Below are 57,671 nucleotides of genomic sequence, written 5' to 3'. Positions count from 1 at the left end.
GCGAAACGCCTCGACCTTCGCGCGCTCCCATTGGATGCTGATCCGATCGTGGTTCTCAAGACCGTCTCGTTTTTCAGCATGCTGTACAGCAAGAACGAGGGTAGCATGACGATCGTGCGGGGGCTGGTATTAGTTGACTGCCGGGAAGAGGGGGATAGCGCGTCTTCGTAACGTAGATCCACTCATCGTACGAATCCGTCTTTTTGACGCACCTTAATTTCAAACTGCAACCTTCTGAAATATAGGCGTTATACAACTTGAGTCGCCGGACATGTCAGCGGGGCGCTGGTATTCGGTTAAGCTAGCGAGGTCGCATATGACCGCACACGCAATTGCTTCCATCGCCTTTACGACACCTCAATCGTACGATCCGGACAGTGGGCCGCGCAGCGGTGAACTGGCCTGCGAGGTCCAGGCACTGTGCGCCAGCGTCGAACTCTTGCGACACAGCGTAGAAACCGCGGGCAGGGCAGCCATCGAGGCGCAATCGATAGAGCAGCGGGCCCTGAAAATGGCGAAGCAGGCGCTGAACGTCCGGCAACGGCGCGAACGGATGTTCGGCCCCGGCCTGTTCTCTGAGCCCGTCTGGGACATTCTGCTCGAGCTTTACATCGCGCGCGCCGAAGCGGCCGACGTGCCGGTGGGCAATGCCTGCCTGGCTGCGTCCGTGCCGATGACGTCGGCACTGCGCTGGTGCCAGCTCCTCCAGGATCGCGCCGTCATCTACCGCGAACGCGATCCCAAGGATGGCCGGCGCGTATTCCTGCGCATGACCGACGAGAGCTTCGCCAAGCTGACGTTGCTGCTGGGCGGCGGCAACCCGGCCGATTTGCTTCCGCTGGCGGAGTGAAATCGGCCTGATTCCAGCGGCTTTGGGAGTCGACGCGGGCTTGGAAGGTGCATGCGCGGCCGACACCATCGGCACTGTGATGCGCCATCAACGGAGAGGATGCAGATGAACAATGCCCTTGCGACCCTCGGGACCCCCGTCCTTCTCCACGCCGCGCCCGAACCGGATCGGGAAGCCGCGGCGCTCGCCTTTTTGCGCGGCATCCCGGGTACGCGAATCCGCCATACCGACACGACATTGCTTGCCCATCTCCAGGGCGTCTACGCAAAGCTCAAGGCCTGGGGCTGTCGGGACGATCTATGCTTCGCCGGGCTGTTCCACTCCGTCTATGGCACCGAGCATTTCCGTCGGCAGACGATTCCTATCGCAGCGCGCCCGCGGGTTACCAAGGTGATCGGGAGCGACGCGGAAGCGCTGGCGTTCCAGTTCTGCACGCTCGATACCCGCGCCTTCCTTGCCGATGTGGAGGCGTTCCTCGGCGCGCGCATCGCGGATGCGCCGATCGATCCCGAAAAGAGCGACCTGCTCCATCTCTTCGTCGCTAACTGGCTCGAACAGTTTCCACGGATGCGCGCTTCGCAGCGTTCCTCGCATATTGGGTTTCTGCGTCACGCGCGGCCGCTTTTGCTACCGGCCGCAGCGGAGGAGGTGGAGGCAACATTCGGCTTCAACCTTCCCCTGACGCCGCGGGATTCGGAGCGCGAACTCGAAGCGCTCGATCGTGGGACAGGCACGCTGAGAATCCTCGACGATTTCGTGCCCCTGCACCTTCGCCACCAGCTTTCGGCGCTGATGGGGCGCAACATCTGGCGCTATGGCTGGAAGGCCGCCGATACGCAGACCAGCCACTTCTTCTGGCACTCGCATTTCGCCGGCGACAGCGACGACCATGGCAACACCGATTGCGAGCACGAGCTTCACAACCGCCCGCTCGTCAGCCCGGTGCTCGAGCTGTGGCACCTGATCCGCGACCAGTTGGCGCCCGGCCACGTGCCGGTCCGCGTCTACGCCAACGGCCAGACCTATGGCGGTGACGGCCACATCCACAGCGATGCCGATCAGCCCGGACACTTCACGTCGCTCTATTACGCGCATCCCGAATGGGATCCGAACTGGGGCGGCGAGACGCTGTTCTACAACGCGGGCAAGAGCGACGTCGTCGCGGCCGCCTATCCGCGCCCGGGGCGGCTGGTACATTTCAGCGGCAATATCTTCCATGCCGCCCGCTCCCCGTCGCGCGACTGCCCCGCGCTGCGCAGCGTCATCGTCATCAAGACCTATTGCCCGGCAGCCTGATGACCGCGTCGGCGGTACCGCGGCGCTGGCTTTGGCGCAAACCGCTGATGCCACCTGCCTGGGACGCCCTTGGGGAGCATCGCGCAGTCTTCCATGCCGCGGACGCTGCTATAGCGGCCGGCGCGCGCCGGGCGGCGGCGCTGGCGGATGCTGGGCTGAACAGAAGGTTGCCGCCGCCGCGGGATCGACTGCGCGGCATTCATCATCCGCTGGCCGCCAAGTTCGCGCCGGTAGGCACCTCGATCGACCTGTCGCGATCGCAGATGGAGCGGCGCGCGGCGCTGGCGATGGCCGACGAAGCCGCCGGTCTGCCCCCTCTGGTGCCTGCCGCGCAGCTGGTTCGTACAGCGGCTCGCCATCTCGTCGACAATCCGGCGTTCCGCACCCGTCAGATCGCGACCGATCGCGATCCGATGGGCCGCCACATCGTCTTCCCCGGCCCCGAACATATCGAGCCGCAGCTTGGCCGCCTGGATCGGTTCCTGGCGGAATCCGTAGGGGCGCCGAGCAGCTTTCGGGCGATCGTCGCAGCGGCGATGATCGTGAACTGCCATGCGCTGAGCGACGGCAACGGCCGGGCGTCGCGCATCCTCTTCAATTTGATCGCGGGGCCAGGTGCCGCCCGGGACTATTATCTGCCCCTCTATGAAATCGGCGTCTTTTCCCGCGGCGGCTATATCATCCGGCTGCGCCAAGCCGAATTACATGCCGACTGGGGGCCGCTAGCAGAATTCACTCTCGCGGCGGCGTCTTTCTGGCATCGTCAGATGGCGATCCCCGCCGACCTGCCGATCCCACGGTGATACGCTGCTAATGTCATGGGGTTCGCACGAAGCCAGCATGTCCGAGGATTGCGACGGTGGTGCCCTGGCCGGACTCGAACCATCATGCCTTTTCACGGTGCGGGAGCACCCGCTTGAACGTGTTGATTTGGGACCTAAATGCTTGTCGCGGTCGGCGATTTCCGCCTTCTGCCGAGTGAAGCTCCACACCGACCGAGCTCAGAGGTCCGTGGGACGCCATGCTCCGGTTGGTCGGGGCCAATATGAACGATGGCCTGTGCTCGAAGCCTAACGGCTTGGCCCGCGATGGAGCGCCTTGCTGCCAGATGACTGTGCGCTGAGCGACGGCGGGTTCTGGCAGAAGCTGCCGTCTTAACGGCGATCGGCGAACGGCGTATGTTGGTCGGAATCGGACTGTCGCGATCTGAGGCAAGCGTGGGATCAAGTGGTAAGGTTGGGCTTACGGCGCACCGCGCTTGGCCAAGAACTGCACCAAGGTCGTAGCGAACTGCACCAGACGGTGACGGATGTGAAAGACGGGAACAGCGGAAGCTAGGCACCGATCCCGCGCGGGCTGACCTGGCGGGCGGAGGCCCGCATGACTCCTACCAAATTGCTCATAGGACAGGTCCTGATCGTGCTCGTCATTGTGCTGTCGGGCGTTTGGTTCGCCACGCAGTGGGCGGCCGCAGAACTGGCGTATCAGCCCGAGTTGGGCAGGCCCTGGTTTGTCGCCTTCGGGCGCCCTTTCTATCGGCCCTGGGCATTGTTCGGCTGGTGGTTTTCGTTCGAGGCCTATGCCCCGACGATCTTCGAAGAGGCGGGCGCGATTGCAGCCACGAGTGGCCTGGTCGGATGCGGGGCGGCAGTCTTCGGGTCCCTCTGGCGTGCCCGTCAGCGGCGCCATGTCACGACGTACGGCTCAGCCCGCTGGGCAAGTTTTCAGGATATTCGCGCCGCCGGACACGTCACGGAGGCCGGCGTGTTCCTCGGCCGCGTGGGTCGGCAGTATCTGCGTCATGACGGCCCCGAGCACGTCATGGCGTTCGCGCCGACCCGGAGCGGTAAGGGCGTGGGCCTCGTCATACCGTCGCTGCTTGGCTGGACCGGTTCGACGGTCGTCCACGACATCAAGGGCGAGAACTGGCAGCTGACCGCAGGCTGGCGCCAGCGTTTTTCGCACTGCTTGCTGTTCAATCCGACAGACGCGCGATCGGCGCGGTACAATCCGCTACTGGAGGTCCGCCGCGGCAAGGACGAGGTGCGTGACGTCCAGAACATTGCCGACGTTCTGGTCGACCCCGAAGGGGCGCTGGAGCGCCGCAACCACTGGGAGAAGACCAGCCATTCGCTGCTGGTCGGCGCGATCCTTCATGTCCTCTATGCCGAGGAGGAGAAGACGCTGGCCCGGGTCGCGTCCTTCCTTTCCGATCCGCAGCGCAAGTTTACCGACACGCTGGACCGGATGATGACCACCAATCATCTCGGAACCCCGGAAGCGCCGGCGGTGCATCCGGTGGTCGCATCGGCGGCACGCGAGGTGCTGAACAAGTCCGAGAATGAGCGGTCCGGCGTGCTGTCGACCGCCATGTCATTTCTCGGACTCTACCGCGATCCGACGGTTGCGGCCGTCACCTCGCGCTGCGACTGGCGCATCGCCGACCTGGTCGAAGCCGAGGCGCCGGTGTCGCTCTACCTAGTGGTGCCGCCCTCGGACATCAGCCGCACCAAGCCGCTGATCCGTCTCGTGCTCAACCAGATCGGCAGGCGCCTCACCGAGCACTTGGAAGCCGAGAAGACCGCCCAGACCGGGGGCCGCCACAAGCTGCTGATGATGCTCGACGAGTTCCCCGCGCTGGGGCGCCTCGACTTCTTCGAGACCACCTGGCGTTTCTCGCCGGCTATGGCGTCCGCGCTTTCCTGATCGCCCAGAGCCTCAACCAGATCGAGAAGGCATACGGTGAGCACAACGCTATCCTCGTGAAGCCCTTCGCGAGCAGCCTTGCTACCAACCTCGTCATCACCACCGATCGGCGCAGCTATCACCTCCAGCTTACGGCCACCGCGCGGACCGCAACGGCTGCCCTGTCCTGGACCTATCCTGCCGACCAGCTGATCGCGCTCCGGCAGAAGGAAGCCCAGGCGGCGGCGGTAGCCCCGATCGCTGCGGGCCTGTCGGTCGATAGCCTGCACTTCAACTACACGGTGAACGGCGACAGCCCGGCCTGGCGGCCGCTGCGCGCCTTCGACGACGGGCGGCAGACCTTCGTCGAGTTCCCGGCGAGCATTGCGGTCGGCGAGGTGCCGCCGCTGTTCGTGATCGGTGCGGCCGGGGATGTCGAGCTGGTCAACTACCGCATGCGCGGCCGTTTCTATGTCGTCGATCGCATCTTCGACCGGGCCGAGCTGCGGCTCGGCACCGGCAAGCAGCAGGTCGTCCGCATCGATCGGGTTACCGAGGTTCCTGCGCCGAAAGGCAAGCGGTCATGAGCGACGATGTCGTCCCGCGCCCCCCGAAGCTCGACCCGGAGTTGGTGACGGCGCAGGTGACGGCGAACGTTTTCGACAGTCCCACCGGGCGCATCCTGCTCATCCCACAAGGCGCGCGGCTCGTCGGAAGCTACGACTCCGTGGCCGCGTACGGGCAAAAGCGTGCGTTGGTCATTTGGCAGCGCATCCTGCTGCCGGACGGCAGCTCGCTCAGGATCGACAACGTGCCGGCGACCGACGCCTCGGGCTATGCCGGCCTGCAGGACAAGGTCGACCTCCATACCTGGACGCTGCTCAAGGGGATCGCGCTGTCGACCCTGCTCGGCGTAGGCTCGGAGCTGACGGTTTCTGGTGACAGCGATCTGGTCCGGGCGATCCGGCAGTCAACGCAGCAGAATGTCGCACGCGCGGGCGACCAGATGACCTCACGTAATCTAAACATCCAGCCGACGCTCACAATTCGCCCCGGCACGAATGTGCTGCTCGTGGTCCACAAGGACCTGATCCTCGCGCCTTGGCGCGGATAGGAGGCCGACATGCCTGATTTGAAACTGGCCAAGCTCCCGGATCGAAAGCCCGTCAAGCTCGCGATCCTCATCACGCCCGACCTGCACCAGCGGCTGCAGGACTATGCTGCGCTATATGCCGACACTTATGGGCAGAAGGAGGCGGTGACGGATCTGATCCCGGCGATGCTGACATCCTTCCTCGAGAGCGATCGCGGGTTCGTGCGGGGGCGGGGAGCCAGCCGGTGACATCCGGGCCGGTGTCCATTCATTTTCCGATTATGACGCACTTGGCTGGTACTGGTCACAAGAGCTGATCGATCTCGCCAAGGCTTCGAACATCAAGGGCCTAGTGGCTACTTCCGCGCGGGCAAAGGGGCCAACCGGGGCCCGGCTATAGCGCATTACAGTGCCACGCGTCTTGACTTTCGCTGGCCCGCTGACAATGTAGCAACATATCGTCAAGCGCCAGGAGGGCGTCATGGGTATCACCAGCCTTACCAGCCGAGAGTTCAATCAGGACGCCGCGCGCGCCAAGAAGGCGGCGCTGCATGGCCCCGTCTTCATCACCGATCGCGGGCGCCCCGCGCATGTCCTGCTCTCGATCGAAGAATATCAACGGCTAATCGGCAAGGGCCAGACCTTGTGGGATATCTTCGCGGACAAGGATGATGGCGGCGACTTCGATTTCGACCCGCCCAAGCTGAACATCGGCTTCCGCCCGGCCGAGTTCGGCGAGGATTGATGTTCCTGTTCGACACCAACGTCGTATCGGCACTCCGAAAGCCGGAACGGGCAGGCCCTGCGTTCGAGGCTTGGACAAAGATGGCCGTCGGTGCTCGCCCGTTCTTGTCAGCCGTGACGATCATGGAAATTGAGATCGGCATCCTTCGGGTGCAACGTCGGGATGGAACACAGGCAGAGTCGCTCCGTCGCTGGATGGACAAGACCGTGATGCCTGGATTTGCAGATCAGATTCTAGATTTCGACGCGGCGGTGGCCCGTCGCTGCGCAGCGCTCCACGTTCCTGATCCCCGCTCGGAACGTGACGCGATGATCGCCGCCACCGCCCTTGTTCACGGCCTCACCGTCGTCACCCGCAACACCGCCGACTTCATTGAAACCGGCGTCCCGCTGCTCAATCCCTGGGAAGACCCCGCCCAATAAGCGTGTGGTGTCGTGTGCCGACACCTACCGGCGCGCGATCGGGCGCGGCGTGACCGAAGGCGTTCAGCCGACCCGCACTCCCGGGAAGGGCAAGATCGTGGCGCCGCTGCGCAGGCTGTCGAGCAGGTTCGACCACCACTGCGCCATCGCTACCCGCTCTTTCCAATGGGTACCGCGATGATAGGCCGCACGAACCTTGTCGGTATCGCCATGCGCCAACGCGCGTTCGATTGCGTCGTAGGACCATTTGCCCGACTCGTTGAGCAGGGTGCTCGCCATGGCCCGGAAGCCATGCGCGGTCATTTCATTGCTGGCATAGCCCAAGCGGCGGAGTGCGGCGTTGAGGGTATTGTCCGACATCGGCCGCGAGCGCGAGCGCATCGACGGGAAGACATAGCCGTTGGATCCGGTGATCGACCGGATCTCCAGCAGAATGTCGATCGACTGGGTCGAGAGCGGAACGTGGTGCGGTTTGCGCATCTTCATCTTCTCAGCCGGGATGGTCCAGACAGCGGCGTCGAAGTCGATCTCGTCCCATCGCGCATGGCGCAGTTCTCCAGGGCGCACGAACACATGCGGTGCCAGTTGCAGCACCCATTTGGTCATGCCCTGGCCTTCATAGTTGTCGATGGCCCTGAGCAGCTTACCGACTTCCTCGGCCTCAGTGACGGCGCCATAGTGCGTGACCGTCGGGGTCATCAGGGCGCCGCGTAAATCCCTCGTCGGGTCGGATTTCAGCCGAGCGGTGGCAACTGCATAGCGGAACACAGCGCCGGCCAGTTGCAAGGCGCGCCGCGCACTTTCCAGCTTGCCGCGCTTCTCGATCTTCCGAATGGCGGCAAGAGCGTCGATCGGCTCGATCTCGTGGATCGGCATTTTGCCGATCGAGTTGTCGAGCAGGCTGAGAAGGTGCTCGCAGCGCGCGGCGGTGGAGGGTGCCCAGGCACGGTCGCCATCGCGCCGTCGTTTCCGACAATATTCGTTCGCGATGCTGGTGAAAGTGTTTTCCGCCAGCGCTCCAGCGCGGAGCTTCTCGCGCTGCTTCTCCAGGCCTGGGTCCTTGCCTTCGACCAAGAGATCACGGGCTTCATCCCGCTTCTTCCGGGCGTCGCGCAGGCTGACCTGGGGATAGGTGCCCAGGCCCAGCTTCTTCTCAACACCGCCCACGCGGTACTTCATCCGCCAGAGCTTGCCGCCCGAGGGTTGGACCAGGACAAACAGGCCCTGCATATCGCAAAGCTTATAGGCCTTCTCGCGCGGCTTGGCCTTACGAATAGCTATATCTGTCAAAGGCATAGTGGAGCCCTTTCCGAGGCGTGGCCCCGTGGAGCCCTTTCCGAGGCGTGGCCCCCACCTTGGGGGCCACGGGCGTTTTTCGGCCCGCTTTTCTCGCAAAGTGGCCCCCACCTTCGGGAGCTTTCCTGAAATCTTGCGCGATCCAGTGAGCCGGATAACGCCAAAAATACCGCAGATTTCCGCGGTTTACAAAGCTCTGTGGGATGTCGTGAGATCGAAAAATGGAGCGGGTGAAGGGAATCGAACCCTCGTCGTAAGCTTGGGAAGCTTCTGCTCTACCATTGAGCTACACCCGCAATCCGCTGGGTTGTGCCTAGCGAAGTGCTTTGCCACCGGCGGCTGATGCCGGCGAGATAGCCGGGGGAGGTGCCGCTGGCAATGGTCTATCGCCATTCAGCTTATCGGGGCAATTCAAGGCCTCCAAATACCTACCAATCGGTTCGCGCCGATTGCATCTCGAGGGCGCGGGCGCCGCTAGAGTTGCCGGTTTGATCGAGGTTTGGCCCGGCTCAGTGCCAAGCCGCTGCCGCCCCAGACTTTAATACGCTAAGAAAGCTTCGGGCATCCTATATACTGAGCATGGAAATGCGGAAAATTTGCACGGGTTGCCGTGACGGCGTCGATTTCGACATCCCGTTCACGATGGCGTTCCAACCGATCGTCGATGCGATGACGGGTGTGCCCTTTGCCTATGAAGCGCTAGTGCGCGGCATCGACGGGTCGAGTGCGGCGGCAGTGTTGGGGCAAGTGACCGATGCAAATCGCTATGCTTTTGACCAGGCCTGCCGCGTCAAGGCAATTGAAACGGTGATGGCCGCCGGGCTGATGGAGACGCCGGCCTGTCTCTCGATCAACTTCCTCCCCAACGCTGTCTACTCTCCGGTAGCCTGCATCCAGCTTACCCTGCAAACGGCGCGCAAGGTCGCCATGCCACTCGACCGGCTGATCTTTGAATTCACCGAAAACGAAGTCATTGCTTCCCCGGATCACGTTTCGAACATCATCGAATCCTACAAGCAGATCGGCTTCAAGGTGGCGATCGACGATTTCGGGGCGGGGCATGCGGGGCTCGGCATGTTCGCACGGTTCGCGCCGGACGAGGTGAAGCTCGACATGGAACTGGTGCGCACCATCGATAGCGACGGTCGCAGGCAAGCCATTGTTCGGGCGATCGTTGGGCTCTGCGCGGAATTGGGTACGCTGCTGATCGCGGAAGGTATCGAGACCGCCGGTGAGGCAGCCATGCTGCGTCGGCTCGGCGTGCGCTATCACCAGGGCTATTGGTATGCACGGCCGGCGATCGGCGTGCTGCCGCCAATCTCTGCGGAAGCATGTGCTGCGCTGTAAGCTGCAGGTGAAGCAACGCTTCGTGCCGTCGCTGCCGAGCCGATTTCAGGGCGTGCGCGCGCTTTTAGAGCTTATCCTTACGTTCTTTTGATAACGTCCGGTCATGTCGGCGTAACAATCTTTCCCCACCCGCGATGCTCTACGGTTCAACGGGGCAGCTGGGGATGGAAATTTGGCCAACGCGAACATGGGGTAATGGTGCTCAGCGTCGTACCGCCGGTCCGCGTGACTTCTTCCACCCGCCGCACCGCGGCCCGGAACGCACGCGGGTGATCGCCGTGTGACAGCGCCGCGCGACGCTCGCGCGACCGCAAGTATCAGCAGATTTCCGGCGCCGTGCACGCCTGTACGGCGGCGAGGTCCTGCGCCTAATTCACAAGTGGGGGAAGAACATGAAGCCTAACGTCAACCGGGTCATTCGAAGCTCGCATCTTCTTGCCGGTGCGGCCGCAATTGCGCTGGGGGCAGTGCCGGCATCGGCGCAGACAGATCCGTCCGCCGACGCTGGCACGGCGGAGCAGGGGGAGGAAATCGTCGTCTCGGGCTATCGTCGGAGCCTGCAGGAAGCGATCGAGTTGAAGCGGGAGAATATCGGCTTTTCCGACTCGATCATCGCGACCGACATTGCTGATTTTCCAGAACAGAACCTGTCCGAAGCGCTGCAACGTGTGCCGGGCGTGACGATCGAGCGCAACAAAGGCCTGGGCACGCGCGTGAACGTGCGCGGACTGCCGAGCGACTTCACCTTCGTGTCGATCAACAAGTTGGCGACCGCATCAGGCTCAGGCGGGCGCGACGTGGAATTCGATACCTTCGCCTCGGAACTGATCCAATCGGTTACCGTGCAGAAATCACCCCGCGCGGCGGACGAAGAAGGCGGCATCGCCGGCTCGGTCGCGATCCGCACCGCGCGGCCCTTCGACACGCCCGGCTTCCGCCTGGTGGGCAGCGCGGAGGGGGCGTACAACTCGATTTCCGAAAAGGTCGATCCAAACTTTTCAGTGCTTGCGAGCAACACGTTCGGCGATTTCGGCGTCCTGCTGTCGGTTGCTCGGCAGAAGCGCAGCAACCGCACCGATTCCAACTCCGGCATCAATTTTCGCCCGATTTCGCGCTGGACCGATCGTGCGGGTACCAATCGCAACCAAGCGACCGCCGTGCTGGCGCGCGATGCGGGCGTGTCCTTCACAGAGGCCGACAAGAACAAGATCGTCTTCCTGGATAAGGTAGGCGACCGCGTGTACTTCAACGATCAAGATCGGCTAGGGTTGGCCGGTGCGGTGCAGTACAAGCCGAGCGGTCGCCTGAGCATCAGTTTCGATGCGTTTGTCGGATCGTACGACACGGTCGAGGACGAATATGACGCTGCCGGCTATTCGGCATCGAGCAATTCGACTTTGGAGAGAATCCACGAAGCCGACAAGACGACGCTTTCGGAATCGGGCATCATTGTGCTCCGCGACGTCTCTTATACCAACACGCAGCATGAATTCCTGAGCAAGGAATACCGCAACAACACCGATTATCGCCAGTTCGGCGGCGAGCTGAATTGGGAAACCGGCCAATGGCGCATCAATGTGCTGGGCGGCTACTCGGGGGCGAAGAAGACCCGCGATTATGCCAACCTGAAACACGTCGCCTATGCACCTTCGCGCACGCGATACACCAGCAATGGCGGCGAGACGATCAAGAGCGACAATCCGCGCTCGATCGACATGTACAACGCGCCCGCTTCCTATCTCTTCGAAGCGTACGAGACGACTCTGGAGGAGATCAAGGACGACAAATATGCCGCCCAGGCAGATATCACCCATCTATTCGATCTCACCGGCTTCCAGGCGCTGAAATCATTCAACTTCGGTGGACGTTACACAAACAAGACCAACGAACGCCAATATGGCGAGGAGAAGATCCAGGGGCCGACGCGCGGCAGCACTGCCTACGTCAACAAGCGCACGCTGGCGGATAGTCCGTTGGAAAACGTCATCGCTATCGCGGGCGGAAAACCTTATCAGGCGCGCAACCTAAGCTGGGCGCAGGTTTCGAACGACTATGCGCGCAGCTTCTTTCGTCCCGCCCGTTTTGTGACGCCGTTCGACAATGGCCAATACTACAAAGTTCGGGAAGAGACTTGGGCAGGCTATGGCATGGTCGATTTCGAGTTCGACATCGCGGCGCCGGTGTTCATTAACCTGGGCGCGCGCTATATCCGCACCACGGTGCATTCAGAAGGCTTTCACCAGGTGCAGCGTCCTGACGGTACGACGGGCTACACCAATGCGCCGATTTCCAGCGAGGGCCGTTACAGCAAGCTCCTGCCGTCGTTCAACGGCCGCGCCGAACTGACCAAGAGCCTCTATCTGCGCGCGGCGGCATCGCAGACGTTGATCCGTCCCGCGCTTACCGATCTTGCCTATAAGCGCACCGCCAGCTTCAACAGCTTCCGCTTTTCTGATGGCAATCCCGGCCTGAGACCGACGTTCGCCGACCAGTGGGAAGTTGGCGTGGAGAAGTATTTGGGCGAGGGCGGCGTCCTGGCCGCGTCGTACTTCTGGAAGAAGATCAAGGGCGTGGTGCAGAACCAGTTGACTGGCGTGGTGCCGAACGTAACCAAATACAACGCGAACGGCACCATCGACGGCGTCTATGACTTTGACGTGTATCAGCCGGTAAATATGAATGGATCCTACGACGTCAGCGGCATCGAGCTCAACGCCGTCGTGCCGTTCGGCATGTTCACGCGATGGTTGAATGGCTTTGGCGTCAACGCCAACTATACCATCCTGGACAGCTCGCTGACCGGCCAGTCGGACCTGAAGATTCCGACGGCGCCAATCGGGCTGGCGGATAACACGTACAACGCTACGCTGTTCTACGATCATGGGCCGCTGTCGGTACGCGTCTCGTACAATCGCAAGGGCGCATATGTGGAGCGGATCGAGCGAAACATGTATCCAGTGTATCGCTCGGCGTATGGTCAGTTCGACGTCGCCGCCAGCTACCAGGTGACGGACAACCTTCGCGTCGAACTGCAGGGCATCAACGTGGGCAATGCGAAGACGCAGGGCTATACGATCGATCCGTCTTTCCCCGCCACCTATGAGCTGTCCGGTAGCCGGATCAGCCTGGGCGCGCGCGTTCAGTTCTGAGTTCGGCCGGCCCTGCTGTCCGCGCGGCGGGGCCGGCTTGTCACGCTTTTCTAAATGCCCGCCCGGCAGCTGCCCGCGCGCGGGGCGCGCCCTTTATGGAGTTTCCAATGATCTCGCGTGTTGCCCTTGCCGTTTGTCTCGTGTTCTGCGCTCAGCCCGTGCGCGCCCAGGAAGCTACGCCCGATCTCGCGCGGGGGTCACGGGGGTCGCTGCACGAACCCGGCGGTGCCCGGCGGCTGCCCGGCGACATGCGACAGACCTATCGCGAGCTGAGCACGGACGCGGAGGTTCGCAAAGTGATCCTGTTGATCGGCGACGGCATGGGGGATTCCGAGATCACCATCGCTCGGAACTATGCCGAAGGTGCGGGCGGCTATTTCAAAGGGATCGACGCGCTACCGTTCACCGGACAGTACACGCATTACTCACTTGATCGCGAAACCGGGAAGCCGAACTATGTCACGGATTCGGCGGCATCTGCGACCGCCTGGGCGTCCGGCGTGAAAAGCTATAACGGCGCGATCGGCGTTGATGTGCGCGGGCGGCCGCAGCCGACGCTGATCGAGCGCGCCAAGGCCGCAGGGCTCGCCACCGGTGATGTTTCCACCGCCGATATTCAGGACGCGACGCCGGGTGCGCAGCTTGCCCATGTCGTCCAGCGCAAATGCTTCGGCCCTGCCGAGACCAGCGCAACGTGCCCGCAAGATGCCCTCGAAAATGGCGGCGCTGGATCAATCACCGAGCAGTTGCTCGAGACGCGTGCCGATGTGGTGCTAGGTGGCGGAGCGGCGAGCTTCGCCGAAACGGCGCGTGCCGGCAAATGGAAGGGCCGAACGCTGCTCGATCAGGCGCAGGCGCGGGGCTTTCACGTGGTTCGCGATGCGGCAAGCCTGGAGGCTGTGGCTCGCGCCGATGACCGACGCCCGTTGATCGGCATCTTCTCCGAAGGGAATATGCCGGTACGCTGGACCGGACCGCGCGCCAGCCATCACGGCAATATCGACAAACCTGCCGTCACCTGCCAGCCTAATCCGGCACGCACGGCAGCCATTCCCACGCTGGCGGCGATGACCCGGAAGGCGATCGATCTTCTGAAGACGCGCCGCAAGGGATTCTTCCTGCAGGTGGAAGGCGCATCGATCGACAAGGAAGATCACGGCGCCAATCCGTGCGGGCAAATTGGCGAGACTGTCGACCTAGACGAGGCGGTGCAGGTCGCGCTGGCCTTCGCCAAGGCGGATGGGCACACGCTGGTGATCGTCACCGCCGATCATGCCCATACCAGCCAGATCGTCGGCAACGGCACGCGTGCGCCAGGCCTTACCGCCGCTCTCAACACGCGCGAGGGCGGGGTAATGACGGTGAACTACGGCACTGCCGAGGAAGGCTCGCAGGGGCATACCGGCACGCAGCTGCGTATTGCCGCCTATGGCCCCGGCGCGGTGAACGTCAGCGGGTTGCTCGACCAAACCGATCTCCACTATATCATCCGGGCTGCGCTGAAGCTGCGTTGACCGCGGCTGGCGGCAATCAGTGCGGCCGGGCCTCTGCCTGCTCGTCGCTGCGCAGCGTGAGCACTTCCACGCCATCACTCGTTACAGCCACGGTGTGTTCGAATTGGGCGGAGAGCTTGCGGTCGTTGGTCACCACCGTCCAGCCATCCGCGAGCGTTGTCACCTTGCGGGTGCCCTGGTTGAGCATCGGTTCGATCGTGAACGTCATGCCTTCACGCAATTTCATGCCGGTGCCGGGGCGGCCGAAATGCAGCACCGAGGGCTCCTCGTGCATCTCGCGGCCAATGCCGTGGCCGCAATAGTCGCGCACCACCGAATAGCCGTGCTGCTTGGCATGGCGTTCGATGGCGAAACCTATGTCGCCCAGCGTCGCGCCGGGGCGGACTTGGGCGATGCCCTTCCACATCGCTTCCTGCGTCACCTTCACCAGCCGCCGGGCTTGGGGCGACACGGTGCCAACCATATAGGTCTTACTTGAATCGGCGATGAAGCCGTTCTTTTCCAACGTGATGTCGAGGTTGATGATGTCGCCGTCCTGTACGATCGTCCGGGCATCGGGCACGCCGTGGCAGACAACATGGTTCATCGAACAGTTGAGTACGAAGCCATAGCCATATTGTCCCTTGCTAGCGGGGCGTGCGTGAAGCTCGTCGGTAATGTAGCGCTCGACCAGCGTGTCGATCTCCAGCGTCGACATGCCGGCGAGCGGGGTGCGGTCGAGCATCTCGAAGACCTGGGCGAGCAGCCGGCCGGCCTCGCGCATCAGCTCGAGTTCCTGCGGGGTCTTGACCATCTCAGGCGGCCTCGAGCGCGGCGGCGCCGACCTGCGCCTCGGCCAGCTGGCGGCGGACGATCTCGTTGAAGGGCAGGGTGGGATTCGCCTCGGCGAGCATGCCGATCTTCATCCAGTATTCGGCCTGGGCGTTGATCGAGCGGCACATCACCGCGCTGGCGCGGCGGGCCTCCTCGTGCAGTTCGTCAGCAATTTTTACAATGCCCATGGGTGCTCCGGTCTGCGTGGGATTACGGAGCGTATATGGTTCGTATATTGAGGAAGGGCAAGGGGCGTGCGCCTCTAAGCCCCTCCCCTTCAGGGGAGGGGTTGGGGTGGGGCTATGTCCCGCAGAGACCAACCAATGTTCTGGAATCCCTCCACCCCCAAGCCCCTCCTCCAAGGAGGAGGGGCTTAAGAAGTGAGAATCAGCGCGTCAGCGCCGCTGCTTCGCGCGCCTTAGCTTCCACTTCTTCCAGCGAGCCGCTGGCGATCCAACTGCCGCCAACGCAGAGCACCGGATCGAAGGCCAGCCACTCGGGCGCGCTGGCCGGGCTGATGCCGCCGGTGGGGCAGAACTTCGCCTGGTAGAAGGGCGCCGCCAGGGCCTTGAGCGCCTTGAGACCGCCCGAGGTCTCGGCCGGGAAGAACTTGAAGTGGCTCAGGCCCAGATCGAGCCCGCGCATGATGTCCCCGGCATTGGCGATGCCCGGCAGATACGGCACGCCGCTCTTCACGATCGCGTCGCCAAGGCGGTCGGTGAGTCCGGGGGAGACGATGAACTCGGCATCCTCCTTCATCACCTGCTCGAACTGGGCAATGTTCACCACCGTGCCCGCGCCTACGATCGCGCCGGGGACCTGCTTCATCTCGCGGATCGCGTCCAGCGCGGCGGGGGTGCGCATGGTCACTTCGAGCACGCGCAGGCCGCCCTTCACCAGCGCCTCGGCAAGCGGACGCGCCTTAGCGGCGTCGTCGATCACCAGCACCGGGATGACGGGTGCGGTGCGCATGATGGCTTCGATCGAAGGACGGGTGTCGCTCACTGTGCATGCTCCTGGGCGAAGGCGGCGGCTGCGCCGTACAGGCCCGGCTGGGGATGGGTGATCAGTTTGACAGGGATCGTCGCCATCAGGGAGCGGAAGCGCCCCTTGGCGACGAATCGCTCGCCGAAGCCCGATTGCAGCAGATGATCCTTCAGGCGCAAGCCCAGACCGCCGGCGATCACCACGGCGGTGGGGCCGTGCGCAAGCGCGAGGTCGCCCGCCACCGCGCCCAGGCTGAGGCAGAAGCGATCGAGCGCGGCGACCGCCAGGCTGTCCTTGCCCTCTAGTGCCAGCGTCCAGATCGCTTTGTCGTCGAGACGGGGAACAGGCACGCCCTCCAGATCGGCCAGCGTCTCGTAGATCGAGACGATCGCCGGGCCGGCGACGATCCGCTCCTTGGAGACCCGCTGATAGGTGCGGCGCAGGCGCTTTACGAAAGCGTCCTCGATCGCATCGAGCGGGGCGAAGTCGCTATGGCCGCCTTCGGTGGCGATGATGTCGTAGCCGCCGCGATGGCGGAAGACCTGCGCGACGCCCAGCCCGGTGCCTGGACCGCATACGGTGATTGAGCCCTTCTCCGGCAGTGGCGTCTCCGGGCCGCAGAGATGCAGGAACGCTTCATCTTCAAGTTGCGCGACGGCATGGCCGATCGCGGCGAAATCGTTGACGATCGTCCAGACGTCAGCACCAAGGCGATCCGGGATCAGCGGCGGGCGGATGATCCAGGGATTGTTGGTGAGCTTGATCAGATCGTTGTTGATAGGCGAGGCAACCGCGATCGCCGCCGCCTTGGGCACCGGCCGACCCAGTCGCTCGCCGAACGCGCGCCAGGCGAGCTGCAGGCTGGGGTGCTCGGCCACTTTTTGTGTGATCGGCTCGCTCATCGAAACGACGCGGCCTTCCGCGACCTCTGCTACCGCAAAGCGCGCGTGCGTGCCCCCAATGTCGACCGCGACGACTTCCATCCGATTTCGATCCTCTCTCTGCTACCCCTGTCAACGTTGCCAGTAGGCGCGGCCCTTCTTCCCGTCTGCCGCGCGGATGTAAAGTCCGAGGGCCGCATCAGGCGCGATTTACATCCGTTACAAACTTACAGACCGGCTTCGTGCAGCATCGCCGACGCGCCCTTTTCGGCCTCGTCGCAATGGTGGCGGAGCATGGCGAAAAGCTCGCGCCCGGTGCCGATGGCCGGCGGCGGGGCGACTGCGTGTTCGCGCGCGTCCCACTCGTTGGCCGGCACCAGCGCTTCGAGCGTCCCTGCCTCGGCGTCGAGGCGGATGATGTCGCCATCGCGCACCTTGCCGATCGGGCCGCCGCCCAGCGCCTCAGGCGACAGATGAATCGCCGCTGGCACCTTGCCGCTGGCTCCCGACATGCGGCCATCGGTGACCAGCGCGACCTTGAAGCCGCGGTTCTGCAGCACGCCCAATTGGGGGGTGAGCTTGTGCAGTTCCGGCATGCCGTTGGCGCGCGGGCCCTGGAAGCGGACCACAACGACCACGTCGCGCTCCAGCTCGCCCGCCTTGAAGGCGGCAAGCACTTCGGACTGGTCCGAGAAGACACGGGCCGGCGCCTCGATGATCCAGCGCTCGCGCTCGACCGCCGAGACCTTGATGCAGGCGCGGCCGATATTGCCCTTGAGGATGCGGAAGCCGCCTTCGGGGGAGAAGGCCGTCTCTACCGTGCGGACGATATTTTCGTCGTTGCTCTTCTCGCCATGCTCGGTCCAGACCAGCGCGTCGCCCTCGATATCGGGCTTGCGGCCATAGGCGGCCATGCCCTCCTTGGCGATGGTCAGCGCGTCGCCGTGCATCAACCCGGCGCGGAGCAGTTCCTTGATGACGAAGGAGGGGCCGCCGGCATCCTCGAACTGGTTCACGTCGGCCGATCCGTTCGGATAAACACGGGTCATCAGCGGCACGACTCGCGACAAACGATCGAAATCGTCCCAGTCGATCACGATGCCGGCGGCGCGTGCGAAGGCAGGGACGTGGATAAGGTGATTGGTAGAGCCGCCCGTCGCGAGCAGGACGATCGCGGCGTTCACGATTGCCTTTTCATCAACGACATGGCCGATCGGGCGATAGTCGTTGCCGTTCCAGCCGATTTCAGCGAGGCGGTGGACGGCAGCGCGGGTCAGTTCCTGGCGCAGCTTAGTCTGGGGGTTAGCGAAGGCGGCGCCAGGGACGTGGAGGCCCATCGCTTCCATCATCATCTGGTTCGAGTTCGCGGTGCCGTAGAAGGTGCAGGTACCCTTGCCGTGATAGGCGGCAATTTCGGCTTCCAGCAACTCCTCGCGGGTTGCCTTACCCTCGGCGAAGCGCTCGCGGACGGCGGCCTTCTCTTTGTTCGGCAGGCCCGAGCGCATCGGGCCGCCGGGGATCAGCACCATCGGCAGATGACCGAAGCGCAGCGCGCCCATCAGCAGGCCCGGCACGATCTTGTCGCAAATGCCGAGCAGCGCAGCGCCTTCAAAGACGCGGTGGCTGAGCGATACTGCCGTCGCCATCGCGATGGTGTCGCGGCTGAACAGGGACAGTTCCATGCCCTGATAGCCCTGGGTGACGCCGTCGCACATCGCAGGCACGCCCCCTGCGACCTGCGCGGTGGCACCGGCTTCCAGCGCCCAGATCTTCATCTGTTCGGGGTAGCGATAATAGGGCGCATGGGCCGAAAGCATGTCATTATAGGCGGTGACGATGCCGATGTTCATCCGAGCGCCGGTCTTCAGCTCCTCGCGTTGTTCTTCCGTGCCGGCATAGGCATGGGCGAGGTTGGCGCAGCCCAGCTTGGGCCGGTCATTGCCCGATTCGCGCTCGCGCTGGATCAGCGCGAGATAGGCTGCGCGGCCAGTCTTGGACCTTTCGATCACGCGCTCGGTGACGGCGGCAATTTCAGCATGGAGGGTGGTCATTTAGACGCTCCAGTGGATGTCGACGGGCAGTTCGGTTTCGGCGAGCACGCGTCCGATCGGCAACGTCGAGCCCGCACCTTCAGAAATCGCTCGCTCCAGCACGTCGCGCTTTTCCTGGCCGGTGATCGCGATCATCAACGCACGTGCAGAGACGATCGCGGCGAGCGACAGCGATACGCGGGCGACGGGTGCTTCGGGCGGCAGCGGATCGGGCATCACGCCCAACGCGCGGCGTTCCTTGGGGCCGGTGAGCGCTTCCGTGAGATCCGGGCCGGGGAAGATCGAGGCGGTGTGGCCATCGGCGCCCATGCCGAGCAAGCACAGGTCTAGCGGCCAGTGGAAGTCCTGCAGGCGCGCGTCCGCCGCCCGGCCGGCAGCCTTGTAGTCGTCGGCCTTTTCGCTCACCACCGGGATCACCCGAGCGCCGAGTGGCAGGAACACCTTGGCGAGACCAGTGACGTTCGACATCGGATCGCCCATCGGCACGATGCGATCGTCGGTGGGGATGATTGTCACACGCTTCCAGTCGAGCTTGGCCTTACTCAGCTTGGCGTAGATGGGGGCGGGAGTGCGGCCACCGGCGAGCGCGATGACTGCCGCGCCGCGCGCGTCAATCGCGCTTTCGATGATGAACTGAATGTCGCCGGCAAGGGCTTCGCCCATCTCGGCGGAGTCGTCATAGTCCCACCATTCGATTTCGGTCGTCATGTCAGCTCCTTGATTTTTGGTGGGACCGCGTCAACGGCTCGGTTGCCGCGCGGGTCCGATGTAAGATGGATGTTCCGCCATTGCTCCCTCCCGCTCGCGGGAGAGGCTTGGGGCGGAAATCGACGGTTCGCATGCCGAACCGTCGAAGATGCCTTCTCCATGTCGATCCCTCGACCGAGCCCTCCCAAGAGCGGGAGGGGCGCGAAGGTGGAAAAGACGCTCGCCCTGCTCATTCGTGCCAGTGTACCCCATCGCGCTCGGTGAGCGCGATCGAAAGAGACGGACCCCAGCTGCCGGAGGCATAGGGCTTCGGTTTCAGATCGTTCGCATCCCAGCCGGCGCGGATCGCGTCCACCCACTCCCACTGCGCTTCCACTTCGTCGCGGCGGACGAACAGCGTGGGATCGCCTTCGATCAGATCGAGCAGCAGGCGTTCATAGGCGATGCGGCGGCGGGTTCCGGCGAACTCGGCGTCGAGGCTGAGGTTCAGCGGCACTTCGCGCAGGCGATAGCCTTCGCGATCAAGGCCGGGCTGCTTGGCCATCACCAGCAGTTGGACATATTCCTCTGGCTGGAGGCGAATCACCAGTGCGTTTGGCTGGAGCATGCCGCCGCGCTCGGCGAAAATCGAGTGCGGCACCGGCTTGAATTGGATGACGATTTCGGAGCGGCGCTCGGCCAGCCGCTTGCCGGTGCGAAGATAGAAGGGCACGCCCTGCCAGCGCCAGTTGTCGACATGCGCCTTGATCGCGACGAAGGTCTCGGTGCGCGACTCCTTACCGAGATCGGTGGCATAGTCGCGGACGATCTGCCCCTTTACAGCGCCTCCGCCATACTGGCCGACCACGGTAAGGTTGGGTGCATCTGCCGCCGCGATCTTGCGGAGCGAACGCAGGACCTTGACCTTCTCGTCGCGAATCGAAGTGCCGTCGAAGCGGGCAGGGGGTTCCATCGCGATTAGGGCGACTAGCTGGAGGATATGATTCTGTACCATGTCGCGCAGCGCGCCGGTATCGTCATAGAAGCCAGCACGCCCTTCGAGACCGACCGTCTCCGATACGGTAATCTGCACGCTGTCGATGCCGCGGGCGTTCCACACCGGCTCGAACAGCGAATTGCCGAAGCGCAGCGCGAGGATGTTCTGGACGGTTTCCTTGCCCAGATAATGGTCAATGCGGAAGGTGCGCTCCTCCGGGAAGGCTTCCGCGACGATGTCGTTTATCTCGCGGCTGGAGGCGAGGTCGCGACCCAGCGGCTTTTCGAGGCTGATGCGGACGTTCTCGCCCGCAAGCCCTGCCGATTCGAGTCCCTTGATAGTGGGGCCAAATAGCCAAGGCGCGGTCGACAGGAAGATCGCGAGGCCGCCGGAGATGTCGCCGATCTTCTCCTTGAGTGCGGCATAGCCTTCGATGGTCGAGGCATCGAGCGTCTGGTAGAACAGTCGCTGAAGGAAGCCCTGGACAGCGCTGTCGTCTTTCCGGTCCGCCGGAAGGAATTGATCCAACGCCTTGGCAGCAAAGGCGCGATAGCCCTCGTCGTCGTGATCGGAGCGCGCGGTGCCGGTGATGGTAAGATCGGGGGGCAGCAGCCCGTCGGCGTGCAGCGCGTAAAGCGAGGGGAGCAGCATCCGCTGGGCGAGATCGCCGGTGGCGCCGAACAGAAGCAATTTGCCTACGGGCTGCTGCATCATTTCCCTCATGATTGGTTCGCCCCGCGAGACACCAATGCGGCCGAAAGATCAAGTCGAAGGGGTGAATAGCAAGCCGGCGGAGGCGAAATCCTCCTCGATCCGGTAGGACCGTCTCGCTAAAGGACTAGGCCGGCAGTAGATTCGAGGCCAGCCATGATGTTCAGGTTCTGCACCGCGGCGCCGGCCGCCCCCTTGCCGAGATTGTCGAGCGTCGCGATCAGCCGCGCTTGGCGGGTCTCGTCATTGCCGAACACGCGAATCGAGAGCCGATCGGTGCCGGCATTTTCCTCGATCGCGATCGTTGGCACATCGGTCGCGAGCACCTGCACGACCGGCGAATCGCGATAGGAATCGCGCAGCACGTTCTCGAGCGCTTCGACGGAGGGCTTGCGCGTGAATGCGAACAGAGGGAGCGGCACTTCCACGACCATGCCGCGATAAGTGCGTGCAACCGACGGCATGAATATCGGCGGGTGCACGATCCGGGCGTGCTTCTGCATTTCCGGAACGTGCTTATGCGCGAGTGCCAGACCGTAGGGACGGAACGCTGTGCCGGTGTGACCCGGGCCGGTTTCTTCGAACTCCGATATCATCGAGCGGCCGCCGCCCGAATAGCCGGAGACCGCGTTCACGCTCAGCGGGAAATCGTGTGGGATCAACCCAGCGCGTATCAACGGGCGGACAAGCGCCAGAAAACCGGTAGGGTAGCAGCCGGGATTGCTTACCCGCGGCGCTTCGGCGATCGCGGCCGCCTGACCCGGTTCCAGCTCGGCGAAGCCGTAAACCCACTCGGGCGCCGTGCGAAATGCGGTAGAGGCGTCGATGACCCGCGTGCGATCGTTGCGAATCATCGCTACTGCTTCGCGTGCGGCATCGTCGGGTAAGCATAGGATCACGAAGTCCGCGGCATTCAGCGCCTCTTCACGCTTCGCGGGGTTCTTGCGTTCCTGATCGTCGAGCAGAAGCACCTGGATTTCGGGCCTGCCGGCAAGCCGTTCGCGGATCTCGAGCCCGGTGGTGCCAGCAGCCCCATCGATGAAAACCTGCACGATCATTCGGTTTCCCCTAACGCCGAAGCATCGATATAGCCGACCAGCGCGGGCCCAGGCGCAACGCCCCACGCCTTGCCGCCGGCGAACTCCAGCACTTCGAAGACATCGCCTTTCCGAAGCAGGTGCAGTGGCGGTTCGGTGCGGCTGGGCGTGTCGTACAGGGGCGTTTCGCCCTGCACGACACGCGGCAGCGGCGCTGCGTAATGGGGTGCGAACACCCGTCCGGCGAGGCGGATGTCGGCAAGGTCGGGCCGAACCGCGTCGATGCGCGGGTCCATCGTTGCCGACCGCCCGTCGAGAGCTACCCGTTTACGCGTCGGCGCGCTGTGGGACTGGCTCGCTGAGGTGGTTGCCAGCGAGGAAATGCCCGAACTCTGCAAGAAACTCTGCCCCTTCCGCGGTGCGCGCTACGAAGATGTTGCGCTTGTCGGTGTCGTCACGTTGGCGGCGCAGATAGCCGAGCGTGCCCAGCCGATTCAAGGCGCGGGTGACGACCGGCTTGGACACGTTCAGCGCCCGCGCCAATCCGCGCACCGTATGGGGGCCGGGATCGAGATACACAAGCATCAGTAACGCCATTTGTCGATTGGTGAGGTCGGGCTCTCCCGAACGCACATAGTCAATCAGCGTATTCTTCCATGACCCCAGGGTCTGTTCGGACATAGCGTTCACAGCATCACTCGTTCGTTTCAGGCCCGGCACGGCATCGAACCGTTCAAACAAACGCGCATTTTGCGACTAGGTTTCAGTGCGTGTGCGAAATGTTGCGTGAAAACGTAGGCGAAAATGCAGGCAGTGCATGGAGTTGCGCGCCCACAGCGGAGAGGGCGGGGGAACAGGCAGTTGATTGCGTGGACATGCTCGCCTATGTCGCCGACTTCAAAATACGGGCTCCGACACATTCATGTTCACCTTCCTCCTCGTCGTTCAGTTCATCATCGCCGCCCTGCTGGTGACGGTGATCCTTCTGCAGAAGTCCGAGGGGGGCGGCCTTACCACGGGCGGTAGCCCTGCCGGGCTCATGTCGGCGCGTGGTGCGGCCGATTTCCTTACCCGATCCACTGCTATTCTAGCCACCGCGTTCATCGCGATGAGCATCCTGCTCGCGTTCCTGGCAGCGACCCGGCACTCGACGACGATCGATCCGACGCTGCAGCGCCAAGCCGCCCCGGCAGCAGTGGCACCGGCAACCGACCCGGTTCCGGCGCAAGAGCCCGTCGGCAACGGCCAGGTTCCGTTCAGCCAGTAAACTTCGTTTTCTGCCGCTTCGGTGGCAGATCCATCATAAAATTTGCGCAGCCGGCGGATTCTTACGCTTGCCGGTCTGCGCCCTTTGACGTTAGGCGTTTTCTCCCATGGCGCGGTACATTTTCATCACCGGCGGCGTGGTCTCCTCGCTCGGCAAGGGTCTCATGGCAGCGAGCCTCGCGGCGCTGCTCCAGGCCCGTGGCTATCGAGTCCGCATCCGCAAGTTCGATCCCTATCTCAATGTCGATCCCGGCACGATGTCGCCGCACCAGCATGGTGAGGTGTACGTCACCGACGACGGCGCGGAGACCGACCTCGACCTCGGCCATTACGAGCGCTTCACCGGCGTGACCGCGCGCCAGGCGGACAACGTCACCTCGGGCCGGATCTACAAGACGATCATCGAGCGCGAGCGCCGCGGCGACTATCTGGGCGCCACCGTGCAGGTGGTCCCGCACGTGACCGACGCGATCAAGGCGTTCGCCCAGGCCGAGACCGAGGATCTCGATTTCGTGCTGTGCGAGATCGGCGGCACGGTGGGCGACATCGAATCGCTGCCGTTCATCGAGGCGATTCGCCAGCTCCGCAACGATCTCGGCCGCGGCCAGACCGTCAGCATCCACGTGACGCTGGTGCCGTACATTGCCGCCGCCGGCGAGCTGAAGACCAAACCGACCCAGCACAGCGTGCGAGAACTGGCGGCGCTGGGCGTACAGCCCGACGTGCTGGTGTGCCGTGCCGAGCGGCCGCTGCCGGCCGGCGAGCGCGCGAAGATAGCGCAGTTCTGCAACGTGCCGGCATCCGCCGTCATTCCCGCGCTGGACGCCAAGAGCATCTATGCCGTGCCCCTGCAATATCATGGCGAAGGTCTCGACGTCGAAGTGCTCAAGGCGTTCGGCATCGAGCCGGGTCCCTCGCCGGACCTTGCCCGCTGGAGCGGCATCGTCGAGCGGCTGGAGAATCCAGAAGGCGAAGTGACGATCGGCGTCGTTGGCAAATATATGGGCGTGCCGGATGCCTATAAGTCGCTGACCGAAGCTCTCGTGCATGGCGGCATCGCCAACCAAGTGAAGGTGAACATCCGCTGGCTCGATGCCGAACTGTTCGAGCAGGAGCAGGCCGAGGTCGCGGCGATGCTGGAGCCGATGCACGGCATTCTCGTGCCCGGCGGCTTCGGCGAGCGCGGCAGCGAAGGGAAGATCGCCGGTGTGCGCTTTGCGCGTGAGCGTGGTGTACCGTTCTTCGGAATTTGCCTGGGCATGCAGATGGCCTGTATCGAAGGCGTGCGTGCCGAGGGGGTCGCCAATGCCTCGACCACCGAATTTGGCCCGACAGAGCAGCCGGTGGTTGGCATGATCACCGAATGGATGACCGCCGACGGATTGCAGAAGCGCGAAGCGGGCGGCGACCTGGGCGGGACGATGCGGCTCGGAGCCTATCCGGCGAAGTTGGGCGGTAACAGCGTCGTTGCATCGATCTACGGCACCGATGCGATCAGCGAACGTCACCGCCATCGTTATGAGGTTAACACGGCCTACAAGCCGGTGCTGGAGCAGGGCGGCCTTGTTTTCTCCGGCATGTCGCCGGACGGCACCTTACCGGAGATAGTGGAGCGGCCGGACCATCCTTGGTTCGTCGGGGTGCAGTTCCATCCGGAGCTCAAGTCGAAGCCGTTCGATCCGCACCCGCTGTTCGCCAGCTTCATCGAAGCGGCGGTGAAACACTCGCGGCTCGTCTGAGGCGTGCTGCGGCGAGGATTGGTTACCGGGTTGGCGCTGTTGGCGATTGCAGCCGCGCCGGCGTCCCAGCGGCAGGCAGCGCCTGGTCAGGTGCGGGTGCGGCTGGTGACGAGTGCTGGCAACATCATCGTCGCGCTGGATGCGCGGCACGCGCCGAAGACAGTCGCCAATTTCCTCGCTTATGTCGATGATGGGCGGTTGGAGGGCACGACCTTTTACCGCACCGCTCGGCGCAAGGCCGATCCCACGCAGGGCTTCATCCAGGGTGGGATCGGTACCGATGCGCGCCGAATGCTGGAGCCGCTGCCGCTCGAGCCGACCAGCCGGACAGGGCTGCGCCACCTGAGCGGGAGCATCTCGATGGCGCACGGGCCCAATCCTGACTCCGCGAACGGCAACTTCTCGATCATGGTCGGCGATAATCCGGGCCTCGACGCGCGCGGCGCCAACCGGGGATTTGCGGCATTCGGGCGTGTCATAGGCGGCATGGACGTGGTCCGGCGCATTCTCGCGCTGCCGAGCGGTGGCGGTCGCGACGTGATGAAGGGCCAGATGATCCTGAAACCGGTAACGATCGTGCGGGCCGAGCGACTGGATGGCGTTGCCAAACCTACCGGCCGAGTGAAGCCGTGGCTGCTGGGGCTGAAGCCAGCAAACTGAGGTAAAGGGGCGCAAGCAGAGCTTCCACCCGCAATCTAACTGAAAATGAAGGTTAAAGCCGGTCGCAACCGCCGGGGCGCTCGATTTATTGCTATAACGTTTCCAATCGTTGCGACGGGCGGCATCATGCTGCCCGCGCTCCGTGCGGGGAGACAAAGACGCAATGTTGGCCAGGTACACGATCCGTGCGAAGCTCATGTTCTGTCTGGCGTTGTTCGCTGCGGCCTTTCTCTGCACGATCGCGACGCTGAACCTCAGCGTGCGCTCGAACACGGCCAAGTTCGAGACTCTTTTGGCTGATCGGGTGCTGCCGCTCCGCCAATTGAAGGTGGTTGCCGATGCCTATGCGGTGAGCATCGTCGATGCGTCGCATAAGGCGCGGAATGGTAATTTCACCATGGCTGAGGCCGAACGTCGGGTCCACGAAGGCCGCGCCCGCGCCGCCGAAAACTGGAAGGCCTATCGCGCAACGTCGATCAAGGGCCACGAAGCGGAACTCGCCGACCAGACCGAAGCGCAGATTCGGAAGGCCGAAGCCGAGGTCGATGCGCTGGAGCAAATCCTCAACCGCAAGGACCGTGCTGCGCTGGACGCGTTCGTGGTCCGCCGGCTGTACGCAGCGATCGATCCTGTTTCCGATGCGATGTCCGCGCTGGTGAGCGAGCAGATCCGGATCGCGGGCGAGGTGACGGGCGATGCCGGTACGTTCAACCGCCATGGTGGCCTGGATCGCGATCGCGATTGGTATCGTTGTGGCCGGCGTGTGGTTTTTCGCGCTTCAGATTGCGCGCAAGAGCATCATCCAGCCGATCGGTACGCTGGCGGACGCGATGGAAGCGCTGGCCGCTACACATGACGCGAGCATCCCTTACACGACTCAGCTGGACGAGATCGGCCGCATGGCGCGGGCCTGTGAGGTGTTCCGTCGCGCCGCAGTCGACCAGGCGCGCGCTGAGGAGGAGAATGCCGCTGACCAGGCACAAATCACCGGAGCGTTGCGCGCCGCTATCTCGGCGATCTCGGCCGGTGATCTCACCCGCGACATACGCGATCCGTTTCCAAGGGACTATGAGGCGGTCCGCCAAGATTTTAACGCCGCCTTGAGTAGCTTGCGCGGTCTGATCGGATCGGTGCTGGAAAGCGCGGCGGCGATCAACAGCGGCTCCGGACAGATCGCGCAAGCCTCGGAGGATCTCGCTCGGCGAACCGAGGCGAATGCCGCGAGCCTGGAACAGACAGCTGCTGCGATTGCACAGATAGACCAGCGGCTGAAGGTATCGGCCCGGGCAGCTTCGGAAACCGTCGCGCGCGCCGATGGAGCGACCGCAACGGTGGGCAGCGGACGCGAAACCACCGATGCGGCGGTGCAGTCGATGACGCGCGTCGCTGAAAGCGCCAAGGGCATCGACAGCGTGATTGAGGGGCTCGACAAGATTGCGTTCCAGACTCGCGTGCTGGCGATGAATGCCGCAGTGGAAGCCGGCCGTGCGGGCGAGGCAGGCCGGGGCTTTGCCGTGGTCGCGGATCTGGTGTCGGCACTGGCGATGCGGGCGGAAGAGGAAGCGGGGTGCGCCCGCGACCAGCTTACCGCCACCCAGACCGAAATCGTCACTGCCGTGGACATGGTGCAGAAGGTGGATGGCGCGCTTGCCGGGATAGCCGAGGACGTGGCCGGCGTTCACGCCCTTCTGTCCAACTTGGCGACCGACAACCAGGCGCAGTCGACTGCCATCACGGAGATCTCGTCCGCGGTAGGCACGATGGACCAGTCTACAGAGCAAAATGCAGCTATGGTGGAGCAGACCTCCGCGGCAGCACGCAACCTTTCCGGCGAAGTGCAGTCGCTGATCGAACAGGCGCGTCGCTTCGATGTTGGCACGGTTTGGCGGCAGCGCTCGACAACCATGGTTGCGTCCTCTTCCGCGCGGGCCGGCTACGCCTCGGCAGTCATGCCGCTATTCGCCGAGCCGGCACTGGCGGATAACGCGGACTGGGCATCGTTCTGATGGCGTACGCGGCACATAGAAAGGGCGCCCGGACTATTGCCCGGACGCCCCGTCGCGACGCCAAAGGGAGGGGGACGCCGCGAGCTTTTGCGTGAGGATCAGGCAGCGTCGGCTGTACGATGATCGATTGCGGCCGCGTCGCTGCTGGTACCCACCTGGATCTTCTTGGGCTTCATCGCCTCGGGCACTTCGCGCAGCAGCTCGATCGTCAGCAGGCCGTCGGCCAAGTGCGCATTCTCCACCCGCACGAAATCGGCGAGCTCGAAACGGCGCTCGAAGCTGCGGTTGGCAATGCCCAGGTGCAGATAATTGCCCTGGTTGTTCTCATTTTCCCCGGCCTTCTTGCCAGCCACCAACAGCAGGTTCTGCTGCGCGGTAATGTCGATTTCGTCTGCCTTAAAGCCGGCAACCGCGATTGTGATTCGGTAGCGATCTTCCGCAATACGCTCCAGGTTGAAGGGCGGGTAGTTTTCAGAACTGGTCTGGCGTGCGCTGGCCTCGAGCAAGTCGAAGAGGCGATCGAAGCCGATCGCCGACCGACGAAATGGTGTAAAGTCGAACTGACGCATCTTCATATCCTCCTATGAGCAATTGGTACGTCGCATTTTGAGGTGCTCAACAACTTGCGGCACCAGGCAGAACCCTCTCGGCATCCTGCTGAACCTTATCTTGGCACGGGGTTTGGGAGTTTCAAGGGCGTTCGGGAGCGGAGCAAACGACGCTTCGGGCCGCTAAACATCTCCTTGTTCGCTAAATCATAGTTGTTCGGTGGAGATTTGACCGCGATGCAATCAAGGGGACGATAATGAGTTTGGCGCTGATTTCGCTGCTGCTTGCCGCTGGAGGTGCGCAGGGCGGCCCGCATGGCTCTCCCGAGCCGGAGGCAGTGTCCGCTGATCCTTTGCAGGAGTTGGCGCAGAGCGGGGAGATTGTCGTTACGGCCCGCCGCCGCGAGGAGCGGGTGCAAGAAGTGCCGCTTGCCATTTCCGTCCTCACAGGGGAGTCTCTGGCGGAAAGCAGCGCCTTCAACGTCAGCCGCATCCAGCAATCGCAGCCGGCCCTGCAATTTTATTCCAGCAACCCTCGCAACACGGCCATCAATATCCGTGGTCTCGGCGCGCCGTTTGGCCTGACAAACGATGGCATCGAGAAAGGTGTCGGCTTCTATGTCGACGGCGTGTATATCGGTCGCGTAGGTGCCTCGACCTTCGATTTCGTCGACGTCCAGCGGGTGGAGGTGCTGCGCGGTCCGCAAGGTACGCTGTACGGTAAGAATACCACCGCTGGCGCGATTAACATCACCACGCGGGCGCCGAGTTTCACGCCAGAGGTTCGCTATGAAGCGACGCTTGGCAACTACAATTTCGTACAGTTGAAGGGGGCGGCCTCGGCGTCCATCGCCGACGAGAAGCTGGCGGTCCGACTGTCTACCTCGGTATCCCGCCGACGCGGCACGATATACAACACCACGACCGACAGCTATCTGCATCGGCTGGATAATTATGGATTGCGCGGCCAGTTGCTGTGGCGTGCCGCTTCCAATCTGGACCTGACGCTGTCGGGCGATTTCAACCTGCAGAACCCGCTGTGCTGCGTCCAATATTACGCGCGGGTCGGCGCGACGCAGCGCCCGCTCAACCGGCAATATGCCGCATTGGCGGCTGCGTTCGGCTATGCCCCGCCCAGCACCGATCCGTTCGATCGCAAGACCGATCTCGATGCCGACATCAATTCGCGCCAGGAGATAGGCGGTGCGTCGCTGGTTGCGAATTGGGACTTGGGCAGCGCGACCGTTACATCGGTAAGCGCTTGGCGCTATTGGGATTGGAAGCCCGCCAACGATCGGGATTTCGTTGGGCTGCCGATCACCACCGTTTCACAGAATCCGTCGCAGCAGAAGCAGGTGACGCAGGAGCTGCGCATTGCTTCTAATGGCAAGAGTAGGCTGGATTACACCGCCGGTCTGTTCCTGTTCCACCAGACGATCGATACGCAGGGATCGCAGGTGCAGGGGCCGGCGGCGAGCCGATGGCTGCTCAATCCGGGCAATGTCGCACCGGGTGCAAGCGGCTGTGCGACACTAACCGCGAATGCTTGTAACCCCGCCGTGTTGAACGGCCTTACGTCCCGAAACACGATCTGCTTCGACAACACGAGCCTTGCCTTGTTCGGCAAGCTCAATTGGGAGGTGCTGCCGAAACTTCGGGTGCAACCCGGCTTGCGACTGAATTACGACAAGAAGAGCGGCTCCTATGTCGCTACGGTGACGACCGGCACCGGCAGCACGACGCTGAATGCCGACCAGCGCGGGGTGCTCGCGCTGCAAAGCTATTCGCCGCGGTTCAGCGACTGGAACGTCTCCGGAGACGTCACCATCTCCTATGACTTCGATCGCGACGTGCATGGGTACGCCACCTATGCGCGCAGCTTTAAATCGGGTGGTATCAACCTATCTGGCCTGCCGTTGGACGCGAACAACAACCCTATCCTCGCCGCCGTGACGGTGAAGCCCGAAAAGGTGAACCATTATGAAATCGGCCTGAAGACCCAGTTCTTCGACCGGCGCGCGACTTTGAACCTTGCCGGCTTCTGGACGGAAGTGAACGACTATCAGGCGACAGTCACCAACGGCCAGTTGGGCGTGATCCGCGGCTATCTGGCGAATGCCGACAAGGTGCGCGTGCGCGGCTTCGAATTCGACTCCAACGTTCAGCCCAGCGATCGGCTCAAGATCTATGCCAATGGCGCGTTCACCGATGCCAGATATATCCGGTTCCGCGACGCGCCGTGCCCGCCAGAGCTTTCCGGGGGAGCGAACAGTCCGACCAATTGCGACATTTCGGGTCAGGTGCTGCCGGGAATCTCGAAATGGGCCTTCGGCTTCGGCGGAGAGGTGAACGCGCCGGTTGCGGAAGGTCAGGCCTATCTCGGTTATGATGGCAGCTGGCGATCGCGCTTCTCGTCGAACCCATCGCCTTCGGCTTATACCTGGATCGCCGCCTATTCGCTGTCCAATTTCCGCATCGGCTATCGTCAGGGCAGGGTGAATGCCTTCGCTTGGGTGCGGAACGCATTCGACAAGCGCTATTTCGAGCTGCTGTCGGTGCAATCGGGCAATACCGGCTTGATCGTCGGGCAGCCTGGCGATCCGCGCACTTGGGGGTTCACGATCAGCGGTTCGTTCTGATCGGGTGACCGTCTGGCCTCTAGCCTTGGCCGGGAGAGGTTAGCGGGCGGGGCAGGGCAGCCTGCTCCGCCCGATACCCGTTCCATGATGTTGCAGTTGGGAAAGCTAGGGGGTCAGCAGGCCCAGGCTTTGGAAAAGACAAACGCCCGGACCGTTTCCGATCCGGGCGCCTGCGTGACGAATGCTCGTCAGCCCCCTTAACAGGATCCCGCTTCTAAACACCTGCATTTGCTTGCAAGTGGAGCTGGGAGCCTCCCCGAACCGTGGCCTTTGGTGCCTGCGTTTCGACGCTGTTCTGGTACGATCCCAGCATTGCTTTGTCACCCGTCGACAGGCTGGCGTAAGCAGTTTGCCCACGCCCTGTGTCGAAATAGCAACAGGGCGCTTCCCCTGCGCGCGAATGGGCCTTAGAGCAGCCGCATGCTGATATCGCGCTACGAGCGGATGATCGCCCGCCGCTACCTGCTGCCCGGACGCAGTGAAGCCTTCATCGCCGTGGTTGCTGGGTTTAGCCTGGTAGCGGTGATGTTGGGGGTTGCGGCACTGATCGTCGTGATGAGTGTCATGAACGGGTTCCGCGCCGAACTGTTCGACAAGATTGCCGGCCTCAATGGCCATGCCGTGGTGCAGGGCTATGGTGGCCAGCTGCGCGACTGGCGCCGTATCGCAGACGAGGCGAAGGCCATTCCCGGCGTAACCGCCGCCACCCCGCTGATCGAGCAGCCGCTGTTCGCAAGCTATAACGGTCGAGTAGAATTTGCGCTGGTGCGCGGTCTGCGGACGGAGGACATCCTTAACAACCCGACGCTAAAGGGGAAGGAGATCCTGGGATCCTTCCGGAACCTGAAGCCTGGCAGCGAACAGATCGCGATCGGGTCCCGCCTGGCGGAGGCGCTGGGAGCAACGATCGGCAGTCAAATTTCGATCATCAATCCGCAGGGATCGGCAACGCCTTTCGGCACCATGCCGCGAATCGTACAGTATCGCATCGCCGCCATCTTTGAAGTGGGGGTGTATGACTATGACAAGGCCTACATCATCATGCCCATGAGCGACGCGCAGACGCTGTTGCTGATGGGCGACTCGGTGGGGATGGTTCGGATCGATACAAGCAATCCGGATCAGATCGAAAAGCTGGTAGGCCCGCTGGCCGACAAGGTGAGCAACGCCGGCCAGATCACCGACTGGCGGCAGATGAACCGTGAGCTTTTTGAGGCGCTGGCCGTGGACCGCGTGGTATCGTTCACGATCCTGTCGATCATCTTGGTCGTCGCTGCGTTCAACATTATCTCTTCGCTGATCATGCTGGTGCGCGCCAAGACGCGCGACATCGCCGTGCTGCGAACAATGGGGGCGACGCGGGGCAGCATGATGCGGATCTTTGTCACTGTCGGTACCGCGATCGGCGCGCTGGGTGTCGGCGCGGGTGGCGTGCTTGCCTTCTTCTTCATCACCTATCGCGAGAAGGTCGTCTGGGCGATCGGCGCAGTGACCGGACAGAAAGTATGGGACCCGCAGATGCGATTCCTGACCGAGTTGCCTGCCAAGACCGATCCGCTGCAGACGATCGCGATCTGCGCGATGGCCTTGCTCTTCACCTTCCTCGCTACCTTGTACCCGGCGTGGAAGGCGGCGAGTACCGATCCTGTCCAGGTGCTGCGCTATGAATGATCCGGTTCTCCAGACGCGGGACCTCCGCCGCAGCTTCGAGCAGGGTGGCGTCCGCATCGACGTGCTGCGCGGTGTTGATCTCGACGTGCAGCCGGGCGAGATCGTGGCGCTGCTCGGCCCATCGGGGTCGGGCAAGTCGACGTTGCTGCAGGCGGTGGGGTTGCTCGAAGGCGGCTTCGAAGGATCGATCCGCATCGTGGGCGAAGAAGCGGCAAAGCTCAGCGCAAGCGGTCGCACCGAAGTGCGGCGAGATCGGCTGGGCTTCGTCTATCAATTCCACCATCTGCTGCCAGATTTCGACGCCACCGAAAACGTCATCCTGCCGCAGCTTATCCGCGGCGCGCCGCGCGCGGACGCACAGGCGCGGGCTACCGACTTGCTGACGCTACTAGGCCTAGGCCACCGGCTGACCCACCGGCCGAACCAGCTGTCGGGGGGCGAGCAGCAACGTGTTGCCGTCGCGCGCGCGCTGGCCAACCGTCCGCCGCTGGTGCTGGCGGACGAGCCGACTGGCAACCTAGACGAAGCCACATCGAATCGTGTGTTCGACGAGTTCCTGAATCTTGTACGGAACGAAGGATCGGCTGCGCTGGTCGCCACGCACAACGAGCGACTTGCGGCGCGCATGGATCGCGTGGTGAGACTGCACGAGGGCAGACTGGAGGAAGCAGCTTGAGCGATCCCATCACCGCGACGCCGGTAACCTTTTCCGATGGCAGCATTGGCGATCTGGCTGCCTACGCCGGCAAGGTCCTGCTGGTGGTCAACACTGCGTCGAAATGCGGCTTTACCCCCCAATATGCCGAACTCGAGCAGCTATGGCGCGCCTATCGCGATCGCGGATTCGCCGTGCTTGCCTTTCCCTGTAACCAGTTCGGTGGACAGGAACCCGGAAATGCGGAAGACATCGCGCAATTCTGTTCCACCACATACAACGTGACGTTCCCCGTTTTCGGCAAGATCGATGTGAATGGCAGCAATACTGCGCCGTTGTTCGATCGGCTAAAGTTCGAAGCGCCGGGCGTGCTAGGGACCGAAGTTATAAAATGGAATTTCACCAAGTTCCTGGTCGATCGCAGTGGTGATGTCGTGGGGCGCTATGCTCCTACCAAGCCGCCGCGGGACTTAGCCGCGACTATCGAGTCGCTCCTTTAAAGAATTGCGGTGCGGCCGGAAATCGGGAGGTTGCAAGCTTCCGACCGCGCCACGATTATCCCACAATCGGACAGGTTCCGCCATCTTTATCGTCGTCTTAAGGGATTGTCCCTAGCATTACGTCCGGTGCGAAAAGCTGTGGAGAAGCGGCGCGCCGGCTTGGCAAAGTGGCACGGCACACCCTAGGTTCGGGCATGGCGCATTCCGGTTTCGTCCCTCTTCGGGTTTTCTCCTGCTACACAATGCTTGAGGGGGCGATCGACCCCAAGGCGGTCGCCAAGCACGCCAAGAGCCACGGCTTCCCTGCCATCGCAGTCGCCGATCGCAACGGCCTCTATGCAGCAATGAGCTTTTCGGATGCGGCCAAAAAAGCGGGTGTCCAGCCGATCGTCGGCACGCTGCTGGCGGTGAAGCGCTCGAACCTGGCCGAAGGGCTGAACGTGCCGATCGACTGGCTCGCGCTCTATGCGCAGGACCAGACCGGCTATGAAAACCTCTGCCACCTTGTCTCGCAAGCGCATCTCGATCGCCCGATCGAGGAGAATGCGCATGTGCCCTTTGCGGCGTTGGAGGGGTATACTGACGGGCTGATCTGCCTCACCGCCGGGGCAGAGGGGGCGCTCGCTCGGCTCTATGCCGAAGGGCAGGACAAAACCGCCGAGGCCTATGCCAGCCAGTTGGGAGCGCTGTTCCCGGAGCGGCTCTACGTAGAGATAGCTCGGCGCAACAACGAGGTAGAGACTCGTGCTGAGGTGAAGCTCATCGACCTGGCGTATGCGCGGAACCTGCCGCTGGTCGGCACCAACCCGGCCTGCTTCGCCGAGGCCGATTTCTACAGCGCGCATGACGCGATGCTGTGCATAGCCAACTCGACATATCTGGAAACGGACGATCGCCCGCGCTCCTCACCTGAGGCCTGGCTGAAGCCGGCCGAGACGATGAAGACTGTGTTCGCAGATCTGCCCGAGGCGATTGAGAACACGCTCGTAGTCGCCCAGCGGTGCGCCTATGCCGCGCCCAAACGCAAGCCAATCCTGCCCAGCCTCGCCGGCGACCGTGAAGGGGAAGCGGCAATGCTGCGCGAGCGCAGCTGGGAGGGCCTGCGCCAGCGACTCCAATTCGCCGGCATCACCGATCCGGCGGAAGTGGAGGTGTACAACCAGCGCCTCCAGTTCGAGCTCGACATCATCATCCAGATGGGCTTCCCGGGCTACTTCCTGATCGTCGCCGACTTCATCCAATGGGCGAAATCGAACGACATTCCGGTGGGGCCGGGGCGTGGTTCGGGCGCGGGCTCGGCGGTCGCCTGGGCGCTGACCATCACCGATCTCGATCCGCTCAAGCTCGGTCTGCTGTTCGAACGCTTCCTCAATCCGGAACGCGTTTCGATGCCCGACTTCGACATCGACTTCTGCGAAACCCGGCGCGGCGAAGTGATCCGCTATGTTCAGGAAAAATACGGCCGCGATCACGTGGCGCAGATCATCACCTTCGGGACGATGAAGGCGCGCGCGGTGATCAAGGACGTCGGGCGCGTGCTGCAGATGAGCTATGGCCAGGTCGATCGCCTCGCCAAGCAGATCCCGAACCACCCGACCGACCCCTGGACGCTGGAGCGCACGCTGAACGGCGTCAGCGAGTTCCTCGCCGAATATAACGGCAACGAGGATGTGAAGCGCCTTGTCGACCTGTCGATGCGGATGGAGGGCCTGCCGCGCCACAGCTCGACCCACGCCGCCGGCGTGGTGATCGGCGACCGGCCGCTTGCGCAGCTGGTGCCGCTGTATCGCGATCCGCGCTCGGACATGCCGGTGACCCAGTTCGACATGAAGAATGTCGAGGGCGCCGGGCTGGTGAAGTTCGACTTTCTCGGCCTCAAGACGCTCTCGGTGCTCAAAAAGGCGGTCGTGCTGCTCGCCAAGCGCGGCGTCGACGTGAACCTCGACCGGCTCGATTGGGACGACGAGGGCGTCTATGCGCTTCTCCAGCGCGGTGACACGGTGGGCGTGTTCCAGCTCGAATCCGAAGGCATGCGGCGTACGCTGACCGCGGTGCGGCCGACCAATTTCGGCGACATCGTCGCGCTCGTCTCGCTCTACCGCCCGGGCCCGATGGACAACATCCCGACCTTTGGCGCGCGCAAGGCGGGGCGGGAGCCGATCGTCTATCCGCACGACCTGCTCGAACCGATCCTGAAGGAGACCTACGGGATCTTCGTCTATCAGGAACAGGTGATGCAGGCCGCGCAGATCCTCGCCGGCTATACCCTGGGCGGCGCAGACATGCTGCGGCGCGCGATGGGCAAGAAGGTCAAGGCGGAGATGGATGCGCAGCGCAGCATCTTCGTCAAGGGCTGCAAGGAAGTGAACGACATTCCGGCGGCCAAGGCCAACGAGCTGTTCGACTTGATCGACAAGTTCGCCGGCTATGGCTTCAACAAGTCGCATGCCGCTGCCTACGCCTTGCTGGCGTACCAGACGGCGTGGCTCAAGGCGCACCATCCGCACGAATTCTTCGCCGCATCAATGGCGTACGACATTCACCAGACCGACAAGCTGGCGGTGTTCGCCGACGACATGCGGCGGCTTGGCATCGAGGCGCTGTCGCCCGACATCAACGCTAGCGAGGCGGATTTCACCGTGCAGGCGCAGGGCGAGGGGCTCGCGGTGCGCTACGCGCTCGGCGCGCTCAAGGGCGTGGGCGAACGGGCGATGGAGTTGCTGGTTGAGGAGCGCGAGAAGAATGGCCGTTTCGCCAGCCTCGACGATTTCGCCAAGCGGGTCGACCCGCGCGTGCTCAACAAGCGGCAGCTGGAAACGCTCGCCTCGGCCGGCGCGTTCGACAGCATCGAGCCCAATCGGGCGGGGGTGCATGCCGCGGCGGAGACGATCCTCGCGGTTGCCCAGCGCGACCATGCCAGCCGCACCAGTGGACAAGGCGGGCTGTTCGGTGATGCAGAGCCGGCCGGGGGCGGGATCGCCGTCCCGAAGGACGCGGTGTGGAGCATGTCCGACCGCATCAACGCCGAGAAGGATGCCTTTGGCTATTACTTCTCGGCGCATCCGCTCGACCGATACGAGCATCTGTTCCGTGGACAGGGCGTGCGCGACATCGCCACGCTCCCGGAGATGAACATCCCCGAAGGCGCCCGGGTCACAGCCCAGATCGCCGCGCTGATCGAGGATTGCCGCTACCGCACCTCGGCGCGCGGCAACCGGTATCTGATGGCGACGATCTCGGACAAGAGCGCGCAAATCCAGACCTCATGCTTCGACGAGTTGATCGCGAAGGACATGGAGGAGTGCGCGAAAGGTACCGGCTGCGCGATCCTGACGCTCGAACTCGACAAGCGTCCCGGCGAGGATACTCCACGCGCCGCCGTGAAACGGGTGCAGCCGTTCGACACGCTGGCCGGTACGACCCAGTTGATCATGGAGATCCGCATCGAGGATCCCACGGTTCCGCCGCAGCTGGCGGAACTGGTCGGCGAGCTGCGCGGCGGGGGCAGGGGCGAGATCCTGCTCCATGCGCCGATCGAAGGCGGCGAGGCGACGGTGATGCTCGGTCGGGGCTTCCGACTCGACACCGAGCTGGCGGCGCGGATCGAGGGGCTGCCCGGCGTGAAAGGCGCTTCGCTGATGCCGGCAAGCATGAAGCTGGCGGCGGCGGCGTAGCGGGGCCTTGTACCTCCTCGCCATTGGGGGGCGGATAGCGAAGCTTGGTGCTTCAGCGATCAGCGCAGCTTCGAGAAGGTGAGCGGCGCAAGACACCGCGCGATTTGCTCCTGCAAACCGATCCCTCTTACTCCCACCGCCTGTTGGCGGCGGCCCCTCCCTCTCGCGTGAGGGGAAAGGAGCAGAGTTTTCGGTACGTCATTTTTCAGAAACCCAATGTAACACCCGACCCTCTCGACTCCTGCAGGTGAAGGCGTATCTTGCGCCCAAAACAGCCACGCAATGGAGAGGCATATGCTGGGCGGCATGCAAGATTTCGAGCTTCGGGTATCCACCTTGCTCGATCACGCGGCGCGGGAGCACGGGCCTCGCGAAATCGTCACGCGGTGGGCGGACGGCAGCGAGACGCGCACGAGCTGGGCAGGTATCGCGCACGACGCGCGGCGGATGGCGCAGGCGCTCGAGCGCATGGGAATCCGCAAGGGGGATCGGGTCGCAACCCTGGCGATGAACCACAGCCGGCACCTCGTCGCCTGGTATGGCGCAACCGGCATGGGTGCGCTGATCCACACCATCAATCCGCGGCTCTTCGACGATCAACTCGCCTTTATCGGTAATCATGCCGAGGATCGGGTGTTGCTCTACGATCGGATGTTCGAGCCTGTCGTCGAGCGGCTGAAGCCGCAATGGACCACGATCGAACATTATATCTGCTTCGACGATCTCGGGCCCGAGGGGTTCGAGGCCTGGATCGGCGCCGAAGACGGTGCCTATAGCTGGGCGCAGGGCGACGAGCGCGAGCCGATGATGCTCTGTTACACCAGCGGCACCACGGGGAATCCGAAGGGCGTGGTCTACACCCATCGCTCGACGGTTATTCACGCGCTGACAGAATTGCAGCCGGCCGAGTTCGATCTTTCCACCCAATCCGTCGCGATGCCGATCGTGCCGATGTTCCACGCTGTTGGTTGGGGATTGCCGTGGGCCGCACCGGCGGTAGGCGCGAAGATGGTGTTTTCGGCCGTCAATGATCCCAAGGTCCTGTGCGAATTGATGAACCGCGAGAAGGTGACTCATTCAGCCGGCGTGCCGACCGTGTGGTTCGCCATGTTCCAGCATATCGACGCGACCGGCGAGGCGCCGAGATACCTCAAGATCGTCACCATCGGCGGCTCGGCGGCACCCCGAGCGATGATCGAGCGACTGATGAAGATGGGGATGCGCGTCAATCACGCCTGGGGCATGACCGAGACGAGCCCGATCGGCACGATGGGCGCTCCATCGCCCGACTGGGACGAACTGAGCTTCGACGCCCAGGTCGATCAGGTCAGCAAGCAGGGCAAAGTACCCTATGGCGTCGAACTGCGTACGGTGGACGACGAAGGCAAGGTGCTGCCGCGCGACGGCAAGACCTCCGGGCGGCTGCAGGTGCGCGGGCCCTGGGTGGTCCGCCAGTATTTCCGCGAGGAAGCGCCGGCGATCGACTCCGATAACTGGTTCGACACCGGCGACGTCGCCGTACTCCATTCGGACGGAGTAATGCAGATCACCGATCGCGCCAAGGACGTGATCAAATCCGGTGGCGAATGGATCAGCTCGGTCGAACTGGAGAATTGCGCTGTGGGCTGCGCAGGCGTCGCCGAGGCGGCGGCGATCGGCGTGCACCACCCGCGTTGGGAGGAGCGGCCGATCCTGCTGGTAGTTCGCAAGCCGGGCAGCGATGTGACGGCCGAGCAGATCCAAGCGCATCTGGCGGCGCACGTCGCGAAATGGTGGCTGCCCGACGAGATCCACTTCGTCGATGCGCTGCCCCACACCGCCACGGGCAAGCTGCTGAAGATGGAGATCCGCCAGCGCTACAAGGACTATTCGCTCGCTGCTGCCTGAACGTGAGGCCAGGGGCGACGACTGCATCGCAGCCGCCGTCACCAGGCCGCTCACCGGGCGGCGAGCATCCCTGCGCTGATCGCTTCCGTCTTCGCCTCGCGGAAGCGAGCGCAGGTTCGAATGCCGTCCAGCGTGCGATCGAGCGCCAAGGTGCTGCCCTGGAGCGTGGGACGCAGCTTGGCGTCGACCTTGTCGGCCTGGGCGTTCGAGCAGAGCCGGCCGAACATCGCAACGGCACGCGCAGCGAAGATGCCGGCGCTGCCGCTTTCCTTGATCATTGTGTCGAAGTTCGCGAGCATCGCATCGCTGGCGAGATCGCGTGTGTGGGGGGATTGGAAAAAGCCTGCCACGACGCTGGCGCGCATCTGTGGGCTGAAGCGCGGGTCGTTGAATTCGTTCAGGAACCAGCGTGCGATATCGGCGCGTCCAGATCGGGCGATCCCCTCGCCGACGATGCTGCGATCTACGGTGCTGGTGCCGGCAAGCGATTGTTCGAGCAGTGCCTTGGCGTAGTCCAAGCCGCGTTCGTTGATGGCGACCGCCGCAGCCATTGACGCAAATTGGGGATCCAATGCCTTGGCGTCCCCAGCCGCCCAGGCATCGAATGCGCTCAGCAGTTGCGCGCGCAGTGCTGCGTCCTGCCCGGAAAAGACGAGCAGGTCGAGCAGGCGGCTGCGCAATTCCTGCTCGTCGGCAGTCTCACCGGCATGGGCGTCCGCCTTGGGATCGAAGCCGCTTTTCGCCAGCATCGGACTGTAGAGATCGACAATCAGCTTACGGTAGACGGGCAACGCCGCCGGCGTCAGCAGCCCTCGCGCTTCCAGCCCGCGCAGGCGATCGGCATTGTCGAACACAATCTTTTGCGCGGGGTGCGCGGCCATGGCGCGGGCCAGGGCGATCGGCCGCGTCACGTCGCTGCGGCCAGCATAGAAGCTCGCCCACACGCTATCGTCCAGCGCCAGCGCCTCACCTTGCGGCAGCGTTGTGCCAGCGGCGATCAGTGCCGTCCAATCGGCGGGATCAAGTTCGAAGCGATAATAGCCCCAGCCTCCTGCATTGGGCACGATCGTTCCGCTACCTTTGGCTTCGATCGCTTCGCTCGGCTGATCGAGCAGCGTGCAGCTCTTGGTTTCGCTGCGGCGCAGGCATAGCGGGATCAACCATTGCTGCGCGGGCAGGTTGGTGCCGAAATAGGCAAAGCGCGACTGGCTGGCGATCAGCCGTTCGCCCTCGCGGCGCAGCGTGACGAGGGGCACGCCCTGCTGGTCGACGAAGCTCTTGAGCGAGGCGAGCACGCGAGGATCATCGGCGGCATCCGCCAGCGAGGTGAAGAACTGATCGGTGGTGGCATTGCCATAGGCGTGGCGCCGCATGTGGAGGCGCACCCCATCACGGAACCGTTCGTCGCCCATATAGTCGGCGATCATCGCAACCACCTGGCCGCCCTTGCCATAGGTGATCTGATCAAACGCGGCATCGATATCGCCGTCCCGCAAAATTGGCTCGTGAATCGGTCGCCCGGTCGGAAGGGAATCCAGCGTCATCGCCTGGAAGCCTTCTTCGATCGCGTTGACGCCCATTTCGAGATCCGGCCGCCATTCGTTACCGATGCGATAGCCCATCCAATTGGCGAAGCTCTCGTTCAGCCAGATATCGTCCCACCAAGCCGGAGTGACGAGATCGCCGAACCATTGGTGTGACAATTCGTGCGCAACGACCATGCCGAACGCCTGCTTCCGTTCGGTGGAAGCCGATTCGTCCAGGAACAGAATGTCGTCGCCATAAATATCGGCGCCGGCATTCTCCATCGCTCCCGGCATGATCGGCGAGCCGATCTGGTCGAGCTTGGGGAAGGGGAAGGGCTGACCGAAATAACGTTCGAGCAGCGCGACGATCTTGCCCGATTCATCGCGGGCATAGGCCAGCTGTCCAGCATTGGGCTGCGTGCCGATCACGCCTAACGGCATCGGATCCTTGCGCTCCGGCGTCGCCGCGATGCTGGTCTTGGTGGTTGCGAATGGGCCGGTGACGAGCGCCACCAGATAGGTGGGCAGCGGCTTGGTGGGCGCAAACTGGTGTTTCACCAGCGCTCCCTGTTTGCGCATGCTGGCCTGGGGCGCGTTGCTGACGGCCACAAAGCCGGGCCGGGTGGTGATCGAAATAGTGAACGGCGTCTTGTAGCCGGGTTGATCGAAGGACGGGAAGGCGGCGCGGGCATCGATTGATTCGAACTGGGTCCAACTGTACCAGGCATTGTCCACCTTCACATGGTACATGCCGGACGTGGTCGTTCCGAACGGGGCATCGTAATCAAAGCGCAGGGTTACGCGGCCTGCCGGAACGGTAGTGCCGAAATCTAGCTGGGCGAGGCCGGTCGGGCTTTTTTGCGTGAACCGCACTGGCATGCGCTTCTTACCGATCTGCACCGTCGCCTTGCTCACGCGCAGGTCACGGCCATGCATCCAGAGGGCGCTCGCCGCTTGCTTCAGATCGACATCGATCTCGGTATGGCCGCTGAAGCGGTCTTTTTCCGGCAGGATGGTGAAATCCAGACGATAGGCGGCGGGCGTGGCGACATCCGGCAGCTTGCCTTGCGGCTGCGGCGTTTGCGCCAGGGCAAGGCTGGGGGCGAACAGGGCAGTGCAGGCGAGCAGGGAAACGCGCATCAAGGGTCCTTCGAAAACGGCATGCAGGACTAGGTCCGACGCTTCGATGTTGCAATATCACATCCGCTGACGTCCCTCCGATTTGGTCGCTTGCCGCACCGTCCGCCGTCGCTATGGTACCGATATCAGAAGATGCTCGGGAGAGGCTGGATGCGAGGATGGGTGAGCGGTGCCGCCATGGCATTGCTGTTGGTGGCAGGCGCGCATGCCGCTCCGGGGGAACGCTGGTCCGCGATCTGGGCGACGGCGCAGCTGGTGGCGGAGGGACCGAACGCGCTTTCCCAGGAGGAACTGACCGACGCGACGCTACGCCAGATCGTCCGCGTCCCGCTGTCGGTAACCAGGGTGCGCATCCGCTTCACCAATCGGTTCGGCACGACGCCGCTGATCCTGGACGGCGCCACTGTGGCGCGGGCGCTGGATCCTGCCCGTGCCGCGATCGATCCCGCCTCTCTCCGTACGCTGCGCTTTGGCGGCAGCGGGACGGTCACCATTCCCGCCGGCGCCGACTATTGGAGCGATCCGGTCGAGCTCAACGCTGCGCGCGGGGCCGACCTTGCCGTCTCCTTCCATCTGCCCAGCGCGCCGGGCGTACAGACAAGCCATCCGGGTTCGCGCGCAACCTCGTATCTGGCGCGCGGCAGCCAGGGCGGCGCCACCGATCTGCCAGGTGCCAAGACGGTCGATCACTGGTACCAGATTGCCGGGATCGAGGCGGCCGCGCCGCGTGCCCGCGCGATCGTAGCATTCGGGGACTCGATCACTGATGGCTACGGGGTGAAGCCCAACACCAATGCGCGGTGGACCGATGCGCTGCAGGCTCGCCTGCGGGCAGCGCCGGGGCTTGGCGACGTTGCCGTGCTGAATGCCGGGATCGGCGGCAACCGGCTGCTCAACGATGGGCTGGGCCCCAATGCGCTGGCCCGTTTCGACCGCGACGTGCTGACGCCGCCCGGCGTCACCCATGTCCTCGTGCTGGAGGGCGTGAACGATCTGGGGACGTTGACTCGCGATGCGCCGGTCACTGCGGAAGCCCATGCCCTGCTGGTGACGCGGATGATCGACGCCTATCGGCAGATGGTCGCGCGGGCACATGCGCATGGCATCAAGGTGATCGGGGGTACCATCATGCCTTATGCCGCGTCCGCTTACTATCATCCCGATGCGCTGAACGAAGCGGACCGCCAGGCGGTGAACCGCTGGATCCGCACCCCGGGCAACTTCGACGCGGTGATCGATTTCGACGCCGCAATGCGCGATCCGGCCGATCCCACCCGGTTGCGCAAGGCATATGACAGCGGCGACGGGCTCCACCCCTCGATCGACGGTTATCGCGCGATGGCGGCCGCGGTGCCCCTGGCGCTGCTGCGCTAGAACAACTCCCCCTGGGGACCGGAGGGGGGGCGAAACAGGTCCGTTCGCAGGCGGATGCGCTCGCCCTCCAGGCCGTAGCGCTTCACCGCGCGGGTGAAGCGGGTGCGGAGCAGTTCGGCCCAGGGCCCCTGGCCACGCATCCGCGTGAAGAACGCGGGATCATTGTCCTTGCCGCCGCGGATCGACTGGATGGTCGCCATCACCTTGGCGGCGCGATCGGGGAAATGCGCGTCGAGCCAGGCGCGAAATAGCGGGGCGACTTCCCAGGGGAGACGGACCGGCAGGAAGAAGGCGCCGCGTGCGCCCGCCTCCGCGGCGCGCTCGAGGATATGCTCCATCTCGTGATCGGTGACGTGCGGGATCACCGGCGACATCGAGACGAAGACCGGCACGCCCGCATCGGCGAGGGTGCGGATCGCTGCCAGGCGGCGCTCGGGGCGTGGCGCGCGCGGTTCCACCGTCATCGCGATCTTCGGGTCCAGCGACGTGACGGACAGCATCACCGCCGTCAGCCCCTGCGCCGCCATCGGCGCCAGCAGATCGAGATCGCGCACCACCCGATTCGACTTGGTGGTGATCATCAGGGGGTGGCGGCACTCGGCGAGCAGTTCCAGGCAGCCACGGGTGACCCGCCACGTCGACTCGATCGGTTGATAGGGATCGGTATTGGTGCCGAATGCGATCGGCTTGCAGACATAGCCGCGCTTGCCGAGTTCGACGCGAAGCAGCGCAGGCGCGCTCGGCTTGGCGAACAGCCGGCTTTCGAAATCGAGGCCGGGGGAGAGATCAAGATAGGCGTGGCTCGGCCGTGCAAAACAGTAAATGCAGCCATGCTCGCAGCCGCGATAGGGATTCACCGATTGGTCAAAGCCGATGTCGGGCGACTGGTTGCGGCTGATGATCGTCCGCGGCGTCTCGACCGTCACGCTCGTGCGGAGCGGCGGCGGCGCGCCGTCGACCACCGCCTGCGCGTCGAGCCAGTCACCATCGGCTTCGCGCGCAGGAAGGTTGAAACGAGCGCTCTCCGCATTAAGCGTGGCGCCGCGTACCGGGCGACTCTTTGCCATTGCGTGAATGTACGTCGGACTGTAGAACGAAGCAAGAACATGTAAGGGGGTGATGATGGCGCGCTTGAATTATCTGGAACTACCGGTTGGCGAGGTGCCGGGGCTGAAAGCCTTTTACGGGCAGGCATTCGGCTGGGCCTTCACCGATTTCGGCCCCAGCTATGCGGCAACGATGACCGGCGACACCGATGTCGGGCTGGACGGCGACGCGCAGGGGCGGACGCAGCTGCTGCCGGTGATCGCGGTGGACGATCTGGAAGCGACGCTTGCAGCAGTGGAAGCGGCGGGCGGCACGGTCACGGTGCCGATCTTCGCCTTTCCCGGTGGCCGGCGGTTCCACTTCCGAGATCCGCAGGGGCATGAGCTGGCAGCATGGGTGGTGGAGGACTGAGGTCGCTTCCAGTCGGAGCCACGTGGTGACACCTTGCCGTTGCGACAGCAGGAGGCCGGGTAGGAGAGGGCGTCGCTTAAGGCCCTGGGCCCCTGTTTTTCGCAGGGCATGGGAAGCGCAGGGTACGGGCAGGTGGGGCCGCCTGCAGCTTCCTTACCGCTCCTGCAGGCGCCCCATCAGCTCGACGAAGTTGCAGGGCTTGTGGCGGATATCGAGCTGGCTGGCGAGAATGCCGTCCCATGCATCGGTGACAGCACCGGTCGAGCCCGGCAGTGCGAAGAGGTAGGTGCCGCGCGCAACACCGGCGGTGGCACGGGACTGAATCGTCGACGTGCCGATCTTGGCGTAGCTCAGCCAGCGGAATAGTTCGCCAAAGCCCGGGATTTCCTTGTCCCAGACGCGGGCAAGTGCCTCCGGTGTCACGTCGCGGCCGGTGACGCCCGTGCCGCCGGTGGCGAGAACCACCTCAACGCCTGGCGCTGCGATCCATGCCTCGAACTGAGCAGCGATCACGTCGACATCGTCGCGGAGAATCGTGCGGTCCGTAAGCAAGTGGCCGGCGCTGGTCAGCCGCTCGACCAGCCGGTCGCCCGATCGATCCTCAGCGAGCGTGCGGGTGTCAGAAACGGTGAGAACGGCAATGCGAACAGGGCGGAAGGCGATGCTCGCGTCAATTCCCACGCGCCACCTCGTTCGGCAGCTTGGCGGCGCTGATCGTCACGCTGGCCCCGGTGGCCGGCAGCTGGAACTGCTGCTGGAGCGCCGAAGGCGCCTGCGGCGCTAGCGGCTGCGGCGCGGGGAAGATAAGCGGCGGGGCGCGGCGCGTGCTGAGCTTCACCGCCTTGGCCCCAGTCATGCCGGGAAAGCGCGGCCACATGCCGGCAGCCAGTGCGGCGCGGCTGGCGGAGGGCTTGCCGTCGTGCAGCTCGTACATCCAATAGTTGCGCAGCACCGTCATTACATAGCCGCGCGTCTCCCAATAAGGGATGCTTTCAATGTAGAGCAACGGATCGCCGCCGTCGCGCGAGGCTTGGTTCCAGGCCTCGACCGGGCTGGGCCCGGCATTATAGGCGGCGATCACCTTAGGCAGCAGCCCTTGCGTCAGCGGCAGGTCGCGTAACTGCTCGAGATAGGATTGACCGATCTCCATGTTCACCGACGGCTTGGTGAGATCGCTGGCGGCATAGGTGACCCCACGGCGCCGACCTACATCAATCGCGGCGCCGGTTTTCACCTGCATCAGGCCCATGGCTCCGGCGGCGCTGCGCACTTCCGCGTTGAAGCGTGATTCCTGCAACGTGTGAGCGAACACCAGTGAACGATCGACTCGCCATCCGCCGGCGGGCGACCAGTTCGGCACTGGATAGCGTGCCTCGACGATCGGCTTGGCGCCGGCCGGCCCGTTATGCGCCAGCCACAATTCGGTCTGCGGCAGGCTCAGCTGCGCGGCAAGGCGAGTGAGCGCGCCGTGATCGTCCGGCGTGCAGAACTTCGCCTGGTGGCGCAGCACCTGATCGGCCAATGCCGTCTCGCCGATTTCCGACAGCGCGGCAGCGACGCGGACGTTCGGGCGACGTTCGAGCGCAGCCCAGTCCTTGTTGATGAACCGATCGCCCTCCAGCCGCTTTTCCGCTATGCCCAAGCTCGATCGGGCAAGCAGGCCGTAGAAGGTTTCGCCATATTGGCTGGCCGCCCGCAGCTTTGGTGCCACTCGGTCTGGCCGCCCGCACGCCATTTCCGCACGGGCGCCCCAATAGAGGCCGGCGGATCGCAGTTCGGTATCGCTGGCCCGGGTGGCGACGCGTTCGAACGCAGCGGTGGCGCCCGTGCAATCCTGCTGGCGCCAGGCAGCAAGGCCATCTGCCCAGTCGGCCTGCGGCGCCCATTCACCCATTCCCTGCTCGGCCTTGGCCGCCATGCGGCGCGCATTGGCATCGTCGCCGGCAACATAGTAGATCCAGGCGACCTTCTGCTGCCACTCGGTCAACGCTTCGGGCGTAAGATCGCCCGCGAAGCGTGCAACCACCGCTTCAGCGGCAGGGCCGTTATCCGCCTTTACATGCGGTGCGATCAGGATCGCTACTTCGGTCGCGGCATTGTCGCTGCGGATCGAGCGAGCGCGCTTGCGGATCGGCGCGCCATCGAACCAGATCAGCCGCTGCGCCACCGGGAGGGAAGGAAGGTCGCTCACGCCGCGCGTCTTGGCAAGACGCGCGAGCTGTTCGGCCTGCGGAAGCTCCGGCGCTTCGGTGATAAGCGCCACCAATTGCGCCGCTTCGACGCGCGGCGAACCCTTGGCGGTGTATAGCTGGGCGCGGGCGATCGCGTGGAGTGGGCCCGGCGGCATCGAATCGAGCTTGATCTGAGCATCGGCCCAGCGACCATTGCGGATCGCATCGAAGACGAAGCGGTAATCGGAGCGCTGCGCCGGATCGAGCTGCGACGGAATACCATCACCCGCGCGACGGGGGCCCGAAGCGGCATCCGCTTCGTCGATCAGCGTGGGAGTGTTATCATCAGACGGCAGGGCCAGCGCCGGTGTGGCGATCGGCGTCGCCAGCAGCGTGGCGGCAAGCAGAATGCGCAAGGTCAACGGCTCGGTCCCCGGTTCAGCAGCAACAGATGTTTCCAGGTTTCGCTCTTGGCGGCCGGACGCTCGATCAACGAGCGCGGATGATAGGTCGCCACCACCTGGGTTGTCGTCTCGTAGCGGTTAACGTCGTACGAACGAAGTTCCGGCGGCCAGGCTTCCGCCCCGAGAACCGAACGGGTCGCCGCATGGCCGAGCAGCAACAGCTTCTTCGGCTGCACCAACGATAGGAAATGGTTGGCCAGCTCGACCAGCTTCGGCGCCGCATCGGCGGGCACCTGCCCGGTGAGGGGGCGGGCGAAGCAGAGCGGCACCAGTTGCACCGACTCGCGCGCCAGCCCCACCGCCGCCAGCATCCGATCGAGCAGGGCGCCCGCCGGACCGCTCCACAGCGTGGCGCTATCCTCTGGCTCGGGCATGTCGACGAAAATCGTCCAAGCGGCGTTTTCGACAAACGCAGGCGCAACCAGGGGCGTGTGCCAACCGGCTTCGGGCGCGGCTTCGCTTGTCCGCCAGGCGATCAATTCGGCCAGCGTCTGGGGCAGGGCAGCGGGTGCGGCCGTTACGGCAGGCTCGGCCTGCGGCTCGGCGCGGAGCGGCGCGGGTTTGGCGAACCAGTCGCGCACCTCGTCCTCGACGAGCATGTCGACTCCTGCGGCATCCCACCATTCGAGCGTGCTCGCGAGCGCCTTGTGCCAGCTATTGTCTGGTTGCACCCCCATACCCATTCTTTGAATCCCAGTTGACGGCGGGGTCAATCTGGCTTCATCGCCGGATAGACGGAACGTTGCGGGCGCGCGACGACAGGTGGCCGCAACGGCCGTGTTAGTACGAAGGACTTAGGGGAACAAGGATGAGCGAACGGGAGTCGATGCCCTATGACGTCGTGATCGTCGGCGCGGGGCCTGCCGGTCTTTCCGCGGCGATCCGGTTGAAGCAGCTCGCGACCGAGGCCGGCGCCGAACTCTCTGTGTGCGTGCTGGAGAAGGGCTCCGAAGTCGGTGCGCATATCCTTTCCGGCGCGGTGGTGGATCCCAAGTCGCTCGACGAGCTGCTGCCGAACTGGCGCGACGATGGCTGCCCGCTGGCGCGCACGCCGGTGACCGAAAATCATCATTGGGTGCTGAGCGACAAGGGCAAATCGTCCTTCCCTGAATTCCTCACGCCGCCCTATCTGCACAACAAGGGCACCTATACCGGCAGCCTTGGCAATCTTTGCCGCTGGATGGCGGAAAAGGCAGGCGAGCTGGGCGTGGAGATATTCCCGGGCTTTGCCGCCGCCGAGGTGCTGTACAACGAAGACGGTAGCGTAAAGGGCGTCGCCACCGGCGACATGGGTGTGGCAAAGGATGGCAGCCACAAGCCCGAGTACCAGCCCGGGCTGGAGATCCACGCCAAATACACCTTCCTTTCTGAAGGCTGCCGCGGCCATTTGTCGAAGCAACTGATCCGCCAGTTCGAACTTGATGCGGACAGCCAGCCCCAGGTGTACGGCATCGGCATCAAGGAATTGTGGGACGTCGATCCCGCACGCCATGTGCCGGGCCGGGTAATCCACACCCAGGGCTGGCCGCTGACCGACGGCAGTAATGGCGGCGGGTTCATCTACCACCAGGCCGACGGTCAGGTCGCGATCGGCTTCGTGGTGTGGCTGGGGTACAAGAACCCCTGGCTTTCTCCCTTCCACGAGATGCAGCGCTGGAAGACGCATCCCGAGATTGCCGCGCTGCTCAAGGGCGCCAAGCGCGTGTCTTACGGTGCGCGGGCAATTTCGGATGGTGGCTGGCAGGCGGTGCCGAAGCTGGTGGCACCGGGTTTGGCACTGATCGGCGATTCCGCAGGTTTCCTCAATGTGCCGCGGATCAAGGGCACGCACACCGCGATGAAGAGCGGGATGATGGCAGCGGAGGCGGCGTTCGCAGCGATCCAGGCCGGCCGCGCCGGCGACGAACTAACCGCGTACCCGCAAGCCTATGAGGCGAGTTGGGTGTACAGGGAGTTGCGCGGTGTCCGCAACGTGGCGCCGCTCGTTAAGAAGTTCGGCGATAGCTGGGGCACGTTACTCTCCGGCGCCGCGATGTGGAGCGAGCATCTGGGACTGCGCTGGCCGATCACGATGAAGCACAAGCCCGACAATGAGGGCCTGCTGCGCGCTGACCAGGCACCGAAGATCGAGTATCCCAAGCCGGACGGCGTGCTTACCTTCGACCGGCTCTCCTCCGTGTTCATATCGAACACCAATCATGAGGAGGACCAGCCGGTCCACCTGACCCTTAAGGATCCGGAAGTTCCGATCGGCTATAATCTGCCGATGTACGCAGAGCCCGCGCAGCGTTATTGTCCGGCGGGTGTATATGAGGTCGTAGGGGAAGGCGATGATCTGCGGTTCCAGATCAACGCGCAGAATTGCGTGCACTGCAAGACCTGCGACATCAAGGATCCCACCCAGAACATCAATTGGGTGGTGCCGGAAGGTGGCGGCGGGCCGAATTATCCGAACATGTAGCCTTGGTCTGGCGCTGGTGCAGGCGATTCCTGCAGCGGCGCAGACCTCGGATTTGACCGAGTACGTCCGTGCCCGTGCCGCCGATGCGGCTGGCATAGCGACGGTTGCGGCCCAAGGCTATGGCCGTGCGCTGGCTGCGACTCCTGACGATCCGGTGATCGCGCTTCGGGCTTATCGCCAAGCGCTGATGGTGGGCGATGTGGCGCTGGCCGTGCGCGCTGTCGCGGTCATGGAAAAGGCAGGTGTCGCGCCGCCCGATGCCGCCTTGTTCGAAATGGCTGTCGCGCTTTCGGCCGGGGACCAGCCGCGCGCCGCCGATGCGGTCAAGCGGCTGAAAGGCACCCCGGTCGACTTTCTGATGCCGATTTTGACGGCCTGGCTGGCGCAGGCGCGGGGACTGGATGGGCCGGCCGTACTCGACTCCCTTCATCCGGGTGCGTTGGCCCGACGCTATGTGCCGGTGCAGCGCGCGCTGATGTTGGTGGCGCGCGGCAAGGGAGAGGCCGCCGCTGTCGCCGTCCTACCGTCGCTGGCGGGGCCGGGGACCGACGATGCGCGCATCGATCTGGCACGGGTGCTGGAGCGGGACCAGGCGCGCGCCCTGCTCGATCCGGGCGGGTCGGATCTGCGGGGCGTGGAGAAGCAATGGCGCGGCCCCCGCACGGCCGATGCAGTCTATGGCGTCTCGCGGCTGTTGCTGGCGCTCGCAAGCGATCTCTCGACCGACCGGATGGCGACGCTTACCATTGCCCTTACCCGTTCGGCGCTGGTGCTGGATCCGCAGGAGGAGCGCGCGCGCATCCTGCTGGGGGAGGGGCTGAGTGGCGCCGGCGCCCAGGATCTCGCCCTCGCCACGCTGGGACAGGTGCGGAACGACAGCCCCTTCTTCCGCCGTGCAGCGGTGGCACGCGTCCAGATCCTGCGCGACGCCAATCGGGCGGAAGCGGCGCTGGCGGAAGCCCGAATGCTCGCCGAGGGCCGCTCCGCCACGGTGTTGGACGCGGAACGTTATGCCGAGTTGCTGAGCGCGACGGGCCGACACGATGCGGCGGCACGGGTCTATGCCACCGCGATCCGGCGGGGCGGTGAAAGCAGCGCAGAGTTGCATCTCGATCATGGCGCGGCGCTGGATCGTGCCGGTCGCTGGGAGCAGGCGCTCGCCCAGTATCGCCGCGCGGCGGAACTGGAGCCGAACCGCGCGGAGCCGCTTCGCGCGCTGGGCACCGCACTGCTTGCGCATGGCAGCGATTCGGCGGAGGCGCTCCGCCTGCTCGAGCGCGCCCGCAAACTCGCGCCCGAGGACGCGGAGATCGCCGATGCGCTGGGCTGGGCCTATGTGCAGCATGGCGACGTCGCGCGCGGCGTGCCCTTGCTGGAGGCGGCGACGCTGGCGGATCCGGCAGGTACCATCGCAAACGAGCATCTCGGCGATGCCTATTGGCGACTAGGGCGGCAATTCGAGGCGCGCTATGCTTGGCGTGCGGCGGTGATCCATGCCGCCCCGGCCGATGCCGAGCGGATCGACCGCAAGCTCGACCAGGGGCTGACGGGCGCCTCCTGAACGCGCTAGGGGCGCTGAGATGCCTGATCTTACCGTTATCGCCGAACCGGCCCGTGCCAAGCTGAACCTTGCGCTGCACATCCGCCACCGACGCGCGGATGGGTATCACGAACTGGAGACGCTGTTCGCCTTTGTCGAGCATGGCGATATCGTGCGCGTCGCGCCCGCCACGAAAGACAGCTTCACGCTTACCGGGCCGTTCGCTTCGGTGCTGGCCGCCGAAGGCGACAATCTCGTCACTCGCGCGGCGGCCCGCTTCCGAGCAACGTTCGGCGGCGGCGCCCATGCCATCGAATTGGAAAAGCATCTGCCGGTCGCCTCCGGGATCGGCGGCGGATCGGCCGATGCGGCCGCCACGCTGCGTGCTTTGGCTCGGATCCATGGTGTAGACCCAGCGGACCCCCGGCTGTTCGCCATCGCCGACCGCCTGGGTTCGGATGTACCCGCCTGTCTGTTGGGGCGAACCGCGCTGGGGCAGGGGCGGGGGGAACGCCTCCTGCCTATCGAGGGGCTTGCCGGAACGCCAGCGTTGCTGGTGAACCCCGGCGTTGCCGTATCCACGGCGGCGGTCTTTCGAGGCTGGGACGGTCAGGATCGCGGGCCCATCGGCACGGGCGATCTGCTCACCGCCGCGCAAGCGGGGCGCAACGACCTGGAGCGGCCGGCACGGGTGCTGGCGCCTGAGATCGACGCCGTGCTCGCCGCACTGGCTGCCCAGCCCGGCGTGCTGCTGTTCCGCATGTCGGGATCAGGCGCAACCTGCTTCGCGCTGCTGGAGAACCATGCCGCCCGCGATGCAGCTGCGCGCGCGCTGAGACTGCCCGGCTGGTGGGTGGCCGCGACGGCGCTCTGCTGATCGGGTAACGTAATCTTCAGCATTGGCCGCGATCCTGCTCGGCGGCGAATCTGGCGCAGCGCGAACGTTCGTCCTTGGCTCGCGGGCACGCTCTTTCGGGAGTCTGCCCGCGCGCCATCGCGTGACTTGGCTGCGCAGATCGGGCACAGCTCCTTCACATGATCGAAGTTCGTTGGGATGGGCCGATCGCCACCCTTGCACTCGCACGCGGCAACGCGCGTAACGCCGTGCCGATGGCAGGATGGGAGCGGCTTCCCGCCCTGATCGCCGGACTGGGCGACGCAAGAGCGGTAGTGTTGCGCTCGGACATGCCGGGCATTTTCTCCGCCGGGGCCGACGTCAGCGAATTCGCGCATTTGCAGGTGGATCCCGACGCCAGAACCCTTTTCCGCCATCGGATGCGCTGCGCGATCGATGCATTGGCGGCCCTGCCGATGCCAGTCGTCGCCGCCGTGGACGGCGGCTGTTTTGGTGCCGCCGTGGCGCTGATCCTCGCCGCAGACTTGCGTATAGCCGGCGACGGCGCGCAGTTTGCGGTAACGCCGGCGCGGTTGGGGCTCGGCTATCCGCGTGAAGACGTCGCTCGGCTCGCTGCGCAGGTCGGGCGCGGGCGGGCGGCCGAACTGCTCTTCACCGGGGACGCGATCGACGGCGACAGCGCGGCACGCATCGGCCTGGTCGAGCGCCGCGCGCCCGACGCCGGGGCCGCCGCCGCGAAGCTTGCGGCGCGAATCGCGGAGAATGCGCCGGCTGCGATCCGTCAGCTGAAAGGGGCTCTGCGCCGCCCCGACGATCCCGATCTCGATCGTGCGTTCGACGCAGCCTTTGGCGGTCCGGAACTGGCGGAAGGATTGGCAGCATTCAAGGCGCGCAGACGGGCGGTGTTCGAATGAGCGTTATAGAATTCCTGGACGGCAGCGCGCAGGAAGTGCTGCTGTTGTGCGACCATGCATCCAATGCGGTGCCGCCGGATGTGAAGCTCGGCATCGATCCGGCGCTGCTGGATCTGCACATCGCCGTCGACATCGGTGCTGCGGCGGTGACTCGAGCACTGGCCGCAAGACTGGGGGCGCCGGCGATCCTCGCAACGGTTTCCCGGCTGGTCATCGATCTCCATCGCGAGCCGGACCATGACGCGCTGATCCGGAGCAGCAGCGACGGACACCCGATCCCCGGCAATGTCGGCGCTGATCGAAATGCGCGGATTGCCCGGTTCCATGCGCCGTATCACCGGCACCTGCGCGATCAGGTTCGCCGCCAACGCCCGGCATTGATCCTGTCAATCCACAGCTTCACCCCCCGCCTGGAGCAGCATGGCAGCCCGCGGCCCTGGGAGATCGGCGTCCTCTACAATCGCGACGTACGCGCTGCGTGTCCTGCGATCGCGTGGCTGCGCGGACAGGGGATTTCGACGGGCGACAATGAGCCTTATTCCGGCCGGATGTTCAACGCGACGCTGAACCGCCATGCCGAGGCGCAGGGTATTCCCTCGATAGCGCTGGAGATCCGCAACGATCTCATCCGCGATCCTGCAGGCGTGGCCTGCTGGGTCCAGCGTCTCACCTCGCTCGTGGTTTTTCTACGCAACACTCTTGCGCAAAAGGGTGCTCCCGCGACATAGGCTTGCGCGCTATGACCAACCGATTCGACAAGTCCAAGCTCCCCAGCCGCCACGTCTCCGTGGGGCCGGAGCGCGCGCCGCACCGCAGCTACTACTATGCCATGGGGATTCCCGAGGAGGATATCGCCAAGCCGTTCGTCGCCGTGGCGAGCGCCGGCAACGACAGCGCGCCGTGCAACACCACCCTAGATTTCCAGGCCGATGCCGCGCGCCAGGGCGTGATCGCCAATGGCGGCATGCCGCGCCGCTTCAACACCATCACGGTGACCGACGGCATTGCCATGGGCCATCAGGGGATGAAATCCTCGCTGGTCAGCCGCGAAGTGATCGCCGACTCGGTCGAGCTCAGCGTGCGCGGCCATTGTTATGACGCGCTGGTTGCGTTCGCGGGCTGCGACAAGTCGCTGCCGGGGATGATGATGGCGATGCTGCGCCTCAACATCCCGTCGATCTTCGTCTATGGCGGCTCGATCCTGCCGGGCCGGTTCGAGGATCGTGACGTCACCGTGGTCGACGTGTTCGAGGCGGTGGGCAAATTCGCCGCCGGCAATTGCCCGCTCAAGGACCTGACCGCGCTCGAGAAGGTTGCATGCCCGGGGCACGGCGCGTGCGGCGGCCAATTCACCGCCAACACCATGGCGTGCGTCGGTGAGGCGATGGGATTGTCCTTGCCGAACAGCAATATGGTGCCTGCTCCCTACAAGAGCCGTGAAGAAATCGCGATCGCGGCCGGCCATCAGGTGATGAACCTGCTGGAGATGAACCTGCGTCCGCGGGACATCGCGACCCGCGCCGCCTTCATCAATGCCGCCCGCGTGGTGGCGGCGACCGGCGGCTCGACCAACGCCGCGCTCCACCTGCCGGCGATGGCCAACGAAGCGGGCATCGAGTTCGACCTGCACGACGTTGCCGAAGCATTCAAATCAACGCCTTACATCGCTGACCTCAAGCCAGGTGGTAAGTATGTCGCCAAGGACATGCACGCTGCCGGCGGCGTCTACATGCTGATGAAGACGATGCTGGCCAACGGCCTGCTCGACGGCAGCTGCATGACCGTGACCGGCAAGACATTGGGCGAGAATATCGACCAGGTTACCTGGAACCCGGACCAGAAGGTGATCTACGACGTGAAGACGCCGATCACGCCCACGGGCGGTGTCGTTGGCCTGCGCGGCAGCCTCGCGCCCGAAGGTGCCATCGTGAAGGTGGCGGGCATGCACCGCCTCCAGTTCACCGGCCCGGCGCGCGTGTTCGATTGCGAGGAGGATGCCTTCCAGGCGGTGGAGAACCGCCAGATCAACGAAGGCGAGGTCATCATCATCCGCTACGAAGGGCCCAAGGGTGGCCCGGGCATGCGCGAGATGCTCTCGACCACCGCGGCGCTCTACGGCCTCGGCATGGGCGAGAAGGTGGCGCTTATCACCGACGGCCGCTTCTCGGGCGGCACCCGCGGCTTCTGTATCGGCCATGTCGGCCCCGAGGCGGCCGAGGGCGGCCCGATCGCGCTGGTCGAGGACGGCGACACCATCCGCATCGATGCCGAGGCGGGCACGATCGACCTGGACGTGCCCGAGGACGTGCTCGCCGAGCGCCGCGCGCGCTGGCAGCCGCGGGTGAACGACTATCAGTCGGGCGCGCTCTACCGCTATTCGCAGAATGTCGGCCCGGCCTATCAGGGGGCGGTGACGCACCCCGGCGCCAAGGCCGAGCGCCATGTCTACGCGGACATCTAGTCTCGCGCTGACCTTGCTTGTGGCGGGCTGCGGTGCCGATCCGGCGTCGCAGCCCGCTGCGCAAGCAGGTGAGACGGTTGCCTGCGCGCCGGTGGGCGAGGCGCTGCTGCCGGTATGTACGCTGGAGCGCGGCAAAGACGGGTTGCTGGTTCCTCATCACCCGGATGGCGGCTTTCGGCGTCTGCGGATCGAGGCAAATACGATCACTGCGGCAGATGGCGCGGAACTTGCCACGACCAGCGCTGTCGGTCGCGCCACCGAGGTGACGATCGGCGGGATGCGCTATCGCCTCGCGGACAAGGGCGCTACAGCGGGGCAATGATCCCGCCCGGCGCCCCAATTCTTACGGCCGACGCGATGCGAGCCGCCGAGGAAGCGGTGTTCGCGCGCGGCGTTTCCCAGGACGAACTGATGGAGCGCGCCGGCGCGGCGGTGGCGCGCGAGGCGGTGCGCTTCGCGATGGGGCGCCCGGTGCTGGTGCTCGCAGGCCCGGGCAACAATGGCGGCGATGCCTATGTCGTTGCGCGACATTTGCGCGACGCAGGTCTCGACGTGTTGGTCGCTGCCTCGGGTGCGCCGAAGCCCGGTGCGGCCGAGCGGATGCACGCGCGCTGGGATGGGCCGACGACGTCGCTCTACGGCGCGCCGGTGCGGCCGGTGGTGATCGATGGGCTGTTCGGGATCGGTGTCACGCGCTCGCTGGAGCGCAGCATCGCCGCCGTGCTCTCCGAACTGGTGCGCGGGGCCGAGTTCACGCTGGCGATCGATCTGCCCTCGGGGATGGATACCGATAGCGGCGACGAGCTCGGCGCCCCGCGTGGCGTGAACGCCACCGTCGCGCTGGGCGCGCTCAAGCCGGCGCATCTGCTCGGCGACGGGCTGTCCCGCTGCGGCCATGTCTTGCTCGCCGATATCGGCATTCCGGCCGACACCGCCTGGCAGACCGTCGCCCGGCCTCGGCTGCAGGCGCCGGGCCCGCAGAGCCACAAGTATAGCCGCGGGCTGGTCGCGGTGGTGGAAGGTGCGATGCCCGGCGCGGGCCGCCTCGCAGCACGGGCGGCGATGGCGAGCGGGGCGGGCTATGTGATGCTCGCCGGGCCGGAGCCGGCGGGTCCGGCGCCCGATGCGCTGGTGCGTCGCACGATCGACGATGCCGATGATCTCGCCGATTTCTTCGCCGGCGATCGGATCGACGCCATCGTGCTCGGCCCCGGGCTTGGCCGTGATCGCCGTGCCGAAGCGTTCCTGCGGGCAGGGCTGGCGGCCGACAAGCCGCTGGTGCTCGACGGCGATGCGCTGAGCCTGCTCGGTACCGGCGCGGCGGCTGCGCTGGCGGCCCGCGAGGCGCCGGTGTGGATTACGCCCCATGGCGGCGAATTCGACCGGATGTTCGATAGCGAAGGCAGCAAGATCGATCGTACATTGCAGGCGGCGGCCGCGAGCGGCGCAACCGTGGTTCACAAGGGCGGCGACACGGTGATCGCGGGCCCCGACGGCAAT

Annotated in this window: 49 protein-coding genes, 1 tRNA gene and 2 pseudogenes (2 of these 52 cut by a window edge); 34 read left to right on the top strand and 18 right to left on the bottom strand. The window is 64.4% G+C overall.

What is annotated here, in order from left to right; all coding sequences use genetic code 11:
- The 10 genes and pseudogenes from B215_RS0110350 to B215_RS0110305 all read left to right on the top strand — a co-directional run.
- Window positions 1-171: the 3' portion of a hypothetical protein gene (locus B215_RS0110350; protein WP_019369577.1), read on the top strand. Its footprint begins 363 nt before the window's first position; only the last 171 of its 534 coding nucleotides appear in the window; its start codon lies off the left edge, out of view; it ends in the stop codon at window positions 169-171.
- Between the two features lie 145 nt (window positions 172-316).
- Entirely contained in the window at window positions 317-850 is a 534-nt protein-coding gene (locus B215_RS21325) for a hypothetical protein (protein WP_152997944.1), read from the top strand.
- A 105-nt stretch (window positions 851-955) separates the two neighbouring features.
- On the top strand, window positions 956-2,146 hold the full coding sequence (locus B215_RS21540; protein WP_160327969.1) for a DUF6817 domain-containing protein: 1,191 nt from the start codon (window positions 956-958) through the stop codon (window positions 2,144-2,146).
- Window positions 2,146-2,949 (top strand): Fic family protein, encoded by an 804-nt coding sequence (locus B215_RS0110335; protein ID WP_026009153.1) that lies wholly within the window; start codon window positions 2,146-2,148, stop codon window positions 2,947-2,949. Before B215_RS21540 ends, B215_RS0110335 begins: the two co-directional genes overlap by 1 nt.
- Before the next feature lie 577 nt (window positions 2,950-3,526).
- Window positions 3,527-4,908 (top strand): annotated as a pseudogene (gene traG, locus B215_RS0110330) (IncP-type conjugal transfer protein TraG); the annotation flags it as partial.
- Window positions 4,909-5,418, top strand: a complete 510-nt coding sequence (locus tag B215_RS21825) for a TrbG/VirB9 family P-type conjugative transfer protein (RefSeq protein WP_019369573.1) — start codon at window positions 4,909-4,911, stop codon at window positions 5,416-5,418.
- A 35-nt stretch (window positions 5,419-5,453) separates the two neighbouring features.
- Window positions 5,454-5,945: pseudogene (locus B215_RS19965) on the top strand (TrbI/VirB10 family protein); the annotation flags it as partial.
- A gap of 9 nt (window positions 5,946-5,954) precedes the next feature.
- Complete coding sequence (locus B215_RS0110315; protein WP_019369571.1) at window positions 5,955-6,173, top strand: DUF2274 domain-containing protein; 219 nt, start codon at window positions 5,955-5,957, stop codon at window positions 6,171-6,173.
- Window positions 6,174-6,405: 232 nt separating this feature from the next.
- Window positions 6,406-6,669 (top strand): type II toxin-antitoxin system Phd/YefM family antitoxin, encoded by a 264-nt coding sequence (locus B215_RS0110310; RefSeq protein ID WP_019369570.1) that lies wholly within the window; start codon window positions 6,406-6,408, stop codon window positions 6,667-6,669.
- Complete coding sequence (locus tag B215_RS0110305) at window positions 6,669-7,091, top strand: type II toxin-antitoxin system VapC family toxin (RefSeq protein ID WP_019369569.1); 423 nt, start codon at window positions 6,669-6,671, stop codon at window positions 7,089-7,091. Before B215_RS0110310 ends, B215_RS0110305 begins: the two co-directional genes overlap by 1 nt.
- Before the next feature lie 63 nt (window positions 7,092-7,154).
- Here B215_RS0110305 and B215_RS0110300 read toward each other — a convergent pair whose 3' ends face one another.
- A complete protein-coding gene (locus tag B215_RS0110300) occupies window positions 7,155-8,387 on the bottom strand; it encodes a tyrosine-type recombinase/integrase (protein ID WP_019369568.1) in 1,233 nt (410 codons plus the stop codon).
- 222 nt (window positions 8,388-8,609) lie between these two features.
- Window positions 8,610-8,683: transfer RNA gene (locus B215_RS0110295), tRNA-Gly, on the bottom strand.
- Window positions 8,684-8,972: 289 nt separating this feature from the next.
- Here B215_RS0110295 and B215_RS0110290 point away from each other — a divergent pair.
- From B215_RS0110290 to phoA, 3 genes are all read left to right on the top strand, one after another.
- Window positions 8,973-9,734 (top strand): EAL domain-containing protein, encoded by a 762-nt coding sequence (locus B215_RS0110290; protein WP_050990166.1) that lies wholly within the window; start codon window positions 8,973-8,975, stop codon window positions 9,732-9,734.
- A gap of 392 nt (window positions 9,735-10,126) precedes the next feature.
- The gene (locus B215_RS0110285; RefSeq protein WP_019369566.1) at window positions 10,127-12,883 is read left to right on the top strand and encodes a TonB-dependent receptor; all 2,757 of its coding nucleotides are present in this window, start codon (window positions 10,127-10,129) and stop codon (window positions 12,881-12,883) included.
- Window positions 12,884-12,990: 107 nt separating this feature from the next.
- On the top strand, window positions 12,991-14,397 hold the full coding sequence (gene phoA, locus B215_RS0110280; RefSeq protein ID WP_019369565.1) for an alkaline phosphatase: 1,407 nt from the start codon (window positions 12,991-12,993) through the stop codon (window positions 14,395-14,397).
- A 16-nt stretch (window positions 14,398-14,413) separates the two neighbouring features.
- Here phoA and map read toward each other — a convergent pair whose 3' ends face one another.
- From map to B215_RS0110230, 10 genes are all read right to left on the bottom strand, one after another.
- Window positions 14,414-15,190, bottom strand: a complete 777-nt coding sequence (map, locus tag B215_RS0110275) for a type I methionyl aminopeptidase (RefSeq protein WP_019369564.1) — start codon at window positions 15,188-15,190, stop codon at window positions 14,414-14,416.
- Window position 15,191: 1 nt separating this feature from the next.
- Window positions 15,192-15,398 (bottom strand): ParD-like family protein, encoded by a 207-nt coding sequence (locus tag B215_RS0110270; protein WP_019369563.1) that lies wholly within the window; start codon window positions 15,396-15,398, stop codon window positions 15,192-15,194.
- 199 nt (window positions 15,399-15,597) lie between these two features.
- Entirely contained in the window at window positions 15,598-16,182 is a 585-nt protein-coding gene (gene eda, locus B215_RS0110265; RefSeq protein ID WP_037513562.1) for a bifunctional 4-hydroxy-2-oxoglutarate aldolase/2-dehydro-3-deoxy-phosphogluconate aldolase, read from the bottom strand.
- Between the two features lie 29 nt (window positions 16,183-16,211).
- Window positions 16,212-17,180, bottom strand: coding sequence for a glucokinase (locus B215_RS0110260; protein WP_019369561.1), 969 nt, complete (start codon window positions 17,178-17,180; stop codon window positions 16,212-16,214).
- Between the two features lie 125 nt (window positions 17,181-17,305).
- Entirely contained in the window at window positions 17,306-19,129 is a 1,824-nt protein-coding gene (gene edd, locus B215_RS0110255; RefSeq protein ID WP_019369560.1) for a phosphogluconate dehydratase, read from the bottom strand.
- On the bottom strand, window positions 19,130-19,837 hold the full coding sequence (pgl, locus tag B215_RS0110250) for a 6-phosphogluconolactonase (protein WP_019369559.1): 708 nt from the start codon (window positions 19,835-19,837) through the stop codon (window positions 19,130-19,132).
- Between the two features lie 229 nt (window positions 19,838-20,066).
- Window positions 20,067-21,527, bottom strand: coding sequence for a glucose-6-phosphate dehydrogenase (gene zwf / locus B215_RS0110245; RefSeq protein WP_019369558.1), 1,461 nt, complete (start codon window positions 21,525-21,527; stop codon window positions 20,067-20,069).
- A 116-nt stretch (window positions 21,528-21,643) separates the two neighbouring features.
- Entirely contained in the window at window positions 21,644-22,582 is a 939-nt protein-coding gene (argC, locus tag B215_RS0110240) for an N-acetyl-gamma-glutamyl-phosphate reductase (RefSeq protein ID WP_019369557.1), read from the bottom strand.
- Window positions 22,579-22,857: a hypothetical protein gene (locus B215_RS19960; protein WP_019369556.1), complete on the bottom strand. Its 279-nt coding sequence runs from the start codon at window positions 22,855-22,857 to the stop codon at window positions 22,579-22,581. The genes argC and B215_RS19960 overlap by 4 nt, the downstream gene beginning before the upstream one ends.
- Window positions 22,858-22,888: 31 nt before the next feature.
- Entirely contained in the window at window positions 22,889-23,242 is a 354-nt protein-coding gene (locus B215_RS0110230) for a MarR family transcriptional regulator (RefSeq protein ID WP_050990158.1), read from the bottom strand.
- 241 nt (window positions 23,243-23,483) lie between these two features.
- On the opposite strand from B215_RS0110230, the gene secG reads away from it, so the two are divergent.
- From secG to B215_RS19955, 5 genes are all read left to right on the top strand, one after another.
- Window positions 23,484-23,828 carry a preprotein translocase subunit SecG gene (gene secG, locus B215_RS0110225; RefSeq protein ID WP_019369554.1) on the top strand — a complete coding sequence of 115 codons (345 nt, stop codon included), beginning with the start codon at window positions 23,484-23,486 and terminating at the stop codon, window positions 23,826-23,828.
- 106 nt (window positions 23,829-23,934) lie between these two features.
- Window positions 23,935-25,566: a CTP synthase gene (locus tag B215_RS0110220; RefSeq protein ID WP_019369553.1), complete on the top strand. Its 1,632-nt coding sequence runs from the start codon at window positions 23,935-23,937 to the stop codon at window positions 25,564-25,566.
- Window positions 25,567-25,596: 30 nt separating this feature from the next.
- Window positions 25,597-26,226: a peptidylprolyl isomerase gene (locus B215_RS0110215; protein ID WP_019369552.1), complete on the top strand. Its 630-nt coding sequence runs from the start codon at window positions 25,597-25,599 to the stop codon at window positions 26,224-26,226.
- 163 nt (window positions 26,227-26,389) lie between these two features.
- Window positions 26,390-27,082 (top strand): Tar ligand binding domain-containing protein, encoded by a 693-nt coding sequence (locus B215_RS21820; protein ID WP_058805491.1) that lies wholly within the window; start codon window positions 26,390-26,392, stop codon window positions 27,080-27,082.
- A complete protein-coding gene (locus B215_RS19955; RefSeq protein ID WP_019369551.1) occupies window positions 26,979-28,232 on the top strand; it encodes a methyl-accepting chemotaxis protein in 1,254 nt (417 codons plus the stop codon). The genes B215_RS21820 and B215_RS19955 overlap by 104 nt, the downstream gene beginning before the upstream one ends.
- A gap of 98 nt (window positions 28,233-28,330) precedes the next feature.
- On the opposite strand, the gene B215_RS0110200 is transcribed toward B215_RS19955, so the two are convergent.
- Window positions 28,331-28,801 (bottom strand): Hsp20 family protein, encoded by a 471-nt coding sequence (locus B215_RS0110200; RefSeq protein ID WP_026009149.1) that lies wholly within the window; start codon window positions 28,799-28,801, stop codon window positions 28,331-28,333.
- Window positions 28,802-29,037: 236 nt separating this feature from the next.
- Here B215_RS0110200 and B215_RS0110195 point away from each other — a divergent pair, with 236 nt between their 5' ends.
- The 6 genes from B215_RS0110195 to B215_RS0110170 all read left to right on the top strand — a co-directional run bounded on the left by B215_RS0110195 (window position 29,038) and on the right by B215_RS0110170 (window position 39,806).
- The gene (locus B215_RS0110195) at window positions 29,038-31,419 is read left to right on the top strand and encodes a TonB-dependent receptor (RefSeq protein WP_026009148.1); all 2,382 of its coding nucleotides are present in this window, start codon (window positions 29,038-29,040) and stop codon (window positions 31,417-31,419) included.
- Window positions 31,420-31,839: 420 nt separating this feature from the next.
- Window positions 31,840-33,090, top strand: coding sequence for a lipoprotein-releasing ABC transporter permease subunit (locus B215_RS0110190; protein WP_019369548.1), 1,251 nt, complete (start codon window positions 31,840-31,842; stop codon window positions 33,088-33,090).
- Window positions 33,083-33,766 carry an ABC transporter ATP-binding protein gene (locus tag B215_RS0110185; protein ID WP_019369547.1) on the top strand — a complete coding sequence of 228 codons (684 nt, stop codon included), beginning with the start codon at window positions 33,083-33,085 and terminating at the stop codon, window positions 33,764-33,766. The genes B215_RS0110190 and B215_RS0110185 overlap by 8 nt, the downstream gene beginning before the upstream one ends.
- A complete protein-coding gene (locus B215_RS0110180; protein WP_019369546.1) occupies window positions 33,763-34,245 on the top strand; it encodes a glutathione peroxidase in 483 nt (160 codons plus the stop codon). Before B215_RS0110185 ends, B215_RS0110180 begins: the two co-directional genes overlap by 4 nt.
- A 194-nt stretch (window positions 34,246-34,439) precedes the next feature.
- The gene (gene dnaE / locus B215_RS0110175; RefSeq protein WP_026009146.1) at window positions 34,440-37,919 is read left to right on the top strand and encodes a DNA polymerase III subunit alpha; all 3,480 of its coding nucleotides are present in this window, start codon (window positions 34,440-34,442) and stop codon (window positions 37,917-37,919) included.
- A 294-nt stretch (window positions 37,920-38,213) separates the two neighbouring features.
- Entirely contained in the window at window positions 38,214-39,806 is a 1,593-nt protein-coding gene (locus B215_RS0110170) for a long-chain fatty acid--CoA ligase (protein WP_019369544.1), read from the top strand.
- Between the two features lie 50 nt (window positions 39,807-39,856).
- Here the strand turns inward: B215_RS0110170 and B215_RS0110165 are convergent, their stop codons facing one another.
- Entirely contained in the window at window positions 39,857-42,472 is a 2,616-nt protein-coding gene (locus B215_RS0110165; protein ID WP_019369543.1) for a M1 family metallopeptidase, read from the bottom strand.
- A gap of 177 nt (window positions 42,473-42,649) precedes the next feature.
- Here B215_RS0110165 and B215_RS0110160 point away from each other — a divergent pair, with 177 nt between their 5' ends.
- Complete coding sequence (locus tag B215_RS0110160; protein ID WP_019369542.1) at window positions 42,650-43,846, top strand: SGNH/GDSL hydrolase family protein; 1,197 nt, start codon at window positions 42,650-42,652, stop codon at window positions 43,844-43,846.
- On the opposite strand, the gene B215_RS0110155 is transcribed toward B215_RS0110160, so the two are convergent.
- The gene (locus B215_RS0110155; protein ID WP_019369541.1) at window positions 43,843-44,913 is read right to left on the bottom strand and encodes a PA0069 family radical SAM protein; all 1,071 of its coding nucleotides are present in this window, start codon (window positions 44,911-44,913) and stop codon (window positions 43,843-43,845) included. The two genes, B215_RS0110160 and B215_RS0110155, sit on opposite strands and share 4 nt — an antisense overlap.
- A gap of 55 nt (window positions 44,914-44,968) precedes the next feature.
- Here B215_RS0110155 and B215_RS0110150 point away from each other — a divergent pair, with 55 nt between their 5' ends.
- Window positions 44,969-45,304 carry a VOC family protein gene (locus tag B215_RS0110150; protein ID WP_026009144.1) on the top strand — a complete coding sequence of 112 codons (336 nt, stop codon included), beginning with the start codon at window positions 44,969-44,971 and terminating at the stop codon, window positions 45,302-45,304.
- Window positions 45,305-45,457: 153 nt separating this feature from the next.
- On the opposite strand, the gene moaB is transcribed toward B215_RS0110150, so the two are convergent.
- From moaB to B215_RS0110135, 3 genes are read right to left on the bottom strand one after another with little or no spacing between them, the layout of a single operon-like run.
- The gene (gene moaB, locus B215_RS0110145) at window positions 45,458-45,985 is read right to left on the bottom strand and encodes a molybdenum cofactor biosynthesis protein B (protein WP_019369539.1); all 528 of its coding nucleotides are present in this window, start codon (window positions 45,983-45,985) and stop codon (window positions 45,458-45,460) included.
- On the bottom strand, window positions 45,975-47,897 hold the full coding sequence (locus tag B215_RS0110140) for a lytic transglycosylase domain-containing protein (RefSeq protein WP_019369538.1): 1,923 nt from the start codon (window positions 47,895-47,897) through the stop codon (window positions 45,975-45,977). Before B215_RS0110140 ends, moaB begins: the two co-directional genes overlap by 11 nt.
- Window positions 47,894-48,616 (bottom strand): uracil-DNA glycosylase family protein, encoded by a 723-nt coding sequence (locus tag B215_RS0110135; protein ID WP_019369537.1) that lies wholly within the window; start codon window positions 48,614-48,616, stop codon window positions 47,894-47,896. The genes B215_RS0110140 and B215_RS0110135 overlap by 4 nt, the downstream gene beginning before the upstream one ends.
- A gap of 131 nt (window positions 48,617-48,747) precedes the next feature.
- Here B215_RS0110135 and B215_RS0110130 point away from each other — a divergent pair, with 131 nt between their 5' ends.
- The 8 genes from B215_RS0110130 to B215_RS0110095 all read left to right on the top strand — a co-directional run.
- Complete coding sequence (locus tag B215_RS0110130) at window positions 48,748-50,400, top strand: electron transfer flavoprotein-ubiquinone oxidoreductase (protein WP_019369536.1); 1,653 nt, start codon at window positions 48,748-48,750, stop codon at window positions 50,398-50,400.
- A gap of 52 nt (window positions 50,401-50,452) precedes the next feature.
- The gene (locus tag B215_RS0110125; RefSeq protein WP_236704548.1) at window positions 50,453-51,961 is read left to right on the top strand and encodes a tetratricopeptide repeat protein; all 1,509 of its coding nucleotides are present in this window, start codon (window positions 50,453-50,455) and stop codon (window positions 51,959-51,961) included.
- A gap of 19 nt (window positions 51,962-51,980) precedes the next feature.
- Complete coding sequence (locus B215_RS0110120; RefSeq protein WP_019369534.1) at window positions 51,981-52,817, top strand: 4-(cytidine 5'-diphospho)-2-C-methyl-D-erythritol kinase; 837 nt, start codon at window positions 51,981-51,983, stop codon at window positions 52,815-52,817.
- 158 nt (window positions 52,818-52,975) lie between these two features.
- Complete coding sequence (locus tag B215_RS0110115; RefSeq protein ID WP_019369533.1) at window positions 52,976-53,710, top strand: enoyl-CoA hydratase/isomerase family protein; 735 nt, start codon at window positions 52,976-52,978, stop codon at window positions 53,708-53,710.
- Window positions 53,707-54,438, top strand: a complete 732-nt coding sequence (locus B215_RS0110110) for an N-formylglutamate amidohydrolase (protein WP_019369532.1) — start codon at window positions 53,707-53,709, stop codon at window positions 54,436-54,438. The genes B215_RS0110115 and B215_RS0110110 overlap by 4 nt, the downstream gene beginning before the upstream one ends.
- Before the next feature lie 11 nt (window positions 54,439-54,449).
- Entirely contained in the window at window positions 54,450-56,171 is a 1,722-nt protein-coding gene (gene ilvD, locus B215_RS0110105) for a dihydroxy-acid dehydratase (protein ID WP_019369531.1), read from the top strand.
- On the top strand, window positions 56,152-56,493 hold the full coding sequence (locus B215_RS0110100; RefSeq protein WP_236704547.1) for a hypothetical protein: 342 nt from the start codon (window positions 56,152-56,154) through the stop codon (window positions 56,491-56,493). The genes ilvD and B215_RS0110100 overlap by 20 nt, the downstream gene beginning before the upstream one ends.
- A protein-coding gene (locus B215_RS0110095) for a bifunctional ADP-dependent NAD(P)H-hydrate dehydratase/NAD(P)H-hydrate epimerase (protein ID WP_019369529.1) crosses the window boundary here: on the top strand, window positions 56,490-57,671 show its 5' portion. 222 nt of this gene lie beyond the right edge of the window; only the first 1,182 of its 1,404 coding nucleotides appear in the window; it begins with the start codon at window positions 56,490-56,492; its stop codon lies off the right edge, out of view. Before B215_RS0110100 ends, B215_RS0110095 begins: the two co-directional genes overlap by 4 nt.

Source organism: Sphingomonas sp. ATCC 31555, assembly GCF_000282895.1.
Taxonomy (GTDB): domain Bacteria; phylum Pseudomonadota; class Alphaproteobacteria; order Sphingomonadales; family Sphingomonadaceae; genus Sphingomonas.
This window is presented reverse-complemented; position numbering and strand designations above follow the sequence as displayed.

Excerpts from the sequence above, each read along its gene's own strand:
- edd (WP_019369560.1), bottom strand. The coding sequence starts at position 19,129 with ATGACCACCCTCCATGCTGAAATTGCCGCCGTCACCGAGCGCGTGATC.
- B215_RS0110170 (WP_019369544.1), top strand. The coding sequence starts at position 38,214 with ATGCTGGGCGGCATGCAAGATTTCGAGCTTCGGGTATCCACCTTGCTC.
- pgl (WP_019369559.1), bottom strand. The coding sequence starts at position 19,837 with ATGACGACCGAAATCGAATGGTGGGACTATGACGACTCCGCCGAGATG.
- B215_RS0110310 (WP_019369570.1), top strand. The coding sequence starts at position 6,406 with ATGGGTATCACCAGCCTTACCAGCCGAGAGTTCAATCAGGACGCCGCG.
- B215_RS0110260 (WP_019369561.1), bottom strand. The coding sequence starts at position 17,180 with ATGGAAGTCGTCGCGGTCGACATTGGGGGCACGCACGCGCGCTTTGCG.
- B215_RS0110115 (WP_019369533.1), top strand. The coding sequence starts at position 52,976 with ATGATCGAAGTTCGTTGGGATGGGCCGATCGCCACCCTTGCACTCGCA.
- B215_RS0110135 (WP_019369537.1), bottom strand. The coding sequence starts at position 48,616 with ATGGGGGTGCAACCAGACAATAGCTGGCACAAGGCGCTCGCGAGCACG.
- B215_RS21325 (WP_152997944.1), top strand. The coding sequence starts at position 317 with ATGACCGCACACGCAATTGCTTCCATCGCCTTTACGACACCTCAATCG.
- B215_RS0110160 (WP_019369542.1), top strand. The coding sequence starts at position 42,650 with ATGGCATTGCTGTTGGTGGCAGGCGCGCATGCCGCTCCGGGGGAACGC.
- B215_RS0110315 (WP_019369571.1), top strand. The coding sequence starts at position 5,955 with ATGCCTGATTTGAAACTGGCCAAGCTCCCGGATCGAAAGCCCGTCAAG.
- eda (WP_037513562.1), bottom strand. The coding sequence starts at position 16,182 with ATGCGCACCGCACCCGTCATCCCGGTGCTGGTGATCGACGACGCCGCT.
- zwf (WP_019369558.1), bottom strand. The coding sequence starts at position 21,527 with ATGATGCAGCAGCCCGTAGGCAAATTGCTTCTGTTCGGCGCCACCGGC.
- B215_RS0110185 (WP_019369547.1), top strand. The coding sequence starts at position 33,083 with ATGAATGATCCGGTTCTCCAGACGCGGGACCTCCGCCGCAGCTTCGAG.
- B215_RS0110195 (WP_026009148.1), top strand. The coding sequence starts at position 29,038 with ATGAGTTTGGCGCTGATTTCGCTGCTGCTTGCCGCTGGAGGTGCGCAG.
- B215_RS0110285 (WP_019369566.1), top strand. The coding sequence starts at position 10,127 with ATGAAGCCTAACGTCAACCGGGTCATTCGAAGCTCGCATCTTCTTGCC.
- phoA (WP_019369565.1), top strand. The coding sequence starts at position 12,991 with ATGATCTCGCGTGTTGCCCTTGCCGTTTGTCTCGTGTTCTGCGCTCAG.
- B215_RS0110110 (WP_019369532.1), top strand. The coding sequence starts at position 53,707 with ATGAGCGTTATAGAATTCCTGGACGGCAGCGCGCAGGAAGTGCTGCTG.
- B215_RS19960 (WP_019369556.1), bottom strand. The coding sequence starts at position 22,857 with ATGGACCCGCGCATCGACGCGGTTCGGCCCGACCTTGCCGACATCCGC.
- B215_RS0110155 (WP_019369541.1), bottom strand. The coding sequence starts at position 44,913 with ATGGCAAAGAGTCGCCCGGTACGCGGCGCCACGCTTAATGCGGAGAGC.
- dnaE (WP_026009146.1), top strand. The coding sequence starts at position 34,440 with ATGGCGCATTCCGGTTTCGTCCCTCTTCGGGTTTTCTCCTGCTACACA.
- B215_RS0110220 (WP_019369553.1), top strand. The coding sequence starts at position 23,935 with ATGGCGCGGTACATTTTCATCACCGGCGGCGTGGTCTCCTCGCTCGGC.
- B215_RS0110270 (WP_019369563.1), bottom strand. The coding sequence starts at position 15,398 with ATGGGCATTGTAAAAATTGCTGACGAACTGCACGAGGAGGCCCGCCGC.
- B215_RS21540 (WP_160327969.1), top strand. The coding sequence starts at position 956 with ATGAACAATGCCCTTGCGACCCTCGGGACCCCCGTCCTTCTCCACGCC.
- B215_RS0110130 (WP_019369536.1), top strand. The coding sequence starts at position 48,748 with ATGAGCGAACGGGAGTCGATGCCCTATGACGTCGTGATCGTCGGCGCG.
- B215_RS0110290 (WP_050990166.1), top strand. The coding sequence starts at position 8,973 with ATGCGGAAAATTTGCACGGGTTGCCGTGACGGCGTCGATTTCGACATC.
- map (WP_019369564.1), bottom strand. The coding sequence starts at position 15,190 with ATGGTCAAGACCCCGCAGGAACTCGAGCTGATGCGCGAGGCCGGCCGG.
- B215_RS0110305 (WP_019369569.1), top strand. The coding sequence starts at position 6,669 with ATGTTCCTGTTCGACACCAACGTCGTATCGGCACTCCGAAAGCCGGAA.
- B215_RS0110200 (WP_026009149.1), bottom strand. The coding sequence starts at position 28,801 with ATGCGTCAGTTCGACTTTACACCATTTCGTCGGTCGGCGATCGGCTTC.
- B215_RS0110190 (WP_019369548.1), top strand. The coding sequence starts at position 31,840 with ATGCTGATATCGCGCTACGAGCGGATGATCGCCCGCCGCTACCTGCTG.
- B215_RS0110100 (WP_236704547.1), top strand. The coding sequence starts at position 56,152 with ATGTCTACGCGGACATCTAGTCTCGCGCTGACCTTGCTTGTGGCGGGC.
- B215_RS0110150 (WP_026009144.1), top strand. The coding sequence starts at position 44,969 with ATGGCGCGCTTGAATTATCTGGAACTACCGGTTGGCGAGGTGCCGGGG.
- ilvD (WP_019369531.1), top strand. The coding sequence starts at position 54,450 with ATGACCAACCGATTCGACAAGTCCAAGCTCCCCAGCCGCCACGTCTCC.
- B215_RS21820 (WP_058805491.1), top strand. The coding sequence starts at position 26,390 with ATGTTGGCCAGGTACACGATCCGTGCGAAGCTCATGTTCTGTCTGGCG.
- B215_RS0110165 (WP_019369543.1), bottom strand. The coding sequence starts at position 42,472 with ATGCGCGTTTCCCTGCTCGCCTGCACTGCCCTGTTCGCCCCCAGCCTT.
- B215_RS0110335 (WP_026009153.1), top strand. The coding sequence starts at position 2,146 with ATGACCGCGTCGGCGGTACCGCGGCGCTGGCTTTGGCGCAAACCGCTG.
- B215_RS0110230 (WP_050990158.1), bottom strand. The coding sequence starts at position 23,242 with ATGTCCGAACAGACCCTGGGGTCATGGAAGAATACGCTGATTGACTAT.
- B215_RS0110120 (WP_019369534.1), top strand. The coding sequence starts at position 51,981 with ATGCCTGATCTTACCGTTATCGCCGAACCGGCCCGTGCCAAGCTGAAC.
- B215_RS0110300 (WP_019369568.1), bottom strand. The coding sequence starts at position 8,387 with ATGCCTTTGACAGATATAGCTATTCGTAAGGCCAAGCCGCGCGAGAAG.
- argC (WP_019369557.1), bottom strand. The coding sequence starts at position 22,582 with ATGATCGTGCAGGTTTTCATCGATGGGGCTGCTGGCACCACCGGGCTC.
- secG (WP_019369554.1), top strand. The coding sequence starts at position 23,484 with ATGTTCACCTTCCTCCTCGTCGTTCAGTTCATCATCGCCGCCCTGCTG.